Raw genomic sequence first — 57,671 nt, 5'->3', positions numbered from 1 at the left:
CCAGCCAGTGCTGTCCAATGACAACTGGGACGGGGATGGCAGCTACAAGGTGACGATGAACATGTGGTGGGGAACGAACGCCACCGAATACCGTTTGTATGAAAATGGGACGCTTATTGATACGCAGGCGCTGACGGCCAATACGCCTGGCGCGCAAAGCGCATCAACGACAATAACGGACCGCACCCAAGGCACCTACGCTTACCGCGTCGAGCTATCCAACGATAGCGGCATCACGGAAAGCAGCCAGATGGAGGTTAACGTAACCAAATAGGATGAGCAGCAGCCTGCCTTGGTCGGATCAATCCGGCAAAGGCAGGCTGTTGGCATTGAACAAGGCATACGATAGGGTGGCTAGGTCACTTCCCCTAAGAAAAGTTTCCATCTTCACTTATGGTAAGGCTCAGAGACGGTGACCGCGTCTCATTCTACCCTCCGGCCAAGCCGGAGGGCAGGCTCAACCTTGAAACGCTCTTGGGACTAGGTGGCATCCTGCTGTTCTAGCCATCTCAAAATCACTTGGTTTGTATCTTCCGGCTTTTCTTGCTGGATCCAATGACCGCAGTCCAGATTGACCACTTCCACATTGGGCACAAACGCTGTCAGATTTTCAGACCTCGGGACCGCATCCCGATCGCCGTAGATCATAAGGGTCGGCTGTTGGATAATTGGGTTCACGTCTGCCAATAAGTGCCAGTTGCGGTCAAGGTTTCTGTACCAATTTATGCTGCCCCTAAACCCTGATGTTTCAAAGGCGGATACGAAAACGGCCAGTTCGCTGTCGTTCATCAAGGGCTCGCCGAGCGGTGTTTCCGCGTTGGCAAGATTGATCATCGCCATGCCTGGCTCAGGTGCTCTGAGAGGCTCGTTCTTGCGGTACAGGTTGCGAAGAAACCGAAACGTATTCTTATCCAATACGGCATCCGCGACACCTGGCTGTCGATTGAAGTGGACAAAATAGTAGTCGCCGCCGAGTATTTCCTCCAAGAACTCGATCCAGGGTTTTTCTCCGCGTTCCTGGTAGGGCAAGCTCAGATTTATCACCTTGTTCACGCGGTTTGGATGCAACAAGGTCAGTCCCCATACGACCATCGCACCCCAATCATGACCGACAAAGGTGGCGTCCTCGTATCCATAGTGATCGAGAAGTGCGATGAGATCACCCGACAAGTGTTCAATGTCATAGTCGGTTACTTCGGTCGGACGGGATGAGTTGCCGTAACCTCGCTGGTTTGGGACGATGACATGGTAGCCCGCTGCGGCAAGGGCGGCCACCTGATGGCGCCAAGAAAAGGCATGCTCTGGCCAGCCGTGACAGAGGACAATGGGTTTTCCGGCATTTTGTCGGCCTGCTTCAAAGACTTCGAGTTCCACACCGTTGACTGAAATAAGAGTGGGCTTGGGAAAATCGGTTGGATTAAACATTGCAATTCCTCCTTCTTGTGATACATGTAGTATAATGGAAAAAAGGCGACATCTTGTTGTCACCTTTCTGAAATCATATAGAAAAAAGAGGGCAATTATGGACAAAGTGGAGAGACTCATTTCGATTATCATGATATTGCTGAAAAAAGAGGTTGTTTCTACAAAGGAATTCACACAACTATTCAATGTTTCCAAAAGAACGATCCTTCGCGATATGGAAACATTGAGCTTATCGAACATCCCGATCTACTCTGTCAATGGGGTCAAAGGCGGCTACGGCATAATAGATGAATACAAGGTTGATAAACGCCTTTTAAGCAGCTCCGATTTACAGCATATATTAACTGCGCTCGGCGGATTGGAACAAATCCTCCTTACCGAAGATGTTGAAAGAACGATAAAAAAAATAGAGGCAATGGTCAGTCCATTGTCTCTGAATCGTTCCATTCAACTGTCGTTTTATGATTGGGAAGGTCGGTCCGAAATTCTTGAAACCTTAAAGACATGTCAACAATCCATTTTAAAGAACAGGCTGGTTTCGTTTGATTATACAGATAAAGACGGGGCTGTAACGAATAGAATAATCGAGCCCTATGAGCTGCATTTTAGCGAAACGAGTTGGTACTTGAAAGGATTCTGTTTACATCGACAAGGATATCGAACATTCAAGTTATCCCGAGCTGATCATATTACTATGGATGAACGCGCGTTTCATCCTAGAGACGATTGGTCCGAGCAGGGACACGAAGCAAGATATCTACCGCAATTCGTCACAATTAAGGTATGGATTTCGCCTAGCATCAAAGATCAAATCATCGAAAGGTATGGTCGAAAAAGTATTGAAGACCATAGTTCGGGATCTTTATTAGCAACCATTTATGTCCCTCAAAATCGTAGGGGATTTCAATTTTTAGCAGGCTTCGGCACTCATCTGAAAGTTGTAGAGCCCAAAAGCTATGTTGAAGACTTTCGAAATTATTTATATCAAATGATGGAGAACTATTCCTGATAAAGGCCCCGACTCGGCATAGGCAATATATCGACAAATAAATGTGTTAAACTATTAATTAAAAGAATTGCCTATCTGTACTAAAAAATGCTAGATAACGGGATGTAGGCAGGTATTACGCCAAGCATAGATTAGAAAGGAACCGCCATGAATAGCTCCCTGAAGCAACTGATGAAATCATTATTAGTACCAGCGATTCCCGGTGGAATCATTACCATTGTTTTATTTTATTTTGATTTCTTCCAATTCGAACTTGTTGAAAAATTTCTACTGTTTGCGGCTTTCGTCATTGTACCTCTTGTGATTTTACTTTTGAACCATGACGAAAAGAATAAACATCAACGAATGATTTATGCTGCTATTAAATGGCTTCATTTTCCCGCAGCGTTTCTTACCCTGACCTCTGTAATGAGCAGTAAGATGTGGGGGTTAGGAAACACGGCAATACCAGGGATTCTCTCCCTTGGGTGGCTACTGTTCACACTGCTGCTGGGCATCTATGGCTTGACCACTATTGTGATTCATAGGGGGAAAACAGCGGAAATAGCGATTGGCGCGGGGCTCGTTTATTTTTTTATCGGGGGTATTTGGTTTACCTTATATCAATATCAATTTAACCTCTTCCAAGCTAATCCTGCAACGCACGCGTTAAGCTCGGTCCACTTTCATTTTTCATCTGCTATCGTTCCGATTTTTATTGGTGCTCTGGGACGGATCATGACGAAGAAAAGCTGGTATCCCTGGGTCGTGGCCATTGATATCATCGGCCCCATATTGATCGCTATTGGTATGATTTTCTCCAAGCCAATGGAGTACATTGGTGTCACTTTGTTCGCCTGTAATATTGTGGTTTACACCACTTATCTCCTTGCTTACTTGAGGAGAAACTCATTACACAATAAGGCAGCCTTCTTTTTAGGCCTTTCTTGCCTAGCCTTTTACACGGTTGTCATCCTTTCCATTTTCTATCCGTTACTTAAAAACATGTTTTCCTTAACCATACTCGATTTCATTCCCATTTACGGAGCTCTGCATGCGTTTGGTTTTGTTTTATGTGGACTGATTGGCTGGGTGTACATGGTAGACTCTATTAAGAAAAAACGTTTGCCTACGAGAATAGATGAGTGATCCCCTTTTGTGAATGATTACATACAAAGCCAAACGGTCTCAGTCCCATTGAATTCAGGACGAGGGCCGTTTAACAATCTTTATTTTTTTACACGGTTTACTCTGTTTTCTCCGTTACCATCAATTATGATACGGTTCACCATATCACTCTAACGGCGAATTTTAACCTGTCTACTATCATGGGATTATTTGATAGGAAAGACATCCCTATAAGGGATGCCTCTCGGACGTTATTAAACCAGAGATTTATTTAACCCTTTTGAACTTCCAAAGCTCTGATAAATTTATTACTATTTTTACTCTGGTCGTAAATTAATAACGGCAAATCTGCCTTTGGCATTAAGATCCGCCCTAACTCAATGGCTGTTGAAACTGCCATTGCAGGAAATACATGTATCTGATTATTCTGCCCATGGACCAATTTTATTCTATCCATTAACTTCCGCAGTGTTTGACGAAATATCATAAGTTGGCTCTTGCTTTTCATAAAATCATTATTTGGTTGTGGTATTGTGACTGTCCAAATTGAAACTTCATCACCAAGTACTTCGGTTATTCTACTTGAATCTATTGAAGCGCTCAGAGATAAATTCAATGCTACAATATTAAAGAGCTTTTCAGGAGGTTCGATAATGAACTCTATATCAATATTTGAATCAACCCAACCCCACTTTTGTTCAGGTTCTCTCTGCAACTGATAAACATCTGCTGCATATAGGTCTGGTAACATTGCCCCTAAAGAAATTAGTAGTGGTTGCGGGGCAAGTGCAAATACTGAAATATGTCTTCTAGCCCCTGATGCTAACAACGGCAATAAATTTGTTTGAATCTGTCTTTTCAGATTCTCGTGTTCAAGTTTCCAATAGGAATCTTCATGATCATAAAAAGAACTGTTTCTCCATCCTAGTTCAACTGCTCTAGAATCAGCCGAATATCTTTCAGGAAGTAATACATTGACTACACGCTCGTATGAAATCGGAGAGCTATGATCGCCAATATTTGAACCGTACAATACAATTTGACTTTGTCTATCTTCTTGAATCTGGCTAACAAGTTCGATCCTTAATTCATGTTCTTTTTTCATATCACGTAACAAGTTGACAGAATGTCCTACTACATCTCTAACGTCTATCAATCGATGATGTGTATCACAAAGCAACATTAAATTTGTAATATCTTTTGCTAACTGTGGAGAAAGCACCTCATCTCCTCTAGGGCCTTGTGGACTATCAGCAATAATATGAGCGATATACGATCGGTTCATCAACTTCTTTGTATGAGGATCAATGTGTAACAATTCATTACACCCTCTATATTGACAGCGCCCTGCAGCTTTTCCCCAAAGCATATGACGTATCGGTTGAGGCACATCAGATTCAGACATATTTACCTCCTAGTTCTTCTAACATATTCTATACAATCAATAAGTTCCATTCTAAACTCACTAGAAGTTTGAAACTTTTGTATCTCTATAAGCTTCGGGCCGTGGCAATATCTTATCTTGGAACCACTTTCACAAGGACAAGGTAAATGCCCCCTAATCTTATTAAAAGCCATAGCCCGTAAAAAATTTAAAACCGCATCAATCGATGTTACTTGGAATAGTTCCAAATAGTAGCTTATTATACCCTCCGCACCATGCTCTAGTTCTCCATAGGGCATACATTCATTATTTTTTTCTCTATAGGAAAATGAATACAGATACGGAACTATTAGTGTTTTGAAAAAACCTAGTAAAGTTGGATCTTTTGAAAAGGTCATTTTTATTGCTATAGGTGCGCCCAGACACAACGTTCCGTTAGTAAATGTATGGAATGATTTCGGGATTCTCCCTCCCAGTTCTTTTGCAACTGGAAGGGAGAACGGATATTGGTCCGAAACCTCTATTTCTATTGAATACGACTCAGCTATTAACTCTTTGTTAGAAAATTGCGCACGAAACTCTACGGCACCCCGAATATAGTATCTGCTGTTTTCGAAGGTAAGTACAAGATTCGGGAACTCATTTTGTAACTCCTTGAAATGATCCCACACTATCTGCCCATGCATCATTATTTCCCCCAGGGCTTATTGGGAGATGCAATATGAATAATTGGAGCTGAAGCCACAACTGCGCTTGTAGGGAATCCAAGTGACCTAGCAGCTGCAGACGAGACTTGTCCAAATGTTGATTCGAACGATTTCACTATCTTACCCACATCACTCATACCTAATATGTCAACAATGTCGTTTTTTACCCATCTAGTCCATTGGAAAAAGGCCTTGGCTTTTTGATGGTTATTTTCGTGCCACCGATCAGCAAAATTCTCATCTGGGTTCACAGGATTCTTTATCACCCATGTGCCCCCAACGGTTCTTTTAATTAATTCCTGATCCTGGAGGCTCTTATTGAGAGTGTATCCTGGTTTTAGTAATTCCGAGAGAAAGTCCAACTGATTCACAATGTTCTGAAGAGTCAAATGGACATTCGGTTCGCCATTATACAGTTGTGCAGCTAAAGTTGTTATGATCATAGAAATCGGTTTATCTGCTGACATTTCATTGTGAGCAAATCGAACATCTCGGTGACGTTTTAATATTTGAATGGCACGCTGTAAAGGTGTTTTTATGAGCGCATCTGGAACATCCTCTATACGTGCATAGATGTCCTTATTGTTTTCAAAGAGTGTTCGTTGTTGAAATGACTTTACCAAATCTAGTGCGGGTTTATTGATTACATTAAACCATTCTGCATATCCGCTTGGATTGCTGGAATACCATTCATAGGATTGATCTTTATTTTTGTGAGTTATAGCAATGGCTTTCTCCACAATTCTAGGATATACAAGCGATTTTCTCATGGATGTGACCTCTGGAATAGCTGGCAATACATCCAAGTGGAATCCGACATCATCCTGCTCTGCATACAGTAACGTCCAACAACGCCGTCCTTCTTCATCCAACATTTTCTGATACTTTTCATTTTCCGCAATTCGCAAGCCCACCGCGAGTTTAATCTCTTTAGGCGTTGTAACGTTTTTATCAATTTGCAACTCACATACGACATCAATATCATAATCAGCTTCTTGTCCACCTCGAATAGGCCGTACAACTGTTCCGAGTCGAAAAGAACCTTGAGGGTAAAAATGAATATCATTAACACCCTCGAAATTTCCATCTGCTATCCAACTACTTACCGCGGAATATCTATCAACTGCCTGTTTATATTTTGTAGGGGATATGTCAAGACGCGAAGCAATTGCTTCTAATAACGAAGAAACCTTGGACTGCAACTCAATTGTCATTAATAATTCATCCTTCTTTCATTTATTTTGAAAAATAGAAGGATATCCGTCATTAATGACGTATACATATAATATAGCTACCAACTATACATATGATGAGTGCTGTTTCCACAAACACTCAATACCTTCTTGATGCATCTGTTCGAGAATACCACTTCTCATTAATGGATGTACTTTAAGATCTGAAGGCAAGCGAAGTGTACTACCACTTACGCTTGTTTTTCATTTTCTGCTATCTCTTATATTCATCACCGCTTTCTACATCCATTAGCACTCATGAAGAATAAGTGCTAACAACATTGGGCTTTCTCAACAGGTGACAAGATCATATGTTCCCTGTTTTATACGTTTTTACAATCTCACTCAAACTAATAACAACTTTATAAAAGAGGTGGTTGAGAAGTGTTTGCTGCACCACCTCCTTTACTTAACCAATGCTATTCAAAGTGAAAACTCTGTGTCCAACAACACATTAAGTGTGTAGAGTCTCGAACAATCTTAAATATTTATTGGTTTCTCACACATTTGAACATTAATCCTTTCGTTTTGGTAATTGTAATTTCCATCGAATCATATCTCCAATGATTGGGAATATATCATTGTGCTTACTCCCAAACCTCATCCAGCCAGTTGTTTCTTCATAATATCCAATATCTCGATTACCACTGGATTCATCCGGCAAGTAGTCCTTCAATCCATCCAAGCCAAATTTGGTGACCTCTTCTTCACTAAGCTGATAATAACGCCACATTGGATTTTCATGTCCGAAATCAAGATTAGTAAATTCATCTAAAAGTCTATCTAGCAGCCCTTCCTTGGCTTGTCTGCCAAATGCTAAATCGTATGTCAATTTTGCTAATGCCTTTAATACAACGGGTTGTGCAGCAACTGTTTTTTGTTTCGCATTTTCCTCACCAAAGTCCGCTATTTGAGTCACTGCCTCCCAAAAACGCTTTGCCACCATTAACCGAGGTTGTGCAAGCGCAGGAGTTGCACCATTAATATTAGATTTATTTAAAATTAGGTGCGCGTTAATAGCTACGATATCCTTTCTAGTAAAGCTTCCATCATCATTATCCCAATCAACTTTATCACCTGCGGTAATATTAACGATAGCAGGTTCAAGAAGCGATTCCTTAATAAACGCATTTACTGGATTGGAACTATCAAATTCAAGTGCCAGGCTCTTTTCTATTTTTTTCGATAAATTATTTAAGTCATGAAATAGTTGCCTCTCTTCGAGCACATCAAGACCAAGGTGAATTTCTACATTAACTGTACATTCACTTCTTGTTACTTGATAACACTCAAGCCACACATTCATTTCATCTGACGGTACACTTCTTTCTTCCTTACCATGTGGATATAAAGAACTTTTTGCAGGTGGATACTTCTGCGTCATTCTAATATCTTCTAAAAACTCTATCACTAGCTGCATTGCTGTCCTTCTATGTTGACCATCAACTACCCAAAGCACATCTTTTTGACCTAACCAGACTCTTGCACCTATTCCTTCGTCATTTGATGCCGTAAGCGGCTTTCCTCGTAGTTCAGTTCCGTTACGCCCGGCGGTTCTTAAATTAGCTACAATTGGCTGTAAGGATAAATATGGTTGTTTGCCTATCATTTCTTGCATACGTATCCTTGTTCGCATCATCGCACTCTTATCTTGTTGATTCATGTATATTGTCGTCGAAAGCAAACCTTTAAGAATATAACGAGCTAACTCTGAAGCATGTTTAGGGTCAAGCTTCCTTTGTGTTACAGGTCTCCCGTCTTCTGATCTTTCGTTGGCAACTGCCGACATCCTGTAGAACTCGTACATTGGGAGCTTTGCTAGTAGTGTTCTATTACCTAAATTGTTAGAAAGAAATGCCTTAATCTGAGTCTCCGAGGTATCACCTCTATCGAATAGTTGATCTAGAGATCTAATATCGTTTTCCGTCTCTGTTTGAAACATACTTCATCCTCCTATTATTTGGTTACTCGCCTATGACTCTATTATACATAAATCTTCCAACATGTAAATGCCTAGGATTCATATTTTTTTATCCAGGGATTTTTATTTATAAACCAGGTCTATTTAATATGGTAAAACAAACACCCCTGGTTCTTTTATTCGAAAAAAATCCCGCAGTTATTTGCGGGACTCGTAATCCTATTTCATCATAATTCGCCCTACTTATGGTAAGGCTCACCGGAGATAATCTTCAACTAAATAGCCGTTTTGTTTTAATAGAATTTAGAGCCGTTCATTATAAAAACACCCCTTAAAGCATCGTCGGTAACCCATCTGGGTTTCCCAATGTCTACTCCAAGAGGTGCATTTCACTCAAGCAGCTGCCTTCCTTCCATTTCCCCGCTCCGCCTATCGCTCCTCATACCAGCTTCTTACGCACATAGCCAGAAATAAGATCAATAACGATACTCATCACAACGATGCCGAGCAAAATAATACCGACTTGCGGCCAGCTTCGTGTACTCGGCGTGAAGATCAGCGGCGTGCCGATACGGCCAGCGCCAATGACACCCAGTATCATAGCTGAGCGGACCGTTGATCTCGAATCGGTATAGTTTATAGTTCAGAAAGCCTGCCCGCATTGAGCAGGACTTGCGAGAATGAAGCTTCAAGATTAAAAGAATAGATAACAGATAGGAACAGACAGGTACGGTTCCCCTAATAGCTACAGCACCTCTTCGATACCTGCACGCATGCTCTCCATGGAAGACACGGGCTCGAAGCGCTTGACGACACGACCTTCAGCATCAATCAGGAATTTAGTGAAATTCCATTTGATTGCATTGCCATGCAGCCACTCTGGAGCCTTGTCGGCCACCATCAGCTTCAGCAGCTTTGCATTGATGTCATCTTCATCGAAGCCCTCAAAGGCAATGGCTTTGCGCAAATAATCGTACAACGGATGGGCGTCCTCCCCATTCACATCAATCTTGGAGAACATCGGGAATTTAACGCCATAGTTAATCTGGCAAAAAGCTTCTGCATCTTGGCTGCTGCCAGGCTCCTGCTCGGCAAACTGATTGCATGGAAAGCCAATGACCTGTAAGCCACGATCCCGGTATTCATCGAAAAGCTTCTGCATATCGTCAAATTGTGGCGTATATTTACACTTACTCGCCGTATTCACAATAAGCACAGGTCTGCCCTCATATTGGTACAGCGGAAAGTGCTCACCATTCGTTTTTGTTACATTAAAATCATAAATAGTCGCCATCGTAGTCCACTACTCCTCGCTCAGGGCGTTTTTCGACAAAGTATCCGCACTTGAATCCTGCAGGATTTATCCTATTATACCTGATTTCATTGAGTAGTGGACACCAGTTCGCGCAGCGAATCTATAGCGGCTGCAATAGGAATGATGGCACAGATATGAGCCGCCCCAAGAGGTGCATTTCAATTAGGCAGCTCGCTGCCTTCCATTTCCCCGCTCCGCCAATCTCTCTTCACACCAGCTTCTTGCGCACATAGCCGGAGATGAGGTCAATAACGGTAATCATCACAACGATGCCGAGCAAAATAATGCCGACCCGCGACCAGCTGCGGGTGCTCAATGCAAAAATCAGCGGCGTACCAATTCCGCCAGCGCCAATGACGCCGAGTATCGTAGCCGAGCGGACATTGATCTCAAAGCGATAAAGCGTATAGTTCAGAAAGCCCGGCAGCACCTGAGGCAGCACAGCGAACCAAAGCTGCTGCATACGCGTTGCTCCAGAGGCAAGCAGCGCCTCGGAAGGGCCGAAATCAATATTTTCGATATCGTCTGCGAACAGCTTGCCGAGCATGCCAATCGAATGCAGCCCTAGAGCGAGCACGCCGGCATACGAGCCGGGGCCAACGGCTTTAATAAACAGAATCGCCATAATAATTTCGGGAAAAGTCCGAATGAAGCTGAGCATGATTTTGCCCGATCCGGAAATTGGCCGAAATTTGCTCATATTGCGTGCGGACCAGAAGGCGAACGGAATGCACAGCACAGCCGAGATGACCGTACCGAGAATCGAAATAGCCAGCGTATCCAGCAGCCCCCGCAGCAAATCCTCGCCTTCCGGCAAGTATACATAACCCCAATCGGGAGAAAAAATGCCCGCCATAATCGACTTCATGATCTGACCCGCCGTCTCTTTAAAGCCAGTAAACGGAACGCCAGAGAACGCCCAAATGTAAACGAGCGCGAGCGCAATAATAATCGGCCACCGAAGCGGATTTTTCCGCGGTTTTTGGATGAGATAATCCCCATTTTTCGTCGTCATAATAGTTTCTCCCGCAGCTTCGTGCTTGCAAAATCAATAAACAGAACAATGACCAGTGTGAATAAAATAATAACGGCGGTTTTGTCATATTCGAGAAAGCCAAGCGTCGCTTCGTAGAACAAGCCGATGCCGCCAGCCCCGACAAGGCCGAGAATGGCTGCTGCCCGTACATTAATTTCAAAGGTATACAGTACATACGACATAAAAGCGGCCGATATTTGCGGAACTACACCAAATACGATGCGCTGAATAGCGTTTGCCCCAACCGCCGTCATCGCTTCAAGCGGCCCTTGGTCTATCGTTTCCAGCGTTTCATAAGTCAGCTTGGCGATTAAACCGACAGAAAACACGGCAAGCGCGAGAATGCCCGGCACAGGCCCAAGTCCGAAGACTGCGACGAATAGTGCGGCGAGCAGCAAATCGGGCAGCGTCCGCACCAAGTTAAGCATAAAGCGTGCCGGGTAATACACCCAGCGATGCGGCATTAAATTGCCTGCGCACAGCAGCGCCACGGGTATGGCAATAATTGCGCCAATCGTTGTGCCGACTAGTGCCATGCGAATCGTTTCCAGCATGCCGCCCAAAATATTATCAAAGTAGGTCCAGCGGGGAGGAAACATTTCGCGCAGCAGATCGAGCATATTCGGAAAGCCTTCAATCAGCTCCTTAAAGCTCACTTCTGTCTGAAAGGCACTGCCCCAAAGCAGCAGTAAAATAAGCAGCGTAGTCAGCACATGCTTCGTACGCGTTGGCGGCAGGGGACGGGCGGTCTGCCTCGCACCAGACTCAAGCGGGTTTTTCATGCCGATACCTCTCCCAGCAGCTCGCCTTCAAGAAGAGGCCTGCCATAAATTTCGGCAAACCGCTCGTCCGTGGCTTCAGCTACGGGGCCGTCAAATACGACCTCGCCTGCACGCAGCCCGACAATTCGCGTCGCATATTGCCTCGCCAAATCAACAAAATGAAGATTTACGATCGTCGTAATGCCCAGCTCCTGATTAATTCGTTTCAAATCATCCATGACCTGCTTTGTAGTAAGCGGATCTAGTGAGGCGACAGGCTCGTCCGCCAAAATAATTTTGGCCTCCTGTGCCAGCACGCGCGCAATCGCGACACGCTGCTGCTGTCCGCCGGAAAGCTGGTCGGCGCGGGAGTAAGCTTTTTCCAAAATATTAACCCGCTCCAGCGCTTCAAATGCCAAATCCACATCCTCCTTGGGGAAACGGCCGAATATGGTGCGGAGAGTAGAGTGATAGCCGACTCGTCCAGCCAGCACATTGCGCAGCACGGTGGAACGTTTGACGAGATTGAAGCTTTGAAAAATCATGCCAATGTCGCGGCGAATCATTCGCAGATTCTGGCCCTGAGCACTCGTAATCGAGTTGCCGTTAATGAGGATATCGCCCTCGCTAATGTCGTGCAGCCGATTAATCGAGCGCAGCAGCGTAGACTTGCCTGCACCCGATAATCCGACAACAGCGACAAACTCGCCTTGTTCGAAGGTGAGATTAATATTATTCAGGCCCTTGGTCTGATTGGGATACACTTTGGATACTTGACGAAGCTCAATCATGACGTCAATCCTTTCGGTTCGAGTTCGGTTCGAGTTCAGTTGGAGAATAGAGGGAAGCAATGCAACAAGCCAGCACAGCGCACGCTTGCGCTGAACTGGCTCGCCTTGTGCCGCACGGTGCAGGACGAAAAATCGTACTACTCGGTTTTTACTTTCTCATTGTATTGGCGAACGATATCGAACTTGCTGTCATCGGATTGCACATAGCCTTCGTGGGAATAAATTTCTTTAATGATGGCATGTCCTTCTGTATCTTTGCCGATATCAATGAATGCTTGCGAAATTTTAGCGGACCATTCTGCGCTCATGTCGGAACGAACCGAAATCGTATCGTTCGGAATCGCTTCTGTAAACGAAAGCACACGCGTGTCTTCGAACACAGTAGGATAATCCTTCATAACGGTATTGCGGGCATCCTGGAAAATCGCCGCAGCATCTACATCGCCATTGAGTACTGCGATAACGCCTTGGTCATGGCCTTTAACGGTTACAGGCTGTACATCGCTAAGCGGGTTCAGTCCCTTGTCCATCAGCAGGGCAGCCGGCCATACAAAACCAGCGGAAGACGTCACGTTCTGATAGGCGATTTTTTTACCTTTAAGCTCTTCAACCGATTGAATTGGCGAGTCTTTTTTTACAACAATCAAGGATTTGTAGAAGTCGACGAGCTGATCGGTAGGAGCACCAGTCTCATCATTTACGCCAAAGCGCTGCGCCTGCAAAATAACTTCAGCTGCGCCTTTTTCTTTAGCCAGTACATAAGCAGTTGGAGGCAGGAAGCCAACATCTACCTTTTTGGATGCCATCGCTTCAATAATCGTGTTGTAGTCAGTCGATACGCTGACCTTTACCGGAATGCCAAGCTTGTCTCCAAGAAGCTTTTCAAGCGGCTTTGCTTTTGCTTCAAGCGTATCTGCATTTTGGGAAGGGACGAATTGGACAGTCAGCGTTGTTGGCACATAGCCTGTGTCTGCACTAGCTGTTGGTGATGGCTCAGTTGAGGCAGCTGCAGATGGGCTTGAACTAGGACTCGCAGATTCGGCACCAGCCGAACCAGTCGTATTGTTCGTTCCGCAAGCTCCAAGCAAGAGCGTAGTCAGTAACAGAGGCAACATAAAGGCATACATCTTTTTCAATCAAAAACCCTCCAAGAGATTGTATTTTTTGACACTTGCTTACTATATTCAATTTATATTTGCGGAGTATCAACGATAAATGAATTAATTGTAAAACAAGCTTATGCACTGCTAAGTTGAAAATGATTTTGCTAGAATAGTTACATTGGAAAAAATGATGCTGCAACGAGGGAGAGGTTTATGATGATGCAAACGAACAAGCATACCTGCGAAATTATACTGACGAGTGATCTGCACGGCGCAATCCGTCCGATCCATTACCCGACCAATGCCTACAGCCATAACGGACTGGCTTTATTGGCAGCGCGAATGAAGCGGGAACGCGAACGGGCGCCTGAGCTGCTGCTGGTGGACAATGGGGATTTGCTGCAGGGCTCGCCGCTGGCTTCCTACGCTGCTGCCTTTCAAGACAGCTATGACACGCATCCTTTTATAGAGGTGTTGAATGAGCTCGGCTATGATGCTGCTGTTATGGGCAATCATGAATTTAATTACGGTTTGGATATGCTGAACCGTGCTGTTCAGGCTTCAAAATTTCCATGGCTGTCGGCTAATATCGTCGATGAACAAAGTGGCGAGCCCGCTTTTGGGCCTCCATACATCATGAAGCAAATGGCTTCTGGCGTAAAAGTCGCCCTGCTTGGGGCTACAACCCACTACATTCCCAACTGGGAGCAGCCGCAAAATATGAAAGGGCTGCGTTTTCTTGATGCGCTAGAGACGATTCGGACATGGGTTCAGCACATACGCGACAAGGAGCAGCCGGATCTCGTTATAGTCTGCTATCACGGGGGCTTCGAAAATGATCTAGCAACAGGTCAACCAGCCGAACCGCTGACGGGTGAAAATCAAGCCTATGCCATTTGCCGTGAGGTGGAAGGCATAGATGTATTGCTGACCGGGCATCAGCATCGGTCATTTGCGGAGGAGCTGCATGGCGTCACGATTGTGCAGACGGGCTATAACGGGTCATCTGCTGCTCATGTTGCGGTGCAGTTGGAGAGGCAGCCTGAAGGGCACTGGGGAATTACGAGCAAGCGAGCCGAGCTGCTTTATCCAGAGGAGTCTGCCTTGCCAGACGCCGCCGTTGTTGCGCTTACCGATGAGCTGGAGCGAAGCACGCAAGCTTGGCTGGATCAGCCGATTGGCGAAATCATTGGCGATCTGTCAATTCAGAAGGCGGCCGAGCTGAGGCTGGCTGCCCATCCGTTCCTTGCTTTTGTCCATCAGGTCCAGATGGAAGCTACGGGAGCGCAGCTTTCCAACGCAGCTTTGCTAAGCGAGGAGGCGCGCGGTTTTGGAAACAAGGTGAACATGCGGGATGTATTAGCGAATTTCATCTATCCGAACACGCTGACGGTGCTGGAGCTAAGCGGGCAGGACATTCGGGCTGCGTTGGAGCAGGCCGCGTGTTATTTTTCACTGGATGATCAGGGGGAGCTTATTGTAAATCCCTTGTACATGGAGCCGAAGGCGCAGCATTATAACTATGACATGTGGGCAGGCATCGACTATGAGCTGGATATTTCGCGGCCGGAGGGAAGCCGGGTGGTCAAGCTTGATCGCGATGGAGAGCCCTTGCAGATGGATGCTCAGTATTCGGTTGTAATGAACAGCTATCGTGCGGCTGGTGGCGGCAATTATGCGATGTATGCAGGAAAGCCTGTTCTTTTTGCCGGTGATACGGATATGGCGATGCTCGCCGAGAATTACATTCGCAAGCATCAGCCGCTCACTGCCCCTCGCGCGGGGAATTGGAAGGTTACGGCAGGGTAAAGGTTTGTGCGCGTCAAAAACCGTTGCTAAATAAAAAAAGCTCTCATGTTTCCATAAAGGAATCGCGAGAGCTAAATTTGAGCAAGAATGGATGAGCAAGCGCTGCTGTCCGGTACTGGGAGCTTGTCGCCAGCATAGGCAGAACTATTTTTTGAAAATATAGGAAAGGATGTCCTTTCGTTATCCTATCTCTATATTTCTCGGAACGAGACGCGCCGCGTCGCTGAGGCTGGCGACAGCCGGTTCACCTTAAAATATAGGTAATTATATGATTATTTTATCCTCTTTCTCTATATTTCTCTGCGAAACGATAGCTTTGCCGCCAAAGGACGGCTTCAGCCGTTTACGCTTACTTGAACGGTTATCGTTTCGCTCGTTGTTACTCCTGCTGCATTCACAAGCTCGGCCCGATATTCGTATGAACCAGGCTGGCGGCCAGACAGTGCTGTTGCGGCATGTTGAGCGGCAGGAGCAGCTGTTTTCAGCGACTGGGTGTCGATGAGCTCGTTATTTTCGTACAAACGGTATTCCGTCGCGTTCGTTCCCCACCACATGTTCATGGTAATGCTGTATTGGCCGTCACCGTCCCAGTTGTCCTCCGACAGCACAGGCTTGCCCGGAGACGCATCAGTGACACGTACCGTTAAGACCTCGCTGCGAGTTGTCCCCTTGGCATTGGTAAGCTCTGCGGTATACGTGTACGTTCCATTGGGCTTTCCGCTTACATGGGTTTGGGCAAATTGGGCAGAAGGGGAGACATCAGGCAGCGTCTGGCTGTCAATCAGCTCGCCATTTTCATAAAGCTTGTAGCTCGTCCCATTGTTGCCCCACCACATATTCAAGGAAATCGTATAGTCACCGTCTTGTAAGCCTGTATCATAGCCGTTGTTGCTCGAAAGCACAGGCTTTCCAGGAGCACCAACCGCAAGCGGCAGCCCGGTAATTTGGAAAGAAGCTTGCAGGGAAGCTTGATTGCCGGCAAAATCCGTTACTAAGTAAGCAACGGTATGAGCGCCAAGGCTAAGGTCAGAGCCTTTAATGGAATAAGGGCTGTTAACAGGCTGTCCGTCCAGCAGCAGCTGTTCGCTGGCAATACCAGACAAGGCATCCGAGCTGCTCAGCGCAAAAATAAGCGTATCTGTCTCGGACGCATCAGCTATCGCGCCTCCAGACTGCGTTAAAATCACGTTGGGTGCTGATTTATCCAGCTTGACCGTTACAGATTTCACCGCTTCTTTATTGCCAGCTGCATCTGTAGAGAAGAAAGAAATAACAGAGCTTCCTTCCTCATTAATTAGAAATGGTGCTTCATAGGCTTGGTAGACACTCCCGTTCACGGCGTATTCTGTGCGAAGAGGGGAGGTGCTGCTTGCGTCATCAGTTGCTGTCAAGGTTACGGAAACATCTTGCTTCAGCCATCCCGACTCATTAGGCGAAGCGGAAAGGGAAGCCGTTGTCTTCGGAGCGGCTGTATCGCCTTGCAGGGTGAAATCGCTAAGCCCGCGTGGCTTCAATTGAAAGACATCTCTGAAAATAGCGGCAACGCCCGTAATGCTAACCTGCTGGCCTTCGACATAAGGGAATGAAGCTAGCGATAAGCCTGTGCGTGTGTCTACGCGGATATGATTGCTGATTCCGGCAGCATCGACGGCGTCAAACTCGAAAGAACCGACTGGCGTTGCACTCGTCAAATTTTGAACCGTTACTTCTGAAAGCTGAACAAGCTGCCCTTGGTTTTTGGCCGTGACGCGGTCTGCTGCAAGGGGGGCTGGCAGCGGCGCTGTACCGGTTTTTTCGATAGCGATAATATCGGTCAACTCAAGCTCCGAATTGTATAGAGCTGTAGCGGCTGTCACTTTAATGCGGTCGCCTTGATGGAAGCCGCTTGCGCTTTGGAACACATAAAGGCCGCCTGAGTCATCCTGCAAATAAAAAGCTTGTCCGCCAAATGCGCCCGGCTCCGTCGTCACGATTCCTTCAACCGTTACAGTCGAGCCGACCGGCTTATTACGAGCTTCCGCAATGGGGACCAGAGCGGGGATTGGACCTTCCTCTTCAGGAAGCGGCTCTGCCGGTACATTGCCTACGGTTACTGCGTTCGTAATCAGATTGCTTCCGTTCAAGCGCAGGCGCAAACTGGCTGCACCGGACGTTCCGGGTTTAATACGGACGGTCAAATCTTTAAAGGCATGTCCTTTGCTGTCCGATATGACACTAAAAGCGGAGCTGTAGCCGTAGGCAGTCGGCCAGGTGCCATTTTCATTTTGAACCATGGCGACCTGCGTGCCTCCAGTCAAATAAATGCCAGCGCTAAAGCCTGATACGGTCGTATTGGCAGGCAAATTGTCGGCGACAACGCGAATTTGAAAGTCCTGCGCATTCGGAAGCGTCGCCTGCTTGACGAAGCTGTAAGCGGCATTGGCGCTCGCTGTGGGGCCGCCGTATGAGCCAGGCTTAAATGTAGAACGGTCGTACCATTTGTAGCCTGCGCTTGGCGCGGACCATGGCTCTGGCTGCGGCTCCGTCGAGGCAGCAGGGTCTTCAAAAGGCAGCAATGCCGTAGCGCTGTCCAATTGCAGACCGTCAACCTCGGTAAGACTCGTGTAGCTTTCCTGCTCAGCGAGCCAATTCACCAAATTCACGAGCAATACGCCGTCATCTTCCTCTTTAAAGCCGTCGTAGGTTGTCTTTCGCGCTCCGGTTTCTTCGCGCAAATATTTTGGCGAAGCATCTTCAACCGGAGAAGAGTCTCCGATAAAAGCGGCCTTTCCTGCTCCCAGCTTGGAAACGGCGACATAAGGCCCTTCGGCGCTGCCGCCTCCGTTGTATACGCCCTGATCTACAGCGCTGCCCCAAGCCTGATTCGTTTGCGGCAAGTATACGATACCTTTTGCCTTGGTCGGGTCGGTAATCGCAAGCGTGGAGCCCGCATGCATCGCCACAGCGGATACGCCAGCAGTGATGCCAAAGGCCTGCTCTTGCGGTACAATTTGATTAGCGGTTATATCGCCAAGCGCATTGTAGCGGAAGCGAACGCCGAAATGATCAGACAGCCAGTCAGAGCTGGTTACGCCCTGCATAGCCTCCGAATTGCGCTCATCAGCGCTCATGCCTTGAGTGGGGTCTGTCCAGGCGCCCCGGCGATAGCCGTTTATCGCTTCGGAGCCGTCCCAACGGTTTTTGTTGCGATCAGCATTGTAGTGGTCGCCAACGAAGAAAATGCTGCCGCCGCCTTCTACATACTGCGTCATAGCAGCTTGTTCTGTTGCTTTGAAAGGGATGTTTGGTTCTGCGATGACGAATACGCTGTAATCTTTCAAATCATTGTAGGTAAATGGGGTTGTTTTGCGAAGCTCTTGAACATAATAGCCATCATTAGCAAGTGCGTCGCCGAAATCAGAGAAGCCGCCGTCAATGACCCAATCTGCTGCTCCAGCGGTCTGGGCGTGGGTATTGTCGAACAAAATCTTTTTGCCGGCATTTTCGTTCACGACTTTAGGCTGGATAAAAGGTGCCGGATCGGCGGGGCCTTCAGCGTGAACCGCTGTCGCGGCGCCCCATAAACCAGCTTGCAGCGGAATAGCGACAGATAGAGCGATCAGCGACTTGATCCATTTGTGTGACAAGGATGACTTCCGTTGTGTAAGCTTCCTCAATTCCATTCCTCCCATGAATCATTAATCTTAGCGTTCGTCCATATTCTAGCATGTGAACATCTGCTATAGTGATAGGAATTTGTAAAAAATAGTGAAATATTCCTATATAGGACTTAATTTGGGGAGGATGCACTAGGCGTTTAAGAAGAGCGTATATATCTTGCATTCGTGCCCTACTTTATAGGGGTATAATTTGAGATAATCGTAATGAGGCGGCTGTGTAGATGAATCGAGCGATGCATGGTGAGGTATACCGTTCAAGCTTAGCACGCAATCAAGTTTATTAAATCTATGAATGATGACCTATAGGAGGAATTAAGATGAGTAATCAAATGCTAAACAGGCTGCAAACAGCCGAGGGACAGAAACTGCTTGTCCAAATGTATGGCAAGCAGCAGCTCGCAGAGCAAACTAGCCGATATCAGTCGCTTGTTGAGCAATTTCAGATGCATTTTGGTGAGCAGGAGCTTGGTCTGTTTAGCTCCCCAGGCAGATGCGAGGTTGGAGGCAACCATACCGATCACAATCACGGTAAGGTTCTAGCGGGAAGCATTACGCTGGATACGATTGCGGCGGCGGTGAAGGTAGACGAGCCTGTTATTACCTTTTTCTCGGAAGGCTATGCAACGAAATATGTGATTGATCTTCAGGATATACAGCCTCGACCTGGAGATGATGGCACGACATCGTTGGTTCGCGGCATTGCAGCTGGATTTATTGAGGCAGGCTTTCAGGTAGGCGGCTTCCATGCTTATATTTCCAGCAATGTGTTTTCTGCTTCTGGATTAAGCTCTTCCGCGTCTTTCGAAATGCTGATCGGTACGATTTTAAACCATTTTTATAATGAGGGGGCGCTCGATGCTGTCTCCCTGTCTAAAATCGGTCAATCTGCTGAAAATAAATATTGGAATAAGCCGTCCGGTCTATTGGATCAAATGGCCTGCGCCTATGGCGGCTTAATCGCGATTGATTTTGAAACGCCTAAGGAGCCTGTTATCAAACCGGTTCAATGGGATTTTCAGAAAAATGGCTACTCGCTGGTCATTGTAAATACAGGCGGGAATCATGCGGATTTAACGGAGGATTACGCGGCGGTACCTAATGAGATGTATGCCGTAGCCAAATCGCTGGGAGCTTCGGTCTGCCGCGATTTGTCGCCAGAGGATATTTACGCTAATTTGAAGGCGGTTAGAGCAGCAGCTGGAGACCGGGCTGTGCTGCGCGCCCTGCATTTCTTTGAGGAAAACCGTCGTGTGGATGAGCAGGTATCGGCACTTGAGGAAAGCAGGTTCAATGATTTCTTGACGCTCATTACGGCTTCGGGGAATTCATCTTGGAAATGGCTTCAGAACGTGTATCAAAGCGGAGCTATTCAAAATCAGGAGATTGCAATCGCGCTGTCCCTTACCGAAAACTATTTGAGAAAAATCGGCGATGGCGCATGCCGCATTCATGGCGGAGGATTCGCTGGAGTAATCTTGACCATTATTCCTAACGAGCACGCGGAGGCCTATATGTCATGGATTGGTGGAATGCTGGATACGCCGGTGCTGGTAGTGAATGTTCGTGAGCACGGGGCTGTCTGCCTGAATGAACTGTTGGATAGGAAGTAAGGTGAGATGCGGAGCTAGTCCGTATTTTTTTCGATATGGTTGAAGTTTTGGAAGCCCCTCAACGACTAGGCGAAGGGGCTTCTTTTTTATCTGATCAATGGAATATTGAATGACTTCATATAGCTCTCTAACTCGTGTTTTACCAAGCCGTCTTCCTTCTGCTGACCTGGACAACCGGGGACAACCTCACCACAAGCGACTTCCGCGAACAATGCCTACAAAACAAAAAGAACCGCACAACAGTGCGGCTCTGAAGCATTTAAGTATGGCGCGCCCGATACGATTCGAACGTACGACCTGCAGTTTAGGAAACTGTCGCTCTATCCTGCTGAGCTACGGGCGCGCAGCATTGATTATTTTACCATGGAAGGCGGGATCAAGCAACAATGCTTGCCTACCTAACTGCTGGGTCAGCCTATTGAGCTGAGTATTTATCAGTCTGCTCCACCATTTTGCTGCACTACTGCTCTATTTCCACCACGCTTATTAAATCCGCATCTTATTGCGCACAGTCAGCGCTGCTCCAGTTACGACGGCATCCTCTTTGAGCTGGCCTTTGGAAAACCTCGGCTCATAGGCAGGGGAATAGTAGGTGTTTTTCTTCGCAGTATCTGTAGCGGTCTGAAAATACATCGGCTTAGAATTGATTAAAGCGCCGCCCAGGATAACAAGCTCCGGGTGAAAAATATTAATCAAATTCGCCAGGCCGACGCCGAAATAGACGGCGGACTGCTGAAACAGCTCCTGCACATACGCATCTTCCGCCGACAGGGCTTGCAGCAGCACTTCATAATTCAGCTGCTCGGGTGTGACGGAATAGGCTTTGAGAAGCGAGTCCTGCCCCATCTTCGCATGGGAGCGTGCCTGATGCTCCAGCGCCTGAATTGAAGCGTACGCCTCCAGCGCGCCGTAATTCCCTGCCGAAGACAGTCGTGGCCCATCCGTATGAATGATCATTTGTCCGATCGAGCCTTCCATATCCATCGTGCCATGGACGATACGGCCGTAGGACATCATCGCGGAGCGCAGGCTGACGCCGGCATGCACATACAGCGCATGCTCGATGTCTTCATGGCGCAGCGCCCAGCGCTCGCCGAGCAGCGCGGTGTTGGCGCCATTTTCGAGAAACGCCGTAAATCCGGTCGCTTCCTCAAACATCTGGCAAATCGGCACCTGTGTCCAGCCGCGGGCGGCAAAATACAGCGGGTCCAAAATCATCCCGCTGCTCCGGTCAAGCGGCCCAACCGCCCCGATGCCAATGCCGAGAATTTGCTCCCGCTCAATCCGATGATCCCGAAGCAGCGTGCGCATCAGCTGCGATGCGTAGTCGACCAGCGCCTGCGGTGTCATCGCCTCATCCATCCGCCAGCGGATGAGTGACTTCTGATTCAGCTGCATATCGAATAAGCCTAGCGTCGAGGAGAAACGCGAAATTTCCAGTCCGAAAATGTACCGGTAATCCGCATGAATCTGGTATAAAATCGGCCGTCTGCCGCCGCTGGAGGGACCAAGACCCGTCTCCTGAATCAGCCCCTCCGTCACCAGCTCCTCCAGTACACGCGTAAGCGTACTGCTCGTCAGCTTGTGCCTGTCGAGCAGCTCCGCTTTCGATACGGTGCCCTGCTCGGCGATTTGTGTATAAATAAGCTCTTTATGAGAGGGAACGCTCCGTTCCGCTTTGTACATAACTAATCCCTGCTTACTATAGGTAGGATGAAAAAATGAGAGTTCCACTCCTCATTATATCGTAATTCACGGACAGTCGCTATGTTCAAGTCCGTTCCAAACATTTGTTCAAAAAGAAATAAACTTGATAAAAAACACTCATAATCCAACCGAATTGTTTCAATAAAATGAAATGATAAGCCTTTTTTCACTAAGTTAATACCAAAATGGAATAAAGATGATATAATAGAGAGAAAGCATCACCCCATCAATGGAGGGAACCTCATGGCGAATGGACAAAATAAAAAGCTGGGCATGCTGCTGCAGCTGTTTTGGATATTTTTTCGAATTGGACCTACAACGTTTGGCGGCGGCTACGCGATGATGCCGATGATCGAGCGGGAGGCCGTGCAGAAGCGGCAGTGGCTGGATGAGAAAGAATGGACACAGCTCATTTCGCTTGCAGGATCTGCGCCAGGCGGTGTAGGCGTCAATGCTGCTGCGATGGTTGGCTATCGGCAAGCAGGTGCAGCAGGGGCGGTTATCGCTATTGTCGGCATCACGCTCCCCACGCTGCTGCTCGTTTTATTGCTGGGCTTGTTTATGCGTGCTTTTGGCGATCATCCGAAGCTGGTGGCTGCGCTTAAAGGGATACATGGGGCGGTCATCGCCTTAATGGTAATGGCCGCATACCGCATGGCGCGGGCGGCGCTGTTTGATGTTGCGACGACGTTCGTAGCGGTAGTGACGCTTGCTGTGCTGCTGTTCACAGCGATTAATCCGATTTACGTCGTCATGGCAGGGCTGCTGGGAGGCATTGCATTTACGAAAGGCAAGCAGCTGCTGGGTATGAAGGTTTTAACTGAGAAAGCTTCCGTTAGCAGAAACAGCAGCGAAATCGAATATTACATTTAGACGGGGAATGGAGAGGGGGACGGAGCATGCTTGCAGAGCTGTTTATTGTTTTTTTGAAAATAGGCTGTGTGTCGTTTGGAGGGGGCTACGCGGTTATTCCGATTATTCAATACGAGGCTTTATCCCGAGGTTGGATGACGCAAGGTGATTTTCAGCAGGCGATCTCCCTTGCCGGGATGGCACCGGGCTCCATTGCCACAAATTCTGCAACGTTAATCGGTTATCAGACCGCCGGCATCACGGGCGCGATCATATCGACTGCTGGCATGGTGCTGCCGTCGCTGCTGCTCATGATTGTACTGTCAGCGTTCATCCTCCGCCTCCAAAATAATAAATGGCTGTCGGCCTCCTTTTACGGCTTGAAGCCGATGATTACCGGCCTAATGGTCTATGCGGCCATTCATTTCGGATATCCGAATGATGGCGCGATTCTGAGTTGGTCGTTCGCTGGCATGCTGCTCATCGCTGGATGCAGCTTATATTTGCTAATGCGCTACAAGTTGCATCCGTTTGTTATCATTGCTGGAGCAGGGGCAGCGGGTATCATTTTATTTTAGCGGCCATTGTCGAAGAGTGCGCAAAGAAAAAGCCAATCATTCGTTTGCTAATAAAACGATATATTCCAGCGTGAAGCTGTATGAAGTCGCATAAAGCCGCATGTTTTGAGAGTTTGCTCCTTGCAACAAGCTCCCGAAACAAGCGGCTGTTGGTCTTCCTTTTAAACATGAATTCAACAGCATTCGCGAGGGACAATGTTCCATGTGGAACAAATTGTCGAACGACTCGAATGAATTTTACTAAAATTGATTAAAAAATAATTCGTATGTCCTGCAAAATCAGTTGTTTTTACCGCAAAATAATTAAACAACTTGAATTAGACAGTGAGGGATACCAATATGAATTCAGTCCAAGCTATGCTCCACGCCATGCGAGTGCAAGCCTGTCTCTATATGACCGCACTCATATGCTTTATTATTTACCTATGCCGGGAGTCGATAAGGGCTCGAGCGCGATCGAGCAAAGTAAGAAAAGCTTTGCCCCATGACGATAACCGTCAGGAGGCAGGGCTTTTTTTCAAAATAGCAGCTATATAAAGCTTTCTCCCAGGGATGTCCTTCTATGCTATGCGAAACGCATAAAGATGCCATGCAGAAAGCCGCGGGTTTCCTGTTAATGTCAGCTTTCATTTACAAAAAAAGATGTATTACGACAAAATAGCGGTTGATAAATCGACATCGCATGTCGGGAAAATAAAAAGGACTTTCCCAAATGAAGAAATGAACAGCAGCAACCATTCATGAATGTCAGGTTTGCCAATATGTTGCTGAACTGGTTAATCATTAAAACTTTTAAAATAGGTATTATGGACTACTATTTTGGAATCTAATCCTGATTTTGTCGAAAGTTGCCTGAAAATTATAGGTGATTGTCGACACGTTTTTACAAACAGCCCACCGGATTAAGCGTATAATAAAATAAAATTGCCACACGAGCGCTATATTTAAGGAGTGGGCCACGAAGCGAGCTATGGACAAAATAATTCTACTCGATCAATTGCAATCGCTAAGGCTAAAGCTCCATGAGATAGCCGAAGCACGAGGTAGTCTGACAGACCCTGACGTTCTTGCGGTTAGCGAGGAGGCAGATCAATTAATCGTTGCCCTTCAACAGATGCAGCGTGATGAGATGATTGGTTCTTCCATGCGTCGTAAAAACGACTAGTCAACTATATATTTTTCCGTCGCAGCTTCCTGAAGAACTGGGTAAGCATTGTGGCGCATTCTTGTTGCAATACGCCGCTAGTCAGTTCCGTTTCGTGGTTGAATCGCGGCTCCTGCAGCAGATTCATTAGTGTGCCTGCGCATCCTGCTTTGGGATCGCCGGTTCCATATACGACACGCTTTACTCTGGATTGGACGATAGCTCCAGCACACATTGGGCATGGCTCCAATGTTACATACAAGGTACAGTCGAGCAGCCGCCAAGCGTCCAACTCCTTGCATGCATCGCGAATGGCGACCATTTCGGCGTGAGCGGTAGGATCATGCTGTGTTTCTCGAAGATTGTAACCCCTCCCAATGATTTGCTGATTTTTAACAACAATAGCTCCTATGGGAACCTCACCAATTTGCTCAGCTTTTTTGGCTTCCTCAATAGCCTGTTGCATCCAAAATTCGTCTTCCTGCTCTTGAAGCATGATGCAATCCCTCCTATATATGTAAAATCAATTGCGTTTATTCAGCGAACAAATATTCTGTTGTTAACATGTGGTGGATAACATTGGGGATAACTTTCTGGTTATGCACTTTTTTATACACAAAATATTCGACCGGTATGTGCATAAGTAGCGTATATTGTTTATAAAATGTGGATAAGTCGTTCGAATTTACGACGATAAAGGTGGTCTTCATAGTGCCATTCAAACTCAAGCTCTGCTTACTAATTGCGATAGCATTCTTCTCCATGTTTGTTACCCTACTTATTGTGGACCAATATTCGATGTTTCGCAATATGCACAAAAATCTTGGCAGCATGCTGAGCAAAGCATCTGTACAGCTCTACGAAACGCTGTCTTTATCAAATAGCGAGCTTGCGGCGGGCATGCCTCTTGATGCAAAGACGGAGGAGCAGCTTAATAGGCTGATTGAAGACTGGAAGCGGTGGGATGCTCGCATTTTGGATATAACGATATTACGCCCTCAGGATCATGAGGAGCAGATTACAAGCGTAGCTAGCTATGATATTATTTACGGCAAGCAGAGCCTTTATAATGCCGAGCTTGAACAAGAGCTGATTAATCTGACAGCCAAGGATCGTCTTTATCGGGTCAATGAGATCGAAATGGACGGAGCCGCTTATTTAAAGAGCTACTACAGCAATGAAAATATGCAGCCCGCTGTTATTCGCATCGTCTACAGCTACGAATACTTTCAGGATCGGGCTGCGTATAAGGTAAAGGATTGGCTGAAGTATGCAGGCATCTTTATGTTATTTATTTTATTTGGCAGCTATTTGCTGTCGGGGATGTTGCTCCGTCCACTTAAATCGATATTGTGGAAGGTCAATGAGGTGTCTCACGGCCGCTTTGATTCGTTCATTAAAGTGAGAAGCAGGGATGAGTTTGGCCTGCTTGCTGTGAAAATAAACGCGATGTCGCAAAATCTCAGCATTTATATGGACAAGCTGCGCAATGCTTTTGAAGAAAATCGCCGGATGAAAAATTTTTTGAAATCCTTCATTAATCATACGAGTGATGCGATCCATGTTGTCGATTTGCAAGGTATCATTATTCAAGTGAATCAAGCCTTCGAGCAGCTTTATGGCTATACAGCAGAAGAGGCGCTTGGCAGCCCCTTGACGCTCATACCGGAAAGCCACCGGGGCGAGATGAAGCTGATCATTGCTTCGCTCCTAGCGGGCAAGGTGCTCCCTGCACAGGAGTCGAAGCGTTTAACGAAGTCGGGAGAAGTTATCCCCGTAAGCGTGACGATATCTCCGATTCGCGATAGTGCAGGCGAGGTGAAGGCGTTCGCGAGCATTACCCGCGACATGAGGAGCCGCAACAAGATGGAGGAGCTGCTGCGCCGCTCCGAGAAGCTGACAACAGTTGGACAGCTTGCGGCAGGTGTCGCCCATGAAATTCGCAATCCGCTGACGACACTGCGAGGCTTTCTCCAGCTTCAACTGAAAAATCGTACGGGCAATACCGAGCATACAAGCTTGATGCTTTCGGAGCTGGATCGCATTAACCTGATTGTCAGTGAATTTTTGATTTTGGCAAAGCCGCAAGCGACACAGTTTACCGTTAAGGATGTTAAGCAGGTGCTGCGCGATGTGCTGCTGTTTCTTGATAGCGAGGCTCACCTGCATAATGCGGAGTTTCTGACTGTCTTCGCCGAGGAGCCCTGCCTGATTTCCTGTGAGGAAAATCAGCTCAAGCAAGTGTTCATTAATGTGCTGAAAAATGCGATTGAAGCGATGCCGACTGGAGGACCCATTTACATACGCTTGAAACGAAATACGGGCCACATTACGATAGAAATAGCAGATGAAGGCATTGGCATACCAGAGGAACTGATTTCGCAAATCGGCAGCCCATTCGTAACGGGCAAAGAGAGCGGTACCGGACTTGGCATGATGGTCAGCCAGCGTATTATCCAGAGCCATCAAGGCATGATTGATATTCAAAGCCAAGTGAACGCCGGAACAACGGTGACGATTACGCTCCCTGCTTTGAAAGACGAGGGCGACGAAGGTATACTAGTAGAAAAAGCAAGCGCTGCAGGGTTATATTAATAGCAGAATGAGCGGCATACATGAATGAGGTGAGCGCAAGTGAGAATTAATAAATTTATTAGTGAAACCGGTTATTGCTCGCGAAGGGAAGCGGACAAGCTTGTGGAGAACGGACGTGTGACCATTAATGGCAACACGGCGCTTCTAGGCAGTCAAGCTGAACACGGCGATGATGTGCGCATTGACGGCAATCGTATTGGAGAACATAAAGGTCATGTGTATATCGCCTTAAACAAGCCTGCCGGCATCACTTGTACAACCGAGCTGCATATTGAGGGCAACATCGTTGATTATGTGCGCCATCAGGAGCGGATTTTTCCGATTGGCAGACTCGATAAAGATTCGGAAGGGCTTATTCTCATGACGAATGACGGCGATGTCGTGAATCCGATTTTGCGTTCGGAGGGCAAGCATGAGAAGGAATATATTGTGACGGTAGATCGTCCGATCAGCGAATCATTTGTCATTGGCATGTCGGAGGGCGTCAAAATTTTGGGCAGCATGACGTTGCCCTGCAAAGTGACGCGCAGTGCAGAGCGCGTGTTCCGCATCGTATTGACCGAGGGGCGCAACCGCCAAATCCGCAGAATGTGCGAAGCTTTTGGCTATCATGTGCGTAAGCTTCAGCGTGTCCGCATTATGAACATTCAGTTGGGCGAGCTGCCTAACGGCGAATGGAGAGACTTGACGGAGCTGGAGAAGGCGCAGCTGTTTGATTTGCTGGATTATACGCCAGCGTCTTCGTCATCGACTGCGCAAGCAGGTTCTAAATCAGAGTCGAATGAATAGTTAGAAATGGTCGTATCATGCGAAGGAAGCAGCTCGAGCGAAGGTTCGAGAGCTTTCTTTTTTTATAAAATTAGGAAATAACAACGAGGGGTTGAATTAAGATGCTGTACGATTTAAAAGGTGAGGCGAATATGTCGCCTATTGTGGGGATGCTATATTCTGCTGTAAAAGAGAACAGTGAGCGACTAAAATTCATCACAAGCGGCATGTCGCAAGAAGAAGTAGACAGCAAGGGGCCTAACCATCATTCAAATAGTAAGGCTCAGTTAATCAAACATATCCTCTATGTTGATCTGAACTGGGTTTATAGAATAAAAGGACAGCCGCTTCCGCAGTTAATAAAAGAACAATATGGTCCCATGATAGATGAACATAATCGGCTTCCCATGGTTCAAGGAATACCCTTGAACACGCTTATTTCCAACTATGAAGATGTATTAAATATGTTGAAAGAAGCATGTACACAATTATCAGATGCTGATCTAGATAAAGTTGTCACTTTCGGCCATGCCAATGAAAAGCAAGCAACCATACGTTGGGGATTATGGCATATGGCTGATCATAGCCGCTACCATCAAGCCCAAATCAACCAGCTTAGAAAGTGGTATAGTGAAAAGGCTCTGTCGAAATAAAAGCACTAATGCGATTACTTTCATTAACAGCAAAAAAAGCCGTCGCTTCCGATGCATAAGCATGGGGGCGGCGGCTTTTCTATTACCCATTCGTGCTGCCAAGTCGGCTATTCTTTTGGTTTGATTTTAAGCTCCTGCGCTTTCTCCAAATCGACATAGTTGCGGATAATGGATACTTCAACGCGGCGATTTTTCGCTCGGCCTTCCTCGGTGTCATTGCTGGCAAGCGGGCGATTTTCTCCGTAGCCGCTTGCGGTAAATCTGGTCGGTGAGAGCTGTTGGTTTTCAAGCAAAATATCCATAAAACGTACAGCACGGGAGGTGCTTAAATCCCAGTTCGATCTGAAGAGATAGGTGTTAATCGGTTTGTTGTCCGTATGTCCCGAGACAATAATTTCGTAGTCTGGGTACTGCTGGAGCATCGTGCCGATGGAAATGGCGAGCTCGCGTGAATCTTCCTTCACTTCAGCGCTGCCGGATGCGAACAGTGCCTCGTCGCTAATAGTAATCATCAGTTGGGACTGGTTGAGCTTCGTCTCCAGGTCGGAGGTGAGACCATTTTTCTTAATATAGTCATCGATTTGCTTCTTCAGCTTCTCCAGATCCTCTTGCTCCTGCTTCATCAGCTCTTCACGGCGCTTCTGCGCATCGTCCTTCTCGTCATCCCCAGCAGCTGGCTTTTGTGTTGAATCGTTAGGTGACGGTTCCTGCTTGTCTCTTTGATCACCCGTAGTGACTGCGGCTGGGTCGGTAAGCAGGCCTGTACCGCCGGTGAAGGCGATATTGAAGGCGTTGCTCATTTCCTCGAATTTTTTTACGTCTACCGAGTTCATTGAATACAATACGATAAACAGTGCCAGCAGCAGAGTGAGCAAGTCGGCATAAGGAATGAGCCAGGATTCGTCAACATGCTCCTCATGTTCTTCGTGCCTATGCTTTTTGCTCAACGGCCCCTTCCTCCTTCTCCCTCATCTTCTCACGCTCAGTCGGAGTCAGGAATACCGACAGCTTTTGGTTGATTGCGATGGTGGATACGCCTGATTGGATAGAGAGCAAGCCTTCTACCATCATTAGACGAATTTGAACCTCGGCTTTAGAAAGCCGCTTGAGTTTGTTGGCAAATGGATGCCATAACACATAACCTGTGAAAATACCGAGCAGCGTTGCGATAAACGCTCCGGCGATAGCATGGGACAGCTTCTCAATGTCACTCATATCCGACAGGGCGGCAATCAGGCCGACCACGGCGCCGAGTACCCCGAGTGTAGGAGCGTATGTACCCGCTTGGGTGAAAATAAGCGCGCCGACTTTATGGCGGTCTTCCGTCGCCGCGATGTCCTCAAGCAGAACGTCACGAACGAACTCCTGGTCGTTGCCGTCGATAATCATCCGCATGCCGTTGCGCAGGAAATTATCTTCGATTTCATCTACTTTAGCTTCAAGAGCGAGCAGGCCTTCACGGCGTGTAATGCCGGCCCATTCCATAAATTGAGTAATGAGTTGCTCACGTGAAGTCAAGTTCTGCGTGCCAAATACCATTTTAAACAGCTTGCCGATTTTTGTTAGCTCTGACATGGGGAAAGCGATCATTACGGCTGCGACGGTACCCAAGATGATAATCATGTAGGCAGCAGGATTCAAGAGACTGGAAATGGGAGCTCCCTTGACGACCATCCCGCCAAAGATACCTATGATAGCTAGAACAATACCGATAATAGTTGAATTTTTCATTATACACCCCGTCCAATACAATTTCGAAAGTTCTCTATTTATATTATCGACAGAAGGGGGCGGTGAGATTAGACCTGAAAAGGATTTAAACAGAAAGGCATTAAAAATTGTGAAAATGAGGTAAAATGAATCATATAAATCAGTGAAAAGGTGGAACCTTATTATGGGCGTAAAGCATGCAAGGGAATATGCGGATATATTGAAGGAACTGACAACAGCGGTTAGCGCGATTGAGGGGAGCTACTCTTTTTTTGAAATGGAAAAGGAAGAGTGGGAGGCATTGGGAGAAGAAGAAAAGCACGAGGTGATGGAGGCGTTGGCCGACGATGTGTTTTTCGGATTGGGCGAGCAAGCGCTGATCGAGGTGGGCGCAGGCAAAGTTTCCTATCACGCGAAGCATCATGTCATTGAGGTCGCACAGGGCGATAATGTGACGCATATGGTGCGGTTGATTTAGAGCATAGGGCGAGCAGGGCGTTCGGAGCCCGGACAGCTGGGGGAAAAATCGGTCTTAGCGAACGCTGTCACTTCTTTACATCGAATGTCGATTCCGCTACAATAGGGTCTAACTTTAACAATGGAAGAATATATGACATCGTTTTTATGTAGAGGAGCACGCGATGAAGGACCGACAAACGATGCGAAAGATACCGGAATCGCTAGGCCTTAAGGGCGAGCAGCTTGCTGCCTTCTATCAGCCTATCCTGGCGATGGACACCAGAACCATTATGGGGTATGAGGTGCTGGGCAGAGCCTGTGCAGGCGAGCGCGTGCGAAGCTTGGGGCCTTTTTTTGGAGACGCCGCCATTTCGGTAGAGGATCATATTGCGGTCGATCGGATTTTGCGGGAGCAGGCGATGCGCAAGCTGGGTGCGGAAAATTCCGAGTCGCTGCTGTTTATTAATTTAAAGCCGAACTGGATTCATCGCTATCGGCAATCCGGCGAGCTGTTTACGCTTCAACTGATTGATAAATACCGGATTGATCCGCGCCGCATCGTCATCGAGATTACCGAGGAAAGCTTTAATGGCCCGATGGATGAGCTGCGTTCCATTGTGGATCTGTATCGTTCGAGAGGCTGTCTCATTGCGATTGATGATGTAGGAAGCGGATTCAGCAGCACGGATCGTATCGCCCATATTCAGCCGAATATACTGAAAATCGACATTCATATGATCAAAAAGAGCGCTACGCACAATGGCTATCTAGGTGCCCTTCGCTCTTTCTCCGCGCTGGCCGAGCAAATCGGTGCGTCGCTGCTTGCTGAAGGAGTGGAGACGCGCCAGGATTTGGTGCGTGCGATTGAAGCAGGTGCCCGCTATGTGCAGGGCTTCTTCTTCTCCAAGGCCGAGCCGGAATTTCAGCGGGCGGATCGTTTCGCCGCAGCGCTGGAGGCCGAGCTTGCGGAATATGTCCAGCAGCGCTTGCGCACCGAGAGGAACTGGCAGAAGGAAGCGGCGCAGCTTGCTGCATGCATCGACAAGGAGCGAGCTTTCGCTTTCGGCCGAGAGGGCGAGTCAGGAGCAGGCAACGGGTGGATTGCCGGACTGCTGGAGGAGCTGCCGCCGAGCTGCGTTCGCATTTATTTGTGCCGGGAAGATGGCATTCAGCTATCGGCCAACTATTGCAGGGTGGAGGCTGGCGAGTGGGTGCGGCAGGATGAATATTATGGGGCGAATTGGAGCTGGCGCCCCTATTTCATTCCTACCATTGCGCAGTTAAGCGAGACGCAGCGCACCCTTGTGTCGCGTGCCTACGTCGATTTGGATACATGTGAATGGATTCGGACCGTATCGGTCCTTGCTGGTCCCGGCCTTATTTTATTTGCAGATATGAAGGATTATGAACAGCAGACGGATCGGCAACGAGAGGACGCTGCTTGCAGAACCACGACAGGATGAAAAATCCGGCGTCGTGGTTCTTTTGTTGGGATATAGGAAAGGATATGATGGTTTCAGCCCTTCTCTATATTTCTCCGCGAAACGATAGCTTTGCCGCCAGATGACGGCTTCAGCCGTTTACGCTTGAAATATAGGAAAGGATATGATGGTCTAGCCCTTCTCTATATTTCTACGCGAAACGATAGCTTTGTCGCCAGAGGACGGCTTCAGCCGTTTACGCTTGAATGCGAGCATAGCCATGATAAAGGTGGGGGCGATGAGAAGTGTATCATGATTTCAAGCTCATAGAAGGCCGTCCAGTATCGATTCAAGTGAAAGATTATATGAAGCGTTTAATGATAAAAGGCGCGCTGCAGCCTCATCAGAAGCTGCCATCGACACGCGAGCTTAGCGTATTGCTCGGTGTGAGCCGCAATACGGTCATTGCCGCTTATGCGGAGCTGGCGGACGAGGGCCGTGTATATGCCTTGCAAGGCAAAGGCAATTATGTATCAGAGGATTCGGCGGGCAGCGCCGCCCCAGCGTCCTTGTCCTGGCAATTGCCGTGGAAGGAGCGTCTAAGCAGGCAGGCTTTGCTTGCGGAGGAGCTGGACCTCATGAAGCGGGGCATTCGCGCAGGCAAGAGTGCGATTTCTTTTACGAGCATTGCCCCGGATGAGAAGCTGTTTGATCTGGATCATGTGAAGCAGGCGTTTCTGGGCCGTATGTCGGTGGAGGGCCATGTACTGTTGAACTATGGCTACGCCAAAGGCTATAAGCCGCTGATTCAGTATTTGATGACCTATATGGAGAACAAGGGCGTGGATGTGCAGGGCAAGGATATGCTCATCACTGCCGGATTTACGGAAGGATTTGACCTTGTGCTGGCTGCACTCCGGCAAAAGCACGGCGCAGTTATCTGCGAAAATCCGACCCATCATACCGCGATAAAAAACCTCAAGCTGCACGGCTTTGACATTAAGGGCGTTACGATGGAGCCGGATGGCATCCATTTGGGGGAGCTTGAACGGGCTTTGGAGGAGCGCTCCTACGATTGTGCCTATTTTGTTCCCTCCTATCACAATCCGACAGGCATCGTGATGTCGATGGAGAAACGGCTGGCGCTTATGCAGCTTATGAGCCGATATGAAATTCCCGTCATTGAAGACGGATTTAATGAGGAGCTTCGTTATTCCGGAGCGCATGTGCCGCCGCTCATCGCATCGGCGGGCAGCGGCAACAGCGTTATTTATATTGGAAGCTTCTCAAAGGTGCTGTTCCCCGGCCTGCGGGTCGGGTGGGTGCTCGCAGACCGCGAGCTGATTGATTATTTGGAAAGCATGAAGCGGGCCCGCAACATTCACACCTCGACGCTTGACCAATCGCTGCTCTATCAATATTTGCATAATGGCAATCTGCACAAATATTTGAAGCGGGCGCGGACGGAATACAAGCGTAAATACGAGCTGACGCTGCAAGCCTGCAAAGCCTATGTTCCCTATGAGACGTTGTCGGGGGATGGCGGGCTGCATCTGTTTGTGACCTTTCGGGAAGCGTGCAAGGTTCGGGAGCTTCTGGAGGCGTGCTCGCGGCAAGGCGTTATTTTTACTTTAGGCCATCATTTCTTTACGGATGGACGGGGCGGCAATACGCTGCGGCTAGGGTTTTCCCGCGTGGCGGATGAGGATATTGTGCATGGTATTCGAATTATCGGCGATACGGCAAAACAGCTGTGGGGCCTTTCATAAGGAATAGAGCGACAACTATACATTTGATTATTTTGAAAAGGGGATGCAGGCATAATGGTGCAGTATAACGTTTCACCGCTTGTAAAGAGCTTGCCCGCTTCGGGCATTCGCAAGTTTTTCGATATGGCCGGGCAGGATGAAAATATGATTTCGCTGGGCGTGGGCGAGCCGGATTTTGCAACACCGGAGCGCGTGCGCGCCGCGTGCATACGAGCGCTGGAAAGCGGTCAGACGATGTACACGCCGAATGCCGGACTCATGGAGCTGCGCGAGGAAATCGCTCATTACTTGGGGAGCAGCTTTCAATTGAATTACGAGCCGAAGGATGAGATTCTGGTGACGGTGGGCAGCAGCGAGGCGATTGATCTGGCGATGAGAACCTTGATTTGTTCGGGTGATGAGGTGCTGATTCCAGTTCCCAGCTATATCGCTTATTCGCCCATTGTAGCGCTGCAGGGCGGTAGTATTGTAAACGTTGAGACGCATGAGCAGGAGCAATTCAAACTAACGGCACAATCGCTGCGGGAAAAAATCACCCCGCGCTCCAAGGTGCTGCTGATCAACTATCCGAACAATCCAACGGGTGCGGTCATGTCCTATGAGGATTGGCTCCCCATTACTGAGCTGGTGAAGGCGCATAATCTGATCGTCGTCTCTGATGAGGTATATGCGGAGCTGACTTATGAGAGCCAGCATGTAAGCATTGCATCGCTGCCTGGCATGCAGGAGCGGACGATCGTCATAAATGGCTTCTCGAAAGCTTTTGCCATGACAGGCTGGCGTATTGGTTATGCCTGCGGCCCTGTGGAAATTATTTCGCAAATGCTGAAAATTCATCAATACACGGCAATGTGCGCGCCTATTATGGGACAGATTGCTGCTCTGGAATCGCTGCGCAGCGGATTGGCAGACAAGGATCTAATGAAGGAGGCTTACAAGCAACGCAGGGCGATGTTCGTGGGCGGCTTGCAGCAGCTGGGACTTTCCTGCCATATGCCGGAAGGGGCGTTTTATGCTTTTCCATCCATCGCCCATACGGGACTAAGCTCGGAGCAGTTCGCCTTCAAGCTCATGAAGGAAGCGGGCGTGGCCGTCGTGCCAGGGCATGTTTTTGGACCGGGCGGAGAAGGGCGCATCCGCTGCTCTTATTCGGTATCTTCAGCAAAGCTGTCGGAGGCTTTGGAGCGAATGGGCTGCTACATGAGCCAGACGAGGCAGGCTCATGTAGCAGCAGTTGGAGCGGGTCGGCGGTTGATGGGAACGGAGCGGAAAGGGCTAGGAAAGGAAGGGGAAGAGAGACGCTAGGCTTCTTCCCCTACTCCGTAAACCATGCAATGAAATTCCGCCGCGCCTTGCGAGGTCGGGCGGATATACGTGTCGGTAATGCGGAAGCCTGCCTTCTCGTATACGCGAATAGCGCGTGCATTCCAGGTCAGCACCTCCAAATCCAGCTCGCTGTTTGGAGCGCGGCGGCGAGCCTCCTCTACGAGCAGCGCAACAAAGGCGGTGCCTGAGCCCCTGCTGCAAAGCTGTGGATGCAGACCCAGCCCAAGCCGCAGCACTTCATCCCCTAGCGGGAAAAACTGTGCAAAACCAGCGAGCTCCCCGCGGTCGTCTAAAATAGCCGCATATTGCTTCTGGCGCAGCTCGGGATCACCAAACTCCATTTCGGCTTGCTCCATAACCTCCCATGCGGGCCATTGATAGATGCCGTAGGGCGGCTCATACCGCCAATCGCACAACTGCCGGGCATGGGAAGTATCCATAGCGGCAATCTTCCAGCCAAATGGCGGCTGGGCGCCAGCAGGAGCAGCATTTGTTTTTGTCATCCTTACACAATCTCCTTATAAACCTCAATCGCGCGAACGCGTGAAGCTTTCAAATCAACGATGGCATGCGGCAGCGGCATCGCCCAGCGTAAACGGGCATAACAGATTTTTCGTCAAAAACATTCAAAACTGCGCAAATCGTTTGAACGCATGTCTTTGCGGTGAATACATACATACATGCATGGAAACGAGCCCCCTTGTGTCCATGCCAGAAAACAGCAAAGCCGCAAGCTATTTGTCCGAAGACAAACAACTGCGGCTTTGCTGATTGAGACAGCAGCTTTTCGTTATGTAAGCGAAAAAAGCGTGGTCTGGCTCTATTGCTCGCTTGCGTACTTGTCGTAAGCGTCTTGGCTCATAACGCGTGTAGCTGACACGTAACGATCAGCATAATAAGACTCGCTAAGTTTGCTAATAATAACGCCTCTGCTCGAGGAAGCATGTGCAAACTTTCCATCACCTACGTAAATACCAACGTGGGAGATGCCTTTGCCGCTCGTGTTGAAGAATACAAGATCGCCAGCGATCAGGTCACTCTTCTTCACTTCACTGCCATCGTTCGATTGGGCTTGGGAAGTACGGGAAAGATCGATGCCCATTTTGTCGAAAACATACTTCGTAAAACCGGAGCAGTCGAAGCCTTTCGTAGTCGTTCCGCCGCTTTGGTAAGGTGTGCCAATCAGATCAGCGATAACACCATCCATCTTCGAACTCGCGAACACGCTGCCTGCTTGGAAAGCAAGCATTAATACAAGACCAACGAGTAGTGCAGTAACCTTCTTCAAAATTTGAAACTCCTTCCGGTGCCGACGAGGTTAGCTGTGGGGTTCGGTTGTGAAGGTTCCCTATGATTTCCAAGACACTTGAATCAAGCCGTCCAAGCATCGAAATCAATTCACCCAAAGTGGTTCCCCCGTATTTCTATACCTTTGCGGTATAAAAAATTAGGCTGGTTTAATTTTGCTCTGCGCTAATAATTCGTTTTTTTCATGTGATTTCCTCCTATATGAATGAATTTCTAATAATTCTCATGTAACCTTTCAGCTCAATTTAGCGTTAAAACAAGTTTCTTGCCTAATAAATGTTCGTTCTAACGCCGTACGTGGGGAAAAAAACTTTTTGTCAGTTTATATGAGAAATAGGCATCCAATATGCTATGAATCGTGTAGACAGGCAAGGATTATAGCGTAAAATGAAGATTTAGAGAGTTTGGGCTAGGTCACCCTATAGGCTGGGAATTAAATGGGGTCATTGTCCGCATGTGCGGGCTAACGGCAAAAAACCGATTGCGGCCTTTTGGCCGCAATCGGTTTTTTTATGAGAAGGACTTTAGAAAAATGAGAATAATAAATGAGAATTAGGCGGAGGGACTCTCATTTTTCTAAGGGTCTCAGCTCTGCTTCGATTGCAGGCAATCATATTGCGCAGCGAGCGTCCATACTTTTAACAAGGTGCGCAGCAGATGATAGGCTTGATGCATGATGAGTGCCAGCATTCCCGCCCAAGCGTAAGAAGGCCCAGATACAGCGAGCGAAGCGGCAATAGCCAGCAGCCACATCAGCAGCGAGAGGCCGGCATAAGGGAACAGGTTTCGGAGCGCATGGCCGAGCCAGTTCAGGGAGCCTGTGCCAGAGGCGGCGCCGAACTGCATAGCGAGCAGCAGCAGGTGAACGAGGAAGCTCCATAGCAGCCAGCCGCCAAAGCCCGGCAGCGTGCCTTGCAGCAGCTCGCTCAGCGAATGGCCCTCCATAAACAGCTTGAAGGCGCGAGGCAGCAGGAACCAGCCGGGCGCGAAAATAAGCAGCGTGCGCAGCCAATAGAGCAGCGTCACGGGCTTCCAAGCTTTGCGAATGCCTTGAAGAAACTGCGTTTCACCTGTTTCGCCCATATGATGCAGCGAGTAGAGCAGCCCTGCATTGAACAGTGGCGTCAGCAGCATGCGAGCAGCGAATAGGCCGCCCAGAAGCCACAAATAAGGATTGATCAAATCTGTTTTCGTCAATTGAAACTGAGCCTCGCTGAGGAACAGCGACACGGCTGAATCAGACGGATGCTGGAGTGGAAAGCGCCGCAGCAGCGGCAGTACAGTCATATCAATAAATCGGTAAAGGAAAAGTCCCCATAATAGCTGGTAAAGGAATAACAGAATGACGATATAGAAATGGCGAATAGCGAGCCGCCAGCCTTGCTTCATATGCTGCTTCATTTTTTAACCTCCTCTCTACCAGCCTACGGATGCAAGCAAGCCTTCAATAAGCTTCGTCAGGCCGAGGCTCCATCGAATACGCGACTGCTCGGGCACTTCTGCGCGCATAAAATTGTTAATATGCTTGTTGTCCAGCACATTGCTGTTTTTCGGGTCAACCGCTACCCAGGCGAGCGGCGCAGGGTGTACAACCTTGTATTGGATATGCGATTCGGAGGCATCCCATACTTTCGAAAGCTTTTTGCCGTCGGTAAAGGAGAATTCGAGCGGGATTGGCCCATTTTGCCCGCCATTGCGCTTGATCAGCACGGTAGACTCATACTCCGTTTGGCCGTCCTGCTCCACTTTTTTCACTCGAATAGCCTCTACTGAAAAATCCGCCATCAGGCTGCCGTATACATACTGGTGAAAATAGTCCTGCCATTTTTCCTTCGTAACTTGCTCAACTACACGCTGGAAATCGGACGTGGCGGGATGCTTGAATTTGTATTTTTGAAAATAGGTGCGCATAATTTTTGACATTGTCTTTGCTCCGACCTGCTTCTCAATGCCGACCAGCACAAGCTTGGCGCGCATGTATACATTTTCCGCGTATTCATCGCTGTTGTGATAGGCCCATGAAGGCTGCTTTAGCGGTGCAGGGGCCGTAATATAGCTGGCTTCCATAGCCAAGTTAGGCTCAACACCATAGGCGTTCTCCATCACTTTATCCTCGGCATACGAAGTAAAGCCTTCGTCGAGCCACGCTTCTTCGAACTCGTTCGATGCAACCATCCCATACCAATACTGATGACCAATCTCATGTACAACGGTTCGCTCGAGGCTGTAGCCAGGGTTACCGGATTCAGCTGCTAAAGCGGTCACGAGCGTTGGATACTCCATGCCTCCTGCGCCATTCGCACCCTTTGGAGGAACGATAATGGACAGCGTTGAATACGGATAATCGCCGTACCACTCCGCATATTTGGACAGTGCTGATTTCGCTGCATGCATATAGCGGTCTTTCAGCCCTTCGTGGGCAGGGTCCAAATAAAGCTTAATGCGTACACCCGGAATACCTGCTGCTGATAAAGTGTCCTCCGCATATATGAAGTCCGGTGAGGCTGACCAAGCAAAGTCATGCACATCCTCAGCATAGAAATGATAGCTGCTTGTGCCATTTTGCGTCACAGCTTCCCTGGTCTGAATGCCGGCAGCAGCGACCTTAAAGTTTTCTGGCACTGTAATGTGGGCGCTATACAAGCCAAAATCACTGTAAAACTCCGAATCCCCATGATACTGGTGGACGTTCCAGCCTTCATTCGTTCGGCCGCGTGTGCCAGCCAGCTCATAAACGGCAAGCTTCGGAAACCACTGGCCCGCCATAACAAAGTTCCCGGAATAGCCCATGCGAGCGAACACCTCGGGCAGCTTGACCTCATAGGTCATGGAGAGCGTTACTGATTTGCCCGGTGCGACGGGAACCGGGAGCTTGAGCTTCGTCAGCGTATAGTCGTCCGTATTTCCGTCATCAGGCTGAACATAATGCAGGCGGGGAAGAAGGCTCTCGCCCTCCAGTGTCTGCAAGGTGAGCAGCTTCAGATAGCCTTGGCTGTCGGCCGTAGCTTTGTCACCCCGCAGTTGGCCGCCAGACTCGCGCATGAACGTCGACTTTTGGGATTGAAAGGCATTGGGGTATAGATGAAAATACAGCTCGGAAACCGTTTTTTTGCCTGGGTTCGTCCAAGTCACGGTCTGGGAGCCATCCAAATATCGGATATCCTCCCGAAGCGCCACTTGCATGTTGTATTGGACGACTCTTTTGCTGAGCGTCTGTACCGTTTCAATCTGGGCAGAGTCAGGCTGTGCTGGTGCTGCCGGGGCAGGCGGCTTGGCCGTTTGTGGAGCAGCTTGTTCTGCTGCTGTTGTTGTCGTGAGACCGGCCATGCCAATCGGGTCTGAGGCGCCAGAGGCGTACGTATACTGGGATAGCCAAGCGTTGCCGAAGCCATGATGCAGCGACAGTCCGAGCAGGACGGCCGAGAGCATAATGAGTGCGATTCGTTTGAAAGGTCCTGGAGTCATTGAACGTTTCCCTCCCGTTGACAAGCATCTACAGCATGTATATGTCGGCTTGTACCGGAATAGTCTTGTGGATTTTTGCAGCGGCGCTGATGAAGGCGTGTAGAGCGGGAGCCGCTTGCGGATTCGGCAGGAAATTGTGCCGTGTGCGCTTGTGTTATTGGGGAAAAACGTTCAAAATGGAAAGGAGAGATTGGCTGCAAGCTGCTGCGGCAGTACAATAGATGAAATGTGACGAGAGGACGTGTACGAACGGATGGAACAGCAAGGACAACCGGAGAAAAAAGAAAAGAAATCACTCGCGCTAAATGTCGTGAGCAACAAACAGCATAAAGGCTTTGGTGCAGGCACCATTGATTTAAGCCAAGTATCTTGCGTTATTATTGATGCGGGCGTCGCTTATATTGACGACGGCGCGATGCATGCCAAAAGCAAAGTAGAGCGCGGCATCAAGTTCTCGCCTAATAAAGAGGATACGCCGAATGGCCGCCAATGCTGGATTGTGTGGGTTGCGGTAGAACGTGGAGAGAACGGCACGAACTACGCTGGCGCAACGGCTTGCGAAATGTGGATCGACACGGAAGCACGCCGCGGCTGGAAAATTCTCGCTGACCATGTCAACAAGCTTGATCATGCGATTAAGCGCCGCTACAACTTGGGCGAGCTGAGCGCGGAAGAAAAGACTGCTTTCCGCAAGCTGTTAATCGAGCATAATGAAGAATGGTGGAATAACTCTTCCGATGAGCTGAAGCAGGCTTTGGAGGCATAGAATGACGGACAAAATGGCCAAGACAGCTTCTGACTGGGAAGCTTATATGTGACGGGTTCCGCCCCAATGCAGCAGCGATTGCTGCGCTGGAGCGGAGCCTTTTTACTTTTTTATAAAAAATATTGCTGCAGGTGCAGGGGAAAGCCATGGTTTTGGCGTCTATTATAAAGGGAAGGGGGAGAGAGAGATTCAAGATGAAGCATGGTTAATAGCGCTCCGCGACGGCGGGCCTGCGGAATTCCAGTCATTCGTGCAGGAATATGGCGCTCATATTTATAAAACGGTTTATGCTGTGCTTCATTCGCCGCATGATGCGGAGGATGTTACCCAGGAAGTGCTGCTGCAAATTCACCGCTCTCTCCCCGAGTGCAGGCTGGAAGGCTTTAAAACCTGGGTGACCCGCATTGCTGTAAACCGTGCGATTGATTGGAAGAGGAGCAAGGCACGCAAGCCGGAAGAACTGAGCGAATTTGTGGACAATCTGGGACCCGGCACCGATGGGCAAGGAACCGCAATGCCAGCGGAGCGCGCTGCGATCGAGCGCGAGGAACAACGCTACATAAGAGAACAAGTAGAGCAGCTCCCGGACAATTATCGCGAAGTCGTAAACGCCTATTATATAGAACAGAAATCATACGAGGAAATTTCGTCCTCAACCGGACTGGAGCGCAAAAGCGTAGAATCGCGCCTGTACCGGGCAAGAAACTGGATCAAGCGGCACTGGAGAAGGGAGGACTTTGAATGAGTCATCATGAGGAGCACAAGCATGGCGAGAGTTCGAGGACGAAACAGCAGGGCAAGCAGGTTGAGCGGCCGTTAGAACAGCAGACCATGCCCGTGACGGATGAAGCATCCTCAGCATGCAAACATTTGAATCATGTGGAGGCTTCCCTTCTGGAGCAGTATGTGGCGAATGTGCTTTCCGAGCTCGAACGCGAGCAGATCGAGCGGCAGCTTGCTGAATGCGACGTGTGCTTAGAGCAATTTATGCTCGTGTTGGAGGCGGATATGGCGGAGAGCACCGCTACTTCTGAGCCTCATATAGCTGGAGTCGTTCCAGGAGCCAGTTTGTTAAATCAGGCGATTGAGCTCCCGGATTTTGAGCAGATGGGCCACAGGCTCAGCAAGCAGCTGTTCGGAGCGTCGGAATCCGAAAAACAGGAGCAGCTGTCCGTGCCGGGTCCGTTCCTTCAAGAGAAATCATACCGCCGCAGATCCTGGCTCCAGCATCCGGCAACCCATTATACCGCTGCTGCGGTCATTACCCTGCTGCTGCTCGGTACAGGCGTACTAAACAACATTTCGCAGGAGCTTGAAAAAATAGACCATAGCAGGCTGCAGCATAAAGAGGAGCAGCTCATCCGAGACAAGGAGCAGCGCGAGTCCTCCTGGTCGCAGCAAATGATGAACCGCACATCCCTCTGGCTGGACGGCATCGCCTCCAAACGGTTTAAATAACGAATGATGAAGGAGAGATTAAGGAATGAATAGGGAGAAAAAGCCCCTTGTTGCGCTGCTGCTGTCCATGCTGCCGGGTTTTGGCCATGCCTATCTGGGGCGTCCAATACGATTCGTGTTATATGCGGCGGGAGGGTTTGGACCGCTAGGTCTGCTTTTGCTGATTGCTATGGCGAGCTCTATTGATGACGATACAGCCTTTGTTCTATGCTTGCTGTCGTTTCTATTCTGGGGCATCAATATGCTTGATATGATTGTAACGCTTATTGGCAGGCGGCAGCCGCATCCGAATGAGGCCGCCTATGGTGTGGGAGCACCTCCAAGTCCAGATCAGATGTACAGCAACATCCCGCCAGGAGCGATGCGCGCACAAGCAGACATCTTAACCTACAGCGAGCAGAAGGAGCGTACGAACACGCTGCTGCTCTCCATCGTTCCCGGTTTGGGCCATATGGCGCTTGGGCTGATGCAGCGGGGCATTGCTTTTCTCGTTGCATCCATCGGCTTATTCGCAGTTGTTATTTTTATATCGATGGTAACGGGAACAGGAGAGTTTCTTATTTTCCTGCTAGGCGTGCCCGTCATCTGGATTTACAGTATTTTTGATGCTTCACAGCAGCTGCATCGCAGGAAACGGGGCGAGCCCTTGGAGGATCGGCCGTTTTTTGAAGAGATGGAGGAGTACATGAACAAGGGGCGCAAAAATAAAGCGCTCGCTGCAACGCTATCGCTCTTTCCCGGCGCAGGGCATCTCTATCTCGGGCTTCAAACACGCGGCCTGCAAATTATGGCCGGCTTCCTCGCCTCCGTCTATTTAATGGATGCGCTGCGGCTGTCGATGTTTCTATTCCTGATGCCGCTATTCTGGTTTTTCGCTTTCTTCGATGTCATGCGGCAGCTGTCGACTGAACCGCAGGAAGGCTTAAAGGATCAAGCGATTATTACGCAGTTTGCTCCTTATCAGCGCTGGATCGGCATCGGTCTGCTGCTGATCGGGCTGTATTTTATGGGTGATCGTGTTCTGGCCGAATACGCAGCGAATTATTTTCCAAGATGGTATGCCCAGTATCAAAATATTAAATATAATTTGCCAACCGCCCTTGTAGCTTTTGTCATGATCGCCGCTGGGCTGCGCATGGCATTTGGCAGAGGGTTCCAACGAAATAAGGGGCTTCCCCCTAAAGATTGGACACCAACGGAATCGCTGCGGAAGGGGAAAAGCGAATGAAGCAGTGGCGTGTAGGCACGCTTTCGATGGGCGTTGCCTTATTATTGATGGGAATCGCTGTGGCGGTTTCCATCTGGAGCGGCACAGGGGCATACGATATGCTGCTGTGGGTGGCACCGCTTGTGTTTATTTTGCTCGGTGCAGAAATTTTATTGTACATTTGGTTTGCGGGCAGCGAGCGGACAACGCTGCGTTATGATTGGATCAGCCTGTTTATTGTAGGGATGATCGGAAGCTTCAGCCTGGCGATGGCGGGACTGATATCAACTGGGATTTTGGATGAATTCCGCGGGGCGATGCGCCAAATGGAACGGACGGCTCTTATTGAGACGGCGCCCATCTCCGTGCCGGAGAAGGTCGATAAAATCGTCGTGCAAGCACTCCGTCCGGTAAGTGTAGATCAAGTAGACGGCGGAAAGGTGCAATTGCTGGGGCAGGTGCAGTACTGGGCTGCAGAGCCGATTGATACTTCAGAGCAGCTGGTTAGCACAAGCGTAGTGGGAACGGTCATGTATGTCATGGTCGGCGAATTTGACCGGCATAATGGCCCGCTTCAGTCGAATATGTATAACGCTCAAATGACGCTGGTATTACCAAAGTCGATTAAAATAGAGCAACGCGGGTTTTAAGAACTCATTTGATAGGTATAAAAGAACATCGAAAGCGCCTGCCCCGATTGTTACCGGGAGCAGGCGCTTTCGATGTTCTAGCGGGATAGCGGCAGCCAGTCAAGGACGCGCTGGATATTGCGATCCCAGTAGCCCCACTCATGCATGCCCGGCTCCTCTTCATAGGTGAGCGTCAGCTCGTAGTCCTCCATCGCTGCCTTGAAGCGAAGATTATCCTCATACAGAAAATCTTCTGTCCCGCAGCATTGATAAAACTTCGGCTGTTGTTCAGGAGCAAGCGCAGCAGTAGAGGCTAAAAGGTTAAATAGATTGCTGGGCCCAGCTTCGAGCTTCTCCATACTGCCGTACAACCGTCCAAACTCGCCTTCGTCCGTATAAGAGAAGTCCGGATGCTGGAGACGGCTCGCAACATCAAGCGCGCCAGAAAGGCTTGCCGCAGCGGCAAAGCGCTCAGGATGATGCAGTCCCAGCTTGAACGCGCCGTAGCCGCCCATCGAGAGGCCGGCGACGAAGTTGTCCTCCCTGCGGGCTGACAGCGGGAAGAAGGAGCGGGCCACCAGCGGCAGCTCCTCGCTGACAAAGCTCCAGTAGCGGCCACCCTGCTCCATGTCTGCATAAAAGCTGCGATGCACGCCAGGCATGACGACAGCGATCCCTTTGCTGGAAGCATAACGTTCAATTGACGTATAACGCGTCCAGGCGGTATGGTCGTCCGACAGCCCATGCAGCAAATACAGTACCGGATATTTGTAATCCGTTCCTTCCTTGCGGGAAGAAAGGTCAGCTAATGACGGCTGCGGCAAAATAACCGACATGCCGGTCGAGAAGCCCAGCTTTTCTGAGTAAAAATCACATTGAAACAAGGCCATTGCGATGGAACCTCCTTGTTAGCACTCCTGATAACCTCTTCATATCGTGAAAGCTGCTGCGTTTATTTAATGCCGGAAATCGAATAATTCTCAATAATTTGCTTCTGGAAGAAAATAAATACGATAACGACGGGCAGTACCATGAAGGTGGAGCCCGCCATTTGCAAAGCATAGTTGCTGCCATGCTCGCCCTTAAGCAGAGCCAGACCGACGGACAGCGTGTAAAGCTTCTCGTCATTGGCGATAATGAGCGGCCATAGGAAGCTGTTCCAGCCTCCGATAAACGTCAGAATGCCTTGAATTGCTAGAATGGCTTTGGAGATCGGAAGCACGATTTGAAAGAAGGTGCGGACTTCACTTGCCCCATCCAATCGGGTCGCCTCCAGCAGCTCATCGGGAATCGTGGACATAAATTGGCGGAACAGGAAGATACCGAATGCGCCAACGAAGCCCGGAAGCACGATGCCGATCATCGTATTCGTCAAATGCATTTCATTGAGCAGCAGGTAAACAGGAATCATCGTTACCTGGCCGGGAATCATCATCGTAGCGAGTACGAGATAGAACAGCTTATCTTTGCCTTTGAACTTGAACTTGGCGAATGCATAACCAGCCATTGCGTTCAGGAACAAGCCGATGAAGGAGAAAAAGACAATCAGCAGCGTATTGCTCAAATACGTGCCAAAATGCATATTGACGAACAGATTGCTGAAGTTTTCGAACGTTATATTTTTCGGCCACAGTGTTGGAGGCAGCTGCTTAACCTCGCTTTCCGTTTTGAACGCCGACATAATCATCCATACGAACGGAAGCATCATTACTATCCCGCCGCCAGTCAGCAAAATGCCGAGCAGCCATTGAAGGGCTGTGCCGCTTTTTGTTTTCGGTGCCATAATTTATTCCCCTCTCCTTTCCTTAAACATCTGTTTCCTTGTTCTGGAACTTGAATTGAATGAGCGTAATGATGATTATGGAAATAAATAGTATAAAGGATCCTGCCGCAGCATATCCGAATTTGCTGTATTGGAAGCCGTTGTTGTAAATGAACAAGGCTACGGACATCGTGCCGTTAAGCGGTCCGCCTTTGGTCATAATGAGCGGCTCTTCGAAAAATTGAATCCAGCCAATCATCGTGGTGATGGAAACGAAGAAAATAGCATAACGCAACAGCGGAAGCGTAATCGTCCGCATTTGCTGCCAGTTGCTAGCTCCGTCAATTTGCGCAGCTTCATAATAAGAGCGTGGAATGCCTTTGATAGCCGCGATAAAAATAAGCATATTCAGACCGATCGCCCGCCATAAGGCAAGAATGATCAGCGAGATTTTGGCGATAATCGGATGCTGAAGCCACTGGACATCTGGAAGATGCACAAGGTTCAGCAAATAGTTGAACAAGCCAAGCGATGGGTTGTACAAATAAGTCCATACGACCGCAACGGCAACAACGTTGGTTACGGACGGCAAATAGTAAATAACGCGGAACGTTGTAAATACTTTGGATTTGCCGAAATTAATTAGCAGCGCAATCGCTAGCGACAGGGCGATAACAGACGGAACGCCAATAATGACATAATAGATCGTGTTGGTAATCGCTTGGAGAAATAAGGGGTCAGTCAATACGTCCAAGTAGTTTTGCATGCCCACAAACGAAATGTTGGATACATCGGCAAGGCCGGCGAGATCCATATCTGTGAAGCTGATGACCAGCGCAATAACGATGGGCAGCAGGGAGAACATAGCGAGCAAAATCAAAGTTGGCGCAATAAAGAAATAAGGGGTTTTATTATTCAATATGCCTTTCATCGGCTAAGTCACATCCTTTAAATTTACGCTTGAGCGCAAATGGACAATAATAGGGATAACCGACAGCCCTATACAAAAGCAGCTGCCGGCTAAAAGATTATTTAATTAATTTCTCAGCTTCAACGTTCAAAGCGTCCATTTGCGTCTGCACGTCAGCGTTAGCGCGATAAATTTGCTCAAAGTGAGCTACATATTTTTGCGAAATTTGGTCATAAGCGGTGAGAGCGGGTGTTGCTTCAGCATGCTTCAGCTGCTCCCCGATGACTTGAAGGTTAGGATCAGCAGTCATAGAAGCATCTTGCCATACGCTTTGTACAGCTGGAAGCGCATCGGACAGCTCTTTCCATTTCAACTGAACTTCTGGTTTGCTCATATAGGCAATAAACTTAACGGCCGCTTCTTGGTTTTTGCTGTATTTGAATACGGTCAGATCAGAGCCGCCAAGAATCGAGTTGTTGTTCGCAGAACCGGATGGAAGAACAGCAGTTGCCCATTTGCCATCGATATCTGGCGCTTGCTCTTTAATTGGCTTGATCATCCAGGGTCCGCTGATGAACATCGGGATAACACCGTCGCCAGCAAAGCCTTGAACAGCATCAATGCCAAGATCTACAGGAGAAAGCTTCTCTTGATAGAAGCTGCCTACATATTTTACAGCGTCAACGAATTCCGGCTGATTGAACAAAGGTTTATTTTGCTCATCAAAAATCTTGGAACCGTTCTGGCGGGCAAACATAATGCCCAGAGTCGGCTCGCCTGGAACGAGGTCAATGCCGTATTTGCCTTCGCCGCGCGCAGTCAGCTTCGTTGCTGCATCCTTCAGCTCATCCCAAGTAGCAGGTGCTTTGTCATAGCCTACTTCTTTCAGCAGGTCGGTGCGATAGAACAGGACGCGAGTTTCAGCATACCAAGGAATACCGAACGTTTTGCCGTCAAATTGCGTTGTTTTTACGATACCGTCGAAAAAGTTCTCAGGTTTAAATTCAGGATATTGGTCGATGTAAGGCGTCAAATCAAGCAAAGCGCCCGCATTTGCGAATTCTGGCATCCAGGAAGTACCCATTTGCAGCACGTCAGGACCGGATTTGGAAGCAACAGCTGTCAGCAGCTTGTCATGCGCCGAGCCCCAAGGAATCACTTGCACATCTACTTTAATGTTCGGATTGTCTGTTTCGAATTGCTCGGAAATCGTTTTGAGCGTCTGCTCTTGATCGCCCATGCCCCAAACTTTAATCGTGACAGGCTGATCGCCAGTAGCGGCTTCGCCAGTTGTATTTGTATTATTGGATGAGCACGCTGTCAAAATACCTGAAAGCAGCATGGTGCTGATTAGTGCAGCTTTAACGGATTTATTAAACATTCTAAATCTTCCTCTCTTTATGAAGCTGTAATTTTAAGATGCAGTGGCATAAGTAAATGATGACTCTATTGTTGCCGGTTTATGCAATGGCGCTGGCATTAAAGTAACGGGCTTCCTTCTGAACATATGCCCTTAGCGACATGCCTCCTCTCCTATATTCCTGAAAAGCTCCCCTTAATATATAAGCCTTATGAAACATAGAAACGTTTCGATTTTAGATTATACGCGATTGCATCAGAAGATGCTAGTGACCATAGAAACGTTTCGATGTCATTATAAAACAGAATGTAATCGTATTCAACACATTTTTTTTGGCTATTGAAATTTGCTTCCGGGGCGTTAAAATGATAATAGAAACGTTTCGCTTATATGAAATTCGGATAATGGGAGCAATTGACGGGAAGTTGAAAACGTTCTATAATCCTTTTAGTTGTAAAATAGAAACGTTTCGATTGATTTCGGCAAATGCCGTCAATCTGCATCAACTTCGCTGGTATCAGCTGTTTATTATGCGTTTATTGATGAAAGCCTATGTATACAAATTAGCAAGCAAAAACGATTTCATTGTCCTTCTAGGACGAGCGAAGAGCTTTGTCGGAGAAATATAAGCCCCATTTATACATGAAAACTTATAAATTCTTATATTTCAAGCGTAAACGACTGGAGCCGTCCTCTGGCGGCAATGCTACCGTTTCGCGGTGAAATATAAGCTGATTATAAGGGCGAAACTTATAAATTCTTATATTTTAAAAAAGTCAGGAAAGTGAGTGATGAACATGACAGCAGCAAGCACAAGCAGCTTTCGAGTAGAGGCCGGACCATTATCGTTCACCTTTCTCAGTAGCGGCGATCTTTATCAAATTACCCACAACAACACGATGATAAATCAGCTTCTATCCAATGCGGTAGACGGTTCACTAAATAATATATATTTGCGTTTGCATCGTGAATCGGGCATTGCAGCTTTTCCTCTGCTGGGTGTGCGCTCGAATAGCCGCGTTTCCTATAGTGCGAATCAAGTCGTATGGGCAGGAGAAGCGGAGGGCGTTCGTTACCAGGTTCGTTTCCTGCTGTCGGAAGCAGGCGTATGGTTTTGGGATGTGTTGGTAGTCGGCAATGGCGAGATGGTCGATATAATCTATGGTCAAGACATCGGGCTTGCTGACCAGGCTGCCGTTCGCAGCAATGAAGCTTATCAATCGCAATATATTGACCATTCCGTATTTGAGGATGGGCAGCGCGGTTATGTCGTTTGTTCCCGCCAAAATATGCCGCAGCGTGGAAGCTTCCCTTATTTGCAGCAAGGGGCATGGACAGGGGCGGCTGGCTATTCGACAGATGGCTTCCAGTTCTATGGCCTAAGCTATAAGGAAACGGATATGGCTGAAGCATTAATGAAGCCATCGTTGGCCAATGAAGTTTACCAATATGAATTTGCATATACAGCTTTGCAAACGCCGCTTGTTAAGCTGGACGGCGAGCAGAATTTTGTTTTTTATGGCTTGTTTAAAGCCAATCATCCAGAGGCTGTAACGTCGCTAGCCTTCACGGCGGAAGTGCAGCAAGCGTGGGAGCAAGTATGTGCTGTGCCTGCTTTACAATTGCAAGATGCCAATCCGGTACGCAAAGCGGCGGCTATTGGCTCCCCTTTACAAACCGTATCGATGACGGCGGAAGAGGTTGACGGTTTATTCCCTGAACGCTCGCAGGAGGAGTATGCGGGACAGTCTCTGCTTTCTTTTTTCACTGCGACCCATGAGCATGTTGTATTAAAGGAAAAAGAGCTGCTCGTTGAGCGTCCGCACGGCCATATTCTAATGACGGGCGGCAATGACCGCTTGCACACGCATGTGCTGACGACGACCTCGTATATGTACGGCCTGTTCAACTCGCAGCTGGTTGTAGGCAACACGACCTTCCACAAATGGGTGACGAATGCCCGCAATGCGCTAAATGTGCCAAAAACGTCGGGACAGCGCATTTATGTAGAGCTGGATGGCGTATATCGTCTGCTTACGATGCCTTCGATGTTTGAGATGGGCTTTAACTTTGCAAAATGGTATTACAAAACGTCCGATGATCTCATCATCATTACGAACTATACAACCGTAGACACACCGGAGGTTCGGATGCATGTTCGCTCGACAAGCGGAAGAAAGTACCGTTATCTGGTCACGAACCAAGTGTTGATGAATGATAATGAATATATTTTGCCGTATCAAATGGACAAAAATCAGGATTGGCTTGAATTTACGGCCGATTCGGCGGCGCTGAGCGCAAATGTATATCCGAAGCTTCGCTACCGTCTTCGTGTGGATGGAGCGGAGATGACTGTTGCGGATGAGCAAAAGCTCGTAACGGGAATGGAGTCTGGCGGCGCATCGCTAGTCGTTCTGGAGCTAGGCGCAAGCAGCGAATGGACGGCTACGGTGCAGGGCTTGCTGCAAGGCGAAGAGCTTCCAGCGACAACCGTTAGCGCAGAGGATGCAGAAGAGCAGGCACAGGCTTACCGAGCTTTTTACAAGCGGGTGATGAATGGATTTGAGCTGACGCAAAAAGGCGGAAATACCGCTGAAGTGGACAAGTTTAATACGCTGGCATGGTGGTACACGCACAATATGCTCGTGCATTATTCGGTACCGCACGGGCTAGAGCAATATGGCGGCGCTGCATGGGGAACACGGGATGTTTGCCAAGGGCCGACCGAATATTTTATGGCGATGCAAAATTACGGCGCAGTTCGCGAAATATTGCTGACGGTATTTTCCCATCAATATGAGGAAGACGGCAATTGGCCGCAATGGTTTATGTTCGACAACTACGTGAACGTGCAGCAGGAAGAAAGCCATGGCGATATTATCGTATGGCCGCTCAAGGTGCTGAGCGACTATTTGACTGCGACACAGGATTATTCCGTTCTGGAGGAGCAGGTCCCTTATACGACGAAAGAAGGTTTTGCATTCACGTCGCATACGGCATCGCTGCTTGAACATGCACAGAAGGAAATCGCCTATATTAAGGGACATTTCCTGCATGACACCCATTTGTCCTCCTACGGCGATGGCGATTGGGATGACACGCTGCAGCCTGCCAACGCCCAGCTCAAGCAGTATATGGTGAGCAGCTGGACAGTGGCGCTGACGTACCAGGTGTTTACGCATTTGTCTGCAGCAATGCAAACGCACAATAAAGAGTGGGCGGCAGAGCTCGGAGCACTGAGTGCGGGCATTGAAGCGGATTTCAATCGTTATATGCTGCAAACCGATGTTATTCCTGGCTTCTTGTACATGGAGCAGCCAGATAAAGCGGAACTGATGCTGCATCCAACGGATGCGGTAACAGGCATACAATACCGCCTGCTTCCGATGACCCGCAGCATGATTGCTGAGCTGCTTACAGCTGAGCAGGCCGAGTCGCATTATGCGCTTATCAAGCGCGAGCTTTACTGCCCGGATGGCGTTCGGCTGATGAACCGTCCGGCGAAATATACCGGTGGTGTAAGCACGCATTTCAAGCGCGCTGAGCAGGCGGCGAACTTTGGCCGCGAGGTAGGGCTGCAATATGTACATGCTCACATCCGCTATGTAGAAGCAATGGCTAAGCTCGGCAAGGTAGATGAAGCATGGAATGGACTTACAATCATCAACCCGATTGGTTTGAAGGATGCTGTGCAGAATGCGGAGCTTCGCCAAAGCAATTCTTATTTCAGCAGCTCGGATGGCAAGTTTAATACGCGTTATGAGGCGCAGGATCGTTTTGCACAGCTTCGTGATGGCTCTGCTCCGGTTAAAGGCGGATGGAGAATTTATTCCAGCGGACCGGGGATTTATATGAACCAGCTTATAGCAAATGTGCTTGGTATCCGCCAAGTGGAGAATAAGCTGATCGTGGATCCAGTGCTGCCACAGTCGTTGGATGGCCTGCAATTCGATTTCGAATATCAGGGCGCTCCGATTACCTTCGTTTACCATTTGAATGGCGATAGCGATGCGACTGTGAAAAGCGTGAAAATAAATGGTAATGAAATGGAGGCTGCATTTGGCTCCAATCGTTATCGTGCGGGCGGATTGGAAATTTCTCCGCAGCTGCTGAAGCAGCATCAAACATGCGAAACAACGATTATCGACATTTTCATGTAAGGACTAGTGTACGGCGATTCGTTTCGGATCGCCGTATGCACATAAGTCGAGGCAACTTTAATCTGTTATGATATAGTTAATTAATCAGGAATATTTTAAAATATAAGTGTTTATAAGTTTAAATGCCTTTAATAGGCTTTTATATAATTTCTGTTTCTATTTTTACGCGAAACGAGCTTTAATGCTAAAGGTAGCTAAAGCCGTTTACGCTTGAAATCTAAGAATAATAAGGGAGAACTCTTATTATCAGGCTTACATTTCTACGCGAAACGAGCCTTTTCCATTTGAATGGAAAAGCCGTTTACGCTTGAAGCAAACAGATTGGAGAGAGTGCAGTGGTCAGTATTAAAGATATCGCTAAGAAAGCTGGTGTCTCGATATCGACGGTTTCCTACGCGCTGAATGGCAGCCCGAAGGTGACGTCGGAGACATGCGCCAAAATTTTAGCTATAGCCAAAGAGTTGAACTACGTGCCGAACGCGGCTGCCCGTACGCTTAAGACACGCGAGACTAAAATTATTGGCGTATATTTGACCGACTTCAGTGGAGCCTTTTATGGGGATTTGCTGCAAGGGGTGAATGAAATGCTGCACCGCAAAGGCTATGATACGATTGTATGCAGCGGCAAGCGTTCGCATCGCATGCTTCCAGAGCGGATGATTGACGGCGCAATTGTGCTCGATGCCACGTTCGATAGCACAGAGCTGCTGCGGTATGCGGAGCTGGGGCATAAAGTAGTCGTACTCGACCGCGAGCTGAACCACCCGAATATTAATCAGGTGCTGCTTGATAACAAGGCAGGAGCTACACTTGCGATGGAGCATTTGCTGGATCGGGGCTTTCGCAAAATCTATGCGATTATGGGGCCGGAAGAGTCTTATGATGCAGGTCAGCGGCTGCAAGCGGTCAAGCAGGCGGTGGAGCGCTGCGATGACTTGACGTTTGAAGCCATTGAAGGCAGTTTCCGCAAGGAATCCGGCGAGGAAGCAGCTAAAAAAATATTGGCTGAATACACGGAGCCTGCTGCTGTTTTTTGCATGAACGATGAAATGGCGATTGGCGTGCACAACTATGTATCGCAGACAGACTATGTCGTGGGCGAGCATATTCATATTATCGGCTTTGACAATGTGGAGCTGGCCTCGTATATGCAGCCAAAGCTGGCTACGATTGATTATTCCAAACATAAATGGGGAGCGCTTGCATCTGAGCAGCTGCTGAAAATCATAGCCGGAGAGCCGGTCGAGAACGAGCGAATTTATGTGACGCTGGTTGAAGGCGACTCTGTGGGCACAAATAAAGAGTCTAGCGCCCAGCGCTAGACTCTTTATTTGTTGTAATGCAGATGCCATATTCAATGCGCCAGTCATAACTATTTTGTTTTTTCCGGCTCCTCAAACGTCATGCCTTTCAAGTCCACAGTCACTTTCGTCATCGAAAGCGGCTCATTCGGACGATCCTGGCTGTTGGTAGGCTGGTTGACGATTTGATCAACCGCGTCCATGCCTTCAATAACTGCGCCGAAGGAAGCATATTCGTTATCAAGCGTTGGCGCATCCGCTACCATAATGAAAAACTGGGAGCCGGCGGAATTCGGTTCACCCGTTCTCGCCATGGAAATTACGCCGCGCGTGTGCTTCAAATCATTTTGAAAGCCGTTTGATGTGAATTCCCCTGGAATGGAGTAGCCAGGGCCGCCTGCGCCTGTTCCATCCGGATCGCCGCCTTGAATCATAAATCCTTGAATGACACGGTGAAAAATCAACCCGTCATAATAGCCCTTTTGGACGAGCGATATAAAATTGTCAACTGTATTCGGTGCAATTTCCGGATACAGCTCAACTTTAATGTAAGTGTCATTGCTCATCTGAATCGTTACGACCGGATGCTTGTCCGAGTCAAGCAGATTGGCTGATGGGCTGGGCGAAGGCTCAGCCGATGCAGCAGGTGCCGAAGACTCGCTGGACACGTTAGCTGCCGATCCAGCGGCTCCTGAGCTGGAATTGCTGCCTGTACCGCTGCCTGCGCCGCAAGCGGATATAACAAGCATCATGGCTGCCAGAAGCAGAAGCAGCGAAAAAGCTTTTTTGGTGTTTTTCATTTTCAACATGTAAAGGGTTCCTCCTAAAATGAATGTAGAGACACAGCGTATAAGCTGTCTAATCAGGCTAAAAGCTATTCCAAGTGTACTATAGCCCAATTGGAAAATAAAGCGAAACAACAAGAACCCCCGCCGGCACTCAGGGAGCGCCATCGAGGGGTTCTTGTTGTTATGCGTAAGCTAACCTACAACGTTGTAGGACATAATCCAGATGGAACCTGCAACGATGGTAAGCAGGATGACGAGCCCGAATATAAGTGCCATCGTGTTGTAACGCGGCTTTTCCTCGTCTCTTAGATGCATGAAGAAGAACAATTGAACGACGAATTGCAAGGCAGCCATAATCAGAATGACGATTATCGTCAGCTTCTTGCTCAGCATATCGTTCATGACGATGACAATCGGGATAATCGTCAAAATAATCGACAATACAAACCCGATGACATAGGACCTCATGGAACCATGTGATTCATGAGACGGGGAATGCGAGTTATGGTTATCCATGCTACATCACCCCCATCAGATAGACGACCGTGAGAACGAAAATCCAAACGACGTCCAAAAAGTGCCAGTACAAGCTAATAATATTAACCTTGCGCTGTGTTACTGGCGTAATGCCGCGACGATACAATTGAATCATCAGCGCAGTCATCCATACGATACCGACCGATACGTGAAGACCGTGCGTACCGACAAGTGTGAAGAAAGCAGACCAGTAAGCGCTAGTGCCAATTGTTACACCTTCGTGTACCAGCTCAATAAACTCGCTGACCTCCAAATAGATGAAGGCAAGACCGAGAACTGCGGTAACGGCGAGCCAGCCAATAAGGCCTTTCTTATTGCCTCTGTGCATTTGAAGCACAGCGATACCGCTTGTAAAGCTGCTTGTAAGCAAGATGAACGTCTCAGCGATAACGCCAGGCATCTTGAACATTTCGTCGGCCGTAGGGCCGCCATCCGTGCTGAGTCGAAGTACGACAAATGTTGCAAATAACGTACCGAACAAAATAACGTCGGTAATCAGAAACATCCAGAAGCCGAATGTTTTGAGTGATTCATGTTCATGCTCATGGTGCTCGTCATGATGACCGTGGCCGCCATGGCCGTGCTTATCATGACCGGTTACTGCTTGTGCCATTATTTTGTCCCTCCTAATGCGGCTTCCGTCCGCTCGATCTCATCTACAGGAATGTAGTAGTCGGTATCGTAGCTGAAGGAACGCGCCAGCATGCAAATGGCAACGCCGATTGCGCCAGGTATAATCATCCATTTCCAATCCCAGACGAACCCGAAGCCCATAACGAAGAAGGAAACGGATATCAAAAATGGAATGGCAGAGTTTTTCGGCATATGAATCGGTTCAAGTGGAGCAAGTTGCTTAGGCTTTCCGCCATTTGCCAGACGCTGCTTCTCTTCCCACCAAGCATCCTCGGTTTCTACAACCGGAACTCTTGCAAAGTTATAAAGCGGTGCAGGAGATGGAATCGACCATTCCAGCGTACGGCCATCCCATGAATCGCCAGTTGGTTCTTTTTTGTAAAACTTGATGCTGTGCGCGATTTGCCATACTTGGAACAGGAACGCCAGACCCATAATAAACGCGCCGACAGTGGAGACGACGTTAAGCGGCTGCCAGCCCATATCAAAGTTGTATTCGTTGAAACGACGGGTCATCCCCATCAAGCCAAGCGCGTACTGCGGCATGAAACATACGTAGAAACCGATGTTCCACAGCCAGAATGCCCATTTTCCAAGGCCTTCATGCAGCTTGAATCCAAACATCTTCGGCCACCAGTAGTAAAGTCCGGCGAAGTATCCGAATACGACGCCCCCGATCAGCACTTGGTGGAAGTGGGCAATCAGGAAATAACTGTTGTGGAACTGGAAGTCAGCAGGTGCGACGGAGAGCATAACCCCGGTCATACCGCCGACGACAAAGCAAGGAATAAACGCGATCGTCCAAAGCATCGGCGTTGGGAACGTCAGCTTGCCTCGGAACATCGTAAACAGCCAGTTAAATACTTTAACGCCTGTAGGAATTGCAATAAGCATCGTCGTTACGGCGAAGAACGCATTAACGTTCGCGCCGGAGCCCATGGTGAAGAAGTGATGCGCCCATGTAAAGAACGAGAAGAAGCTGATCGACATGAGGGCGAATACCATGGATTTGTAGCCAAACAGCTTTTTCTTCGAGAAAGCTGAAACGATTTCGGAGAAAATACCGAATGCTGGCAATATAACGATATACACTTCGGGATGTCCCCACATCCAGATAAGGTTGATGTACATCATCGGGTTACCGCCGCCATCGAGCGTAAAGAAGTGAGCGCCGAAGTAACGGTCAATAAACAGCAGGAACAGGGTAACGGTCAAGATTGGGAAAGCGAACATAATCGTAATACACGATGAAAGGACGGACCAGACAAACATCGGCATTTTCATCAGCTTCATGCCTGGTGCACGCATTTTCAAAATCGTTACAACAAAGTTAATACCGGTGGCCAAGGAGCCGATACCGGAAATCTGAATGCCCCAAATATAGAAATCCTGTCCGAGGCCTGGGCTTCCTGACAGCTCGGAGAGAGGCGGATAGGCCAGCCAGCCTGCATCCGGCGAACCGCCGATAACGAAGGAAACGTTAAACAGCATGGCGCCAAAGAAAAACATCCAAAAGCTAAGCGAGTTCAGGAACGG

The 57,671-nt window shown here is 48.3% G+C and carries 49 protein-coding genes, 1 tRNA gene, 1 pseudogene and 1 riboswitch (2 of these 52 cut by a window edge); of the genes and pseudogenes, 22 read left to right on the top strand and 29 right to left on the bottom strand.

The window, feature by feature from the left end; translation table 11 throughout:
* Nucleotides 1–274 carry the end of a fibronectin type III domain-containing protein gene (locus ABEW34_RS18655; RefSeq protein ID WP_430160659.1) on the top strand. Its footprint begins 5,912 nt before the window's first position, so the window shows 274 of its 6,186 coding nt (coding positions 5,913–6,186); its start codon lies off the left edge, out of view; its stop codon occupies nucleotides 272–274.
* A gap of 206 nt (nucleotides 275–480) precedes the next feature.
* Here the strand turns inward: ABEW34_RS18655 and ABEW34_RS18650 are convergent, their stop codons facing one another.
* Complete coding sequence (locus ABEW34_RS18650) at nucleotides 481–1,425, bottom strand: alpha/beta fold hydrolase (RefSeq protein ID WP_430160657.1); 945 nt, start codon at nucleotides 1,423–1,425, stop codon at nucleotides 481–483.
* A gap of 97 nt (nucleotides 1,426–1,522) precedes the next feature.
* Between ABEW34_RS18650 and ABEW34_RS18645 the strand changes: the two genes are divergently transcribed.
* Together ABEW34_RS18645 and ABEW34_RS18640 are read left to right on the top strand one after the other, a co-directional pair.
* The gene (locus tag ABEW34_RS18645; RefSeq protein ID WP_430160654.1) at nucleotides 1,523–2,434 is read left to right on the top strand and encodes a helix-turn-helix transcriptional regulator; all 912 of its coding nucleotides are present in this window, start codon (nucleotides 1,523–1,525) and stop codon (nucleotides 2,432–2,434) included.
* A gap of 147 nt (nucleotides 2,435–2,581) precedes the next feature.
* Nucleotides 2,582–3,562: a YndJ family transporter gene (locus tag ABEW34_RS18640; RefSeq protein WP_430160652.1), complete on the top strand. Its 981-nt coding sequence runs from the start codon at nucleotides 2,582–2,584 to the stop codon at nucleotides 3,560–3,562.
* Nucleotides 3,563–3,812: 250 nt separating this feature from the next.
* On the opposite strand, the gene ABEW34_RS18635 is transcribed toward ABEW34_RS18640, so the two are convergent.
* From ABEW34_RS18635 to ABEW34_RS18590, 10 genes and pseudogenes are all read right to left on the bottom strand, one after another.
* Nucleotides 3,813–4,946, bottom strand: a complete 1,134-nt coding sequence (locus ABEW34_RS18635; protein ID WP_430160650.1) for an SAVED domain-containing protein — start codon at nucleotides 4,944–4,946, stop codon at nucleotides 3,813–3,815.
* A 2-nt stretch (nucleotides 4,947–4,948) separates the two neighbouring features.
* Entirely contained in the window at nucleotides 4,949–5,614 is a 666-nt protein-coding gene (locus ABEW34_RS18630; protein WP_430160647.1) for a hypothetical protein, read from the bottom strand.
* A complete protein-coding gene (locus ABEW34_RS18625) occupies nucleotides 5,614–6,846 on the bottom strand; it encodes a nucleotidyltransferase domain-containing protein (RefSeq protein ID WP_430160645.1) in 1,233 nt (410 codons plus the stop codon). Before ABEW34_RS18625 ends, ABEW34_RS18630 begins: the two co-directional genes overlap by 1 nt.
* Before the next feature lie 532 nt (nucleotides 6,847–7,378).
* Nucleotides 7,379–8,806, bottom strand: a complete 1,428-nt coding sequence (locus ABEW34_RS18620) for a DNA sulfur modification protein DndB (protein WP_430160643.1) — start codon at nucleotides 8,804–8,806, stop codon at nucleotides 7,379–7,381.
* Between the two features lie 418 nt (nucleotides 8,807–9,224).
* Nucleotides 9,225–9,435 (bottom strand): annotated as a pseudogene (locus ABEW34_RS18615) (PhnE/PtxC family ABC transporter permease); the annotation flags it as partial.
* A gap of 95 nt (nucleotides 9,436–9,530) precedes the next feature.
* Nucleotides 9,531–10,079 carry a glutathione peroxidase gene (locus ABEW34_RS18610; protein ID WP_430160641.1) on the bottom strand — a complete coding sequence of 183 codons (549 nt, stop codon included), beginning with the start codon at nucleotides 10,077–10,079 and terminating at the stop codon, nucleotides 9,531–9,533.
* 229 nt (nucleotides 10,080–10,308) lie between these two features.
* Nucleotides 10,309–11,115: a phosphonate ABC transporter, permease protein PhnE gene (gene phnE / locus ABEW34_RS18605; RefSeq protein ID WP_430160638.1), complete on the bottom strand. Its 807-nt coding sequence runs from the start codon at nucleotides 11,113–11,115 to the stop codon at nucleotides 10,309–10,311.
* Nucleotides 11,112–11,918: a phosphonate ABC transporter, permease protein PhnE gene (gene phnE, locus ABEW34_RS18600; RefSeq protein WP_430160636.1), complete on the bottom strand. Its 807-nt coding sequence runs from the start codon at nucleotides 11,916–11,918 to the stop codon at nucleotides 11,112–11,114. Before phnE (ABEW34_RS18600) ends, phnE (ABEW34_RS18605) begins: the two co-directional genes overlap by 4 nt.
* Nucleotides 11,915–12,688 (bottom strand): phosphonate ABC transporter ATP-binding protein, encoded by a 774-nt coding sequence (gene phnC, locus ABEW34_RS18595; RefSeq protein ID WP_430160634.1) that lies wholly within the window; start codon nucleotides 12,686–12,688, stop codon nucleotides 11,915–11,917. Before phnC ends, phnE (ABEW34_RS18600) begins: the two co-directional genes overlap by 4 nt.
* Nucleotides 12,689–12,825: 137 nt before the next feature.
* A complete protein-coding gene (locus ABEW34_RS18590) occupies nucleotides 12,826–13,824 on the bottom strand; it encodes a phosphate/phosphite/phosphonate ABC transporter substrate-binding protein (RefSeq protein ID WP_430160632.1) in 999 nt (332 codons plus the stop codon).
* Nucleotides 13,825–14,007: 183 nt separating this feature from the next.
* On the opposite strand from ABEW34_RS18590, the gene ABEW34_RS18585 reads away from it, so the two are divergent.
* Nucleotides 14,008–15,600, top strand: a complete 1,593-nt coding sequence (locus ABEW34_RS18585) for a bifunctional metallophosphatase/5'-nucleotidase (RefSeq protein WP_430160631.1) — start codon at nucleotides 14,008–14,010, stop codon at nucleotides 15,598–15,600.
* A 335-nt stretch (nucleotides 15,601–15,935) separates the two neighbouring features.
* Here the strand turns inward: ABEW34_RS18585 and ABEW34_RS18580 are convergent, their stop codons facing one another.
* Nucleotides 15,936–19,256: an OmpL47-type beta-barrel domain-containing protein gene (locus tag ABEW34_RS18580; RefSeq protein WP_430160629.1), complete on the bottom strand. Its 3,321-nt coding sequence runs from the start codon at nucleotides 19,254–19,256 to the stop codon at nucleotides 15,936–15,938.
* A 320-nt stretch (nucleotides 19,257–19,576) separates the two neighbouring features.
* Between ABEW34_RS18580 and ABEW34_RS18575 the strand changes: the two genes are divergently transcribed.
* On the top strand, nucleotides 19,577–20,869 hold the full coding sequence (locus tag ABEW34_RS18575; protein WP_430160627.1) for a galactokinase: 1,293 nt from the start codon (nucleotides 19,577–19,579) through the stop codon (nucleotides 20,867–20,869).
* A 266-nt stretch (nucleotides 20,870–21,135) separates the two neighbouring features.
* Here ABEW34_RS18575 and ABEW34_RS18570 read toward each other — a convergent pair.
* Nucleotides 21,136–21,212: transfer RNA gene (locus ABEW34_RS18570), tRNA-Arg, on the bottom strand.
* A 143-nt stretch (nucleotides 21,213–21,355) separates the two neighbouring features.
* On the bottom strand, nucleotides 21,356–22,555 hold the full coding sequence (locus ABEW34_RS18565; RefSeq protein ID WP_430160625.1) for an ROK family transcriptional regulator: 1,200 nt from the start codon (nucleotides 22,553–22,555) through the stop codon (nucleotides 21,356–21,358).
* Nucleotides 22,556–22,819: 264 nt separating this feature from the next.
* On the opposite strand from ABEW34_RS18565, the gene ABEW34_RS18560 reads away from it, so the two are divergent.
* The 3 genes from ABEW34_RS18560 to ABEW34_RS18550 all read left to right on the top strand — a co-directional run bounded on the left by ABEW34_RS18560 (nucleotide 22,820) and on the right by ABEW34_RS18550 (nucleotide 25,171).
* Nucleotides 22,820–23,449 (top strand): chromate transporter, encoded by a 630-nt coding sequence (locus ABEW34_RS18560; RefSeq protein ID WP_430160623.1) that lies wholly within the window; start codon nucleotides 22,820–22,822, stop codon nucleotides 23,447–23,449.
* Nucleotides 23,450–23,475: 26 nt separating this feature from the next.
* Nucleotides 23,476–24,006: a chromate transporter gene (locus ABEW34_RS18555; protein ID WP_430160622.1), complete on the top strand. Its 531-nt coding sequence runs from the start codon at nucleotides 23,476–23,478 to the stop codon at nucleotides 24,004–24,006.
* 970 nt (nucleotides 24,007–24,976) lie between these two features.
* On the top strand, nucleotides 24,977–25,171 hold the full coding sequence (locus ABEW34_RS18550; protein ID WP_430160620.1) for a Spo0E family sporulation regulatory protein-aspartic acid phosphatase: 195 nt from the start codon (nucleotides 24,977–24,979) through the stop codon (nucleotides 25,169–25,171).
* A gap of 4 nt (nucleotides 25,172–25,175) precedes the next feature.
* Here the strand turns inward: ABEW34_RS18550 and tadA are convergent, their stop codons facing one another.
* Complete coding sequence (tadA, locus tag ABEW34_RS18545) at nucleotides 25,176–25,646, bottom strand: tRNA adenosine(34) deaminase TadA (RefSeq protein ID WP_430160618.1); 471 nt, start codon at nucleotides 25,644–25,646, stop codon at nucleotides 25,176–25,178.
* A 215-nt stretch (nucleotides 25,647–25,861) separates the two neighbouring features.
* Between tadA and ABEW34_RS18540 the strand changes: the two genes are divergently transcribed.
* The 3 genes from ABEW34_RS18540 (at nucleotide 25,862) to ABEW34_RS18530 (ending at nucleotide 29,166) form a co-directional block, all read left to right on the top strand.
* Nucleotides 25,862–27,745 (top strand): ATP-binding protein, encoded by a 1,884-nt coding sequence (locus tag ABEW34_RS18540; RefSeq protein ID WP_430160616.1) that lies wholly within the window; start codon nucleotides 25,862–25,864, stop codon nucleotides 27,743–27,745.
* 39 nt (nucleotides 27,746–27,784) lie between these two features.
* Nucleotides 27,785–28,534 (top strand): 23S rRNA pseudouridine(2604) synthase RluF, encoded by a 750-nt coding sequence (gene rluF / locus ABEW34_RS18535; RefSeq protein WP_430160615.1) that lies wholly within the window; start codon nucleotides 27,785–27,787, stop codon nucleotides 28,532–28,534.
* Nucleotides 28,535–28,635: 101 nt separating this feature from the next.
* Complete coding sequence (locus ABEW34_RS18530) at nucleotides 28,636–29,166, top strand: DinB family protein (RefSeq protein WP_430160614.1); 531 nt, start codon at nucleotides 28,636–28,638, stop codon at nucleotides 29,164–29,166.
* A gap of 107 nt (nucleotides 29,167–29,273) precedes the next feature.
* On the opposite strand, the gene motB is transcribed toward ABEW34_RS18530, so the two are convergent.
* A complete protein-coding gene (gene motB / locus ABEW34_RS18525; protein WP_430160613.1) occupies nucleotides 29,274–30,113 on the bottom strand; it encodes a flagellar motor protein MotB in 840 nt (279 codons plus the stop codon).
* Complete coding sequence (motA, locus tag ABEW34_RS18520) at nucleotides 30,097–30,897, bottom strand: flagellar motor stator protein MotA (RefSeq protein WP_056035104.1); 801 nt, start codon at nucleotides 30,895–30,897, stop codon at nucleotides 30,097–30,099. The genes motB and motA overlap by 17 nt, the downstream gene beginning before the upstream one ends.
* Nucleotides 30,898–31,060: 163 nt before the next feature.
* Between motA and ABEW34_RS18515 the strand changes: the two genes are divergently transcribed.
* The 4 genes from ABEW34_RS18515 (at nucleotide 31,061) to ABEW34_RS18500 (ending at nucleotide 35,830) form a co-directional block, all read left to right on the top strand.
* Entirely contained in the window at nucleotides 31,061–31,354 is a 294-nt protein-coding gene (locus ABEW34_RS18515; RefSeq protein ID WP_056035103.1) for a hypothetical protein, read from the top strand.
* 163 nt (nucleotides 31,355–31,517) lie between these two features.
* Nucleotides 31,518–32,798, top strand: coding sequence for an EAL domain-containing protein (locus ABEW34_RS18510; RefSeq protein ID WP_430160612.1), 1,281 nt, complete (start codon nucleotides 31,518–31,520; stop codon nucleotides 32,796–32,798).
* 263 nt (nucleotides 32,799–33,061) lie between these two features.
* On the top strand, nucleotides 33,062–34,525 hold the full coding sequence (locus ABEW34_RS18505; RefSeq protein WP_430160611.1) for a PLP-dependent aminotransferase family protein: 1,464 nt from the start codon (nucleotides 33,062–33,064) through the stop codon (nucleotides 34,523–34,525).
* Between the two features lie 54 nt (nucleotides 34,526–34,579).
* A complete protein-coding gene (locus tag ABEW34_RS18500) occupies nucleotides 34,580–35,830 on the top strand; it encodes an aminotransferase class I/II-fold pyridoxal phosphate-dependent enzyme (RefSeq protein ID WP_430160610.1) in 1,251 nt (416 codons plus the stop codon).
* Here the strand turns inward: ABEW34_RS18500 and ABEW34_RS18495 are convergent.
* The 4 genes from ABEW34_RS18495 to ABEW34_RS18480 all read right to left on the bottom strand — a co-directional run bounded on the left by ABEW34_RS18495 (nucleotide 35,827) and on the right by ABEW34_RS18480 (nucleotide 40,624).
* Complete coding sequence (locus ABEW34_RS18495) at nucleotides 35,827–36,354, bottom strand: GNAT family N-acetyltransferase (RefSeq protein ID WP_430160609.1); 528 nt, start codon at nucleotides 36,352–36,354, stop codon at nucleotides 35,827–35,829. The two genes, ABEW34_RS18500 and ABEW34_RS18495, sit on opposite strands and share 4 nt — an antisense overlap.
* 317 nt (nucleotides 36,355–36,671) lie before the next feature.
* Complete coding sequence (locus ABEW34_RS18490) at nucleotides 36,672–37,142, bottom strand: C40 family peptidase (RefSeq protein WP_056035094.1); 471 nt, start codon at nucleotides 37,140–37,142, stop codon at nucleotides 36,672–36,674.
* Nucleotide 37,143: 1 nt separating this feature from the next.
* Nucleotides 37,144–37,315, bottom strand: a riboswitch (cyclic di-AMP (ydaO/yuaA leader).
* Nucleotides 37,316–37,744: 429 nt separating this feature from the next.
* Nucleotides 37,745–38,560, bottom strand: a complete 816-nt coding sequence (locus ABEW34_RS18485; protein WP_430160608.1) for a hypothetical protein — start codon at nucleotides 38,558–38,560, stop codon at nucleotides 37,745–37,747.
* 15 nt (nucleotides 38,561–38,575) lie between these two features.
* Nucleotides 38,576–40,624, bottom strand: coding sequence for a M1 family metallopeptidase (locus ABEW34_RS18480; protein ID WP_430160607.1), 2,049 nt, complete (start codon nucleotides 40,622–40,624; stop codon nucleotides 38,576–38,578).
* A 253-nt stretch (nucleotides 40,625–40,877) separates the two neighbouring features.
* Here ABEW34_RS18480 and ABEW34_RS18475 point away from each other — a divergent pair, with 253 nt between their 5' ends.
* The 5 genes from ABEW34_RS18475 (at nucleotide 40,878) to ABEW34_RS18455 (ending at nucleotide 44,705) form a co-directional block, all read left to right on the top strand.
* The gene (locus ABEW34_RS18475; protein WP_430160606.1) at nucleotides 40,878–41,390 is read left to right on the top strand and encodes a YwhD family protein; all 513 of its coding nucleotides are present in this window, start codon (nucleotides 40,878–40,880) and stop codon (nucleotides 41,388–41,390) included.
* Nucleotides 41,391–41,640: 250 nt separating this feature from the next.
* Complete coding sequence (locus ABEW34_RS18470; RefSeq protein ID WP_430160605.1) at nucleotides 41,641–42,135, top strand: RNA polymerase sigma factor; 495 nt, start codon at nucleotides 41,641–41,643, stop codon at nucleotides 42,133–42,135.
* A complete protein-coding gene (locus ABEW34_RS18465) occupies nucleotides 42,132–42,848 on the top strand; it encodes a hypothetical protein (protein WP_430160604.1) in 717 nt (238 codons plus the stop codon). Before ABEW34_RS18470 ends, ABEW34_RS18465 begins: the two co-directional genes overlap by 4 nt.
* A gap of 25 nt (nucleotides 42,849–42,873) precedes the next feature.
* A complete protein-coding gene (locus ABEW34_RS18460) occupies nucleotides 42,874–44,076 on the top strand; it encodes a hypothetical protein (protein WP_430160603.1) in 1,203 nt (400 codons plus the stop codon).
* A complete protein-coding gene (locus tag ABEW34_RS18455) occupies nucleotides 44,073–44,705 on the top strand; it encodes a hypothetical protein (RefSeq protein ID WP_430160602.1) in 633 nt (210 codons plus the stop codon). Before ABEW34_RS18460 ends, ABEW34_RS18455 begins: the two co-directional genes overlap by 4 nt.
* A 77-nt stretch (nucleotides 44,706–44,782) precedes the next feature.
* Here the strand turns inward: ABEW34_RS18455 and ABEW34_RS18450 are convergent, their stop codons facing one another.
* The 4 genes from ABEW34_RS18450 to ABEW34_RS18435 form a co-directional block, all read right to left on the bottom strand.
* Entirely contained in the window at nucleotides 44,783–45,574 is a 792-nt protein-coding gene (locus ABEW34_RS18450) for an alpha/beta hydrolase (protein ID WP_430160601.1), read from the bottom strand.
* Between the two features lie 62 nt (nucleotides 45,575–45,636).
* Nucleotides 45,637–46,467, bottom strand: coding sequence for a carbohydrate ABC transporter permease (locus tag ABEW34_RS18445; RefSeq protein WP_430160600.1), 831 nt, complete (start codon nucleotides 46,465–46,467; stop codon nucleotides 45,637–45,639).
* A gap of 22 nt (nucleotides 46,468–46,489) precedes the next feature.
* Nucleotides 46,490–47,377 (bottom strand): carbohydrate ABC transporter permease, encoded by an 888-nt coding sequence (locus ABEW34_RS18440; RefSeq protein WP_430160599.1) that lies wholly within the window; start codon nucleotides 47,375–47,377, stop codon nucleotides 46,490–46,492.
* 97 nt (nucleotides 47,378–47,474) lie between these two features.
* Nucleotides 47,475–48,737 carry a sugar ABC transporter substrate-binding protein gene (locus tag ABEW34_RS18435; protein WP_430160598.1) on the bottom strand — a complete coding sequence of 421 codons (1,263 nt, stop codon included), beginning with the start codon at nucleotides 48,735–48,737 and terminating at the stop codon, nucleotides 47,475–47,477.
* A gap of 776 nt (nucleotides 48,738–49,513) precedes the next feature.
* Between ABEW34_RS18435 and ABEW34_RS18430 the strand changes: the two genes are divergently transcribed.
* Together ABEW34_RS18430 and ABEW34_RS18425 are read left to right on the top strand one after the other, a co-directional pair.
* On the top strand, nucleotides 49,514–52,876 hold the full coding sequence (locus tag ABEW34_RS18430; RefSeq protein WP_430160730.1) for a GH36-type glycosyl hydrolase domain-containing protein: 3,363 nt from the start codon (nucleotides 49,514–49,516) through the stop codon (nucleotides 52,874–52,876).
* Between the two features lie 335 nt (nucleotides 52,877–53,211).
* Complete coding sequence (locus ABEW34_RS18425; protein WP_430160597.1) at nucleotides 53,212–54,198, top strand: LacI family DNA-binding transcriptional regulator; 987 nt, start codon at nucleotides 53,212–53,214, stop codon at nucleotides 54,196–54,198.
* A gap of 50 nt (nucleotides 54,199–54,248) precedes the next feature.
* On the opposite strand, the gene ABEW34_RS18420 is transcribed toward ABEW34_RS18425, so the two are convergent.
* The 4 genes from ABEW34_RS18420 to ABEW34_RS18405 form a co-directional block, all read right to left on the bottom strand.
* Nucleotides 54,249–54,977, bottom strand: coding sequence for a peptidylprolyl isomerase (locus ABEW34_RS18420; RefSeq protein WP_430160728.1), 729 nt, complete (start codon nucleotides 54,975–54,977; stop codon nucleotides 54,249–54,251).
* A gap of 180 nt (nucleotides 54,978–55,157) precedes the next feature.
* The gene (gene cyoD, locus ABEW34_RS18415) at nucleotides 55,158–55,481 is read right to left on the bottom strand and encodes a cytochrome o ubiquinol oxidase subunit IV (RefSeq protein WP_056035051.1); all 324 of its coding nucleotides are present in this window, start codon (nucleotides 55,479–55,481) and stop codon (nucleotides 55,158–55,160) included.
* A gap of 1 nt (nucleotide 55,482) precedes the next feature.
* Entirely contained in the window at nucleotides 55,483–56,115 is a 633-nt protein-coding gene (gene cyoC / locus ABEW34_RS18410) for a cytochrome o ubiquinol oxidase subunit III (protein WP_056035047.1), read from the bottom strand.
* Nucleotides 56,115–57,671 carry the 3' portion of a cbb3-type cytochrome c oxidase subunit I gene (locus ABEW34_RS18405; protein WP_430160596.1) on the bottom strand. 417 nt of this gene lie beyond the right edge of the window, so only the last 1,557 of its 1,974 coding nucleotides appear in the window; its start codon lies off the right edge, out of view — the gene reads right to left on this strand; its stop codon occupies nucleotides 56,115–56,117. Before ABEW34_RS18405 ends, cyoC begins: the two co-directional genes overlap by 1 nt.

The sequence above is a fragment of the Paenibacillus algorifonticola genome, assembly GCF_050481745.1.
Lineage (GTDB): Bacteria > Bacillota > Bacilli > Paenibacillales > Paenibacillaceae > Pristimantibacillus > Pristimantibacillus algorifonticola_A.
This window is presented reverse-complemented; position numbering and strand designations above follow the sequence as displayed.

Excerpts from the sequence above, each read along its gene's own strand:
- phnC (WP_430160634.1), bottom strand. The coding sequence starts at position 12,688 with ATGATTGAGCTTCGTCAAGTATCCAAAGTGTATCCCAATCAGACCAAG.
- ABEW34_RS18500 (WP_430160610.1), top strand. The coding sequence starts at position 34,580 with ATGGTGCAGTATAACGTTTCACCGCTTGTAAAGAGCTTGCCCGCTTCG.
- ABEW34_RS18420 (WP_430160728.1), bottom strand. The coding sequence starts at position 54,977 with ATGAAAAACACCAAAAAAGCTTTTTCGCTGCTTCTGCTTCTGGCAGCC.
- ABEW34_RS18625 (WP_430160645.1), bottom strand. The coding sequence starts at position 6,846 with ATGACAATTGAGTTGCAGTCCAAGGTTTCTTCGTTATTAGAAGCAATT.
- cyoD (WP_056035051.1), bottom strand. The coding sequence starts at position 55,481 with ATGGATAACCATAACTCGCATTCCCCGTCTCATGAATCACATGGTTCC.
- ABEW34_RS18530 (WP_430160614.1), top strand. The coding sequence starts at position 28,636 with ATGCTGTACGATTTAAAAGGTGAGGCGAATATGTCGCCTATTGTGGGG.
- ABEW34_RS18550 (WP_430160620.1), top strand. The coding sequence starts at position 24,977 with ATGGACAAAATAATTCTACTCGATCAATTGCAATCGCTAAGGCTAAAG.
- ABEW34_RS18480 (WP_430160607.1), bottom strand. The coding sequence starts at position 40,624 with ATGACTCCAGGACCTTTCAAACGAATCGCACTCATTATGCTCTCGGCC.
- phnE (WP_430160638.1), bottom strand. The coding sequence starts at position 11,115 with ATGACGACGAAAAATGGGGATTATCTCATCCAAAAACCGCGGAAAAAT.
- ABEW34_RS18635 (WP_430160650.1), bottom strand. The coding sequence starts at position 4,946 with ATGTCTGAATCTGATGTGCCTCAACCGATACGTCATATGCTTTGGGGA.
- ABEW34_RS18560 (WP_430160623.1), top strand. The coding sequence starts at position 22,820 with ATGGCGAATGGACAAAATAAAAAGCTGGGCATGCTGCTGCAGCTGTTT.
- phnE (WP_430160636.1), bottom strand. The coding sequence starts at position 11,918 with ATGAAAAACCCGCTTGAGTCTGGTGCGAGGCAGACCGCCCGTCCCCTG.
- ABEW34_RS18485 (WP_430160608.1), bottom strand. The coding sequence starts at position 38,560 with ATGAAGCAGCATATGAAGCAAGGCTGGCGGCTCGCTATTCGCCATTTC.
- ABEW34_RS18495 (WP_430160609.1), bottom strand. The coding sequence starts at position 36,354 with ATGACAAAAACAAATGCTGCTCCTGCTGGCGCCCAGCCGCCATTTGGC.
- ABEW34_RS18515 (WP_056035103.1), top strand. The coding sequence starts at position 31,061 with ATGGGCGTAAAGCATGCAAGGGAATATGCGGATATATTGAAGGAACTG.
- ABEW34_RS18650 (WP_430160657.1), bottom strand. The coding sequence starts at position 1,425 with ATGTTTAATCCAACCGATTTTCCCAAGCCCACTCTTATTTCAGTCAAC.
- ABEW34_RS18435 (WP_430160598.1), bottom strand. The coding sequence starts at position 48,737 with ATGTTTAATAAATCCGTTAAAGCTGCACTAATCAGCACCATGCTGCTT.
- ABEW34_RS18610 (WP_430160641.1), bottom strand. The coding sequence starts at position 10,079 with ATGGCGACTATTTATGATTTTAATGTAACAAAAACGAATGGTGAGCAC.
- ABEW34_RS18445 (WP_430160600.1), bottom strand. The coding sequence starts at position 46,467 with ATGGCACCGAAAACAAAAAGCGGCACAGCCCTTCAATGGCTGCTCGGC.
- ABEW34_RS18440 (WP_430160599.1), bottom strand. The coding sequence starts at position 47,377 with ATGAAAGGCATATTGAATAATAAAACCCCTTATTTCTTTATTGCGCCA.
- ABEW34_RS18640 (WP_430160652.1), top strand. The coding sequence starts at position 2,582 with ATGAATAGCTCCCTGAAGCAACTGATGAAATCATTATTAGTACCAGCG.
- ABEW34_RS18475 (WP_430160606.1), top strand. The coding sequence starts at position 40,878 with ATGGAACAGCAAGGACAACCGGAGAAAAAAGAAAAGAAATCACTCGCG.
- ABEW34_RS18455 (WP_430160602.1), top strand. The coding sequence starts at position 44,073 with ATGAAGCAGTGGCGTGTAGGCACGCTTTCGATGGGCGTTGCCTTATTA.
- ABEW34_RS18430 (WP_430160730.1), top strand. The coding sequence starts at position 49,514 with ATGACAGCAGCAAGCACAAGCAGCTTTCGAGTAGAGGCCGGACCATTA.
- motA (WP_056035104.1), bottom strand. The coding sequence starts at position 30,897 with ATGAAAAATTCAACTATTATCGGTATTGTTCTAGCTATCATAGGTATC.
- ABEW34_RS18620 (WP_430160643.1), bottom strand. The coding sequence starts at position 8,806 with ATGTTTCAAACAGAGACGGAAAACGATATTAGATCTCTAGATCAACTA.
- ABEW34_RS18565 (WP_430160625.1), bottom strand. The coding sequence starts at position 22,555 with ATGTACAAAGCGGAACGGAGCGTTCCCTCTCATAAAGAGCTTATTTAT.
- ABEW34_RS18465 (WP_430160604.1), top strand. The coding sequence starts at position 42,132 with ATGAGTCATCATGAGGAGCACAAGCATGGCGAGAGTTCGAGGACGAAA.
- tadA (WP_430160618.1), bottom strand. The coding sequence starts at position 25,646 with ATGCTTCAAGAGCAGGAAGACGAATTTTGGATGCAACAGGCTATTGAG.
- ABEW34_RS18460 (WP_430160603.1), top strand. The coding sequence starts at position 42,874 with ATGAATAGGGAGAAAAAGCCCCTTGTTGCGCTGCTGCTGTCCATGCTG.
- cyoC (WP_056035047.1), bottom strand. The coding sequence starts at position 56,115 with ATGGCACAAGCAGTAACCGGTCATGATAAGCACGGCCATGGCGGCCAC.
- ABEW34_RS18645 (WP_430160654.1), top strand. The coding sequence starts at position 1,523 with ATGGACAAAGTGGAGAGACTCATTTCGATTATCATGATATTGCTGAAA.
- ABEW34_RS18450 (WP_430160601.1), bottom strand. The coding sequence starts at position 45,574 with ATGGCCTTGTTTCAATGTGATTTTTACTCAGAAAAGCTGGGCTTCTCG.
- ABEW34_RS18510 (WP_430160612.1), top strand. The coding sequence starts at position 31,518 with ATGAAGGACCGACAAACGATGCGAAAGATACCGGAATCGCTAGGCCTT.
- ABEW34_RS18585 (WP_430160631.1), top strand. The coding sequence starts at position 14,008 with ATGATGCAAACGAACAAGCATACCTGCGAAATTATACTGACGAGTGAT.
- ABEW34_RS18575 (WP_430160627.1), top strand. The coding sequence starts at position 19,577 with ATGAGTAATCAAATGCTAAACAGGCTGCAAACAGCCGAGGGACAGAAA.
- ABEW34_RS18630 (WP_430160647.1), bottom strand. The coding sequence starts at position 5,614 with ATGATGCATGGGCAGATAGTGTGGGATCATTTCAAGGAGTTACAAAAT.
- ABEW34_RS18555 (WP_430160622.1), top strand. The coding sequence starts at position 23,476 with ATGCTTGCAGAGCTGTTTATTGTTTTTTTGAAAATAGGCTGTGTGTCG.